This is a genomic window from Calothrix anomala FACHB-343 (assembly GCF_014696435.1).
Taxonomy (GTDB): Bacteria; Cyanobacteriota; Cyanobacteriia; order Cyanobacteriales; family Nostocaceae; genus Aulosira; species Aulosira anomala_A.
The window spans coordinates 1-57,671 of record NZ_JACJQG010000031.1; the positions used below are offsets into that span (position 1 = coordinate 1).

General features: G+C 40.4%; 44 protein-coding genes and 1 tRNA gene (1 of these 45 running past the window's edge). 25 read left to right on the forward strand and 20 right to left on the reverse strand.

What is annotated here, in order from left to right:
- The first annotated feature begins 50 nt into the window (after window positions 1–50).
- Together holA and H6G08_RS18305 are read left to right on the forward strand one after the other, a co-directional pair.
- Window positions 51–1,040: a DNA polymerase III subunit delta gene (gene holA, locus H6G08_RS18300; protein ID WP_190545480.1), complete on the forward strand. Its 990-nt coding sequence runs from the start codon at window positions 51–53 to the stop codon at window positions 1,038–1,040.
- Window positions 1,041–1,083: 43 nt separating this feature from the next.
- On the forward strand, window positions 1,084–1,647 hold the full coding sequence (locus H6G08_RS18305; protein ID WP_313942045.1) for a DUF4168 domain-containing protein: 564 nt from the start codon (window positions 1,084–1,086) through the stop codon (window positions 1,645–1,647).
- A gap of 184 nt (window positions 1,648–1,831) precedes the next feature.
- Here the strand turns inward: H6G08_RS18305 and H6G08_RS18310 are convergent, their stop codons facing one another.
- Window positions 1,832–2,452, reverse strand: coding sequence for a LuxR C-terminal-related transcriptional regulator (locus tag H6G08_RS18310; RefSeq protein WP_190545482.1), 621 nt, complete (start codon window positions 2,450–2,452; stop codon window positions 1,832–1,834).
- Window positions 2,453–2,812: 360 nt separating this feature from the next.
- On the opposite strand from H6G08_RS18310, the gene H6G08_RS18315 reads away from it, so the two are divergent.
- Window positions 2,813–2,962, forward strand: a complete 150-nt coding sequence (locus H6G08_RS18315; protein ID WP_190545483.1) for a hypothetical protein — start codon at window positions 2,813–2,815, stop codon at window positions 2,960–2,962.
- Between the two features lie 33 nt (window positions 2,963–2,995).
- Complete coding sequence (locus H6G08_RS18320; RefSeq protein ID WP_190545486.1) at window positions 2,996–4,294, forward strand: cation:proton antiporter; 1,299 nt, start codon at window positions 2,996–2,998, stop codon at window positions 4,292–4,294.
- 137 nt (window positions 4,295–4,431) lie between these two features.
- Here H6G08_RS18320 and H6G08_RS18325 read toward each other — a convergent pair whose 3' ends face one another.
- From H6G08_RS18325 to H6G08_RS18355, 7 genes are all read right to left on the reverse strand, one after another.
- Complete coding sequence (locus H6G08_RS18325; RefSeq protein ID WP_190545488.1) at window positions 4,432–6,720, reverse strand: hybrid sensor histidine kinase/response regulator; 2,289 nt, start codon at window positions 6,718–6,720, stop codon at window positions 4,432–4,434.
- A 13-nt stretch (window positions 6,721–6,733) separates the two neighbouring features.
- A complete protein-coding gene (locus tag H6G08_RS18330; RefSeq protein ID WP_190545597.1) occupies window positions 6,734–7,159 on the reverse strand; it encodes a response regulator in 426 nt (141 codons plus the stop codon).
- Window positions 7,160–7,167: 8 nt separating this feature from the next.
- Window positions 7,168–8,598, reverse strand: a complete 1,431-nt coding sequence (locus H6G08_RS18335) for a sensor histidine kinase (protein WP_190545490.1) — start codon at window positions 8,596–8,598, stop codon at window positions 7,168–7,170.
- A 169-nt stretch (window positions 8,599–8,767) separates the two neighbouring features.
- Window positions 8,768–9,334, reverse strand: coding sequence for a phycobiliprotein lyase (locus H6G08_RS18340; RefSeq protein WP_190545492.1), 567 nt, complete (start codon window positions 9,332–9,334; stop codon window positions 8,768–8,770).
- Between the two features lie 638 nt (window positions 9,335–9,972).
- Entirely contained in the window at window positions 9,973–10,287 is a 315-nt protein-coding gene (locus H6G08_RS18345) for a hypothetical protein (protein ID WP_190545494.1), read from the reverse strand.
- 134 nt (window positions 10,288–10,421) lie between these two features.
- On the reverse strand, window positions 10,422–11,156 hold the full coding sequence (locus H6G08_RS18350; protein ID WP_190545496.1) for a glutathione peroxidase: 735 nt from the start codon (window positions 11,154–11,156) through the stop codon (window positions 10,422–10,424).
- A gap of 81 nt (window positions 11,157–11,237) precedes the next feature.
- A complete protein-coding gene (locus tag H6G08_RS18355) occupies window positions 11,238–12,146 on the reverse strand; it encodes an alpha/beta fold hydrolase (RefSeq protein WP_190545497.1) in 909 nt (302 codons plus the stop codon).
- Window positions 12,147–12,400: 254 nt separating this feature from the next.
- On the opposite strand from H6G08_RS18355, the gene H6G08_RS18360 reads away from it, so the two are divergent.
- Window positions 12,401–12,691 carry a hypothetical protein gene (locus H6G08_RS18360; RefSeq protein ID WP_190545499.1) on the forward strand — a complete coding sequence of 97 codons (291 nt, stop codon included), beginning with the start codon at window positions 12,401–12,403 and terminating at the stop codon, window positions 12,689–12,691.
- Between the two features lie 172 nt (window positions 12,692–12,863).
- Here H6G08_RS18360 and ppk1 read toward each other — a convergent pair whose 3' ends face one another.
- Both ppk1 and H6G08_RS18370 read right to left on the reverse strand, forming a co-directional pair.
- Window positions 12,864–15,038 carry a polyphosphate kinase 1 gene (ppk1, locus tag H6G08_RS18365; protein WP_190545501.1) on the reverse strand — a complete coding sequence of 725 codons (2,175 nt, stop codon included), beginning with the start codon at window positions 15,036–15,038 and terminating at the stop codon, window positions 12,864–12,866.
- Window positions 15,039–15,639: 601 nt separating this feature from the next.
- On the reverse strand, window positions 15,640–16,620 hold the full coding sequence (locus H6G08_RS18370; protein ID WP_190545503.1) for a magnesium transporter CorA family protein: 981 nt from the start codon (window positions 16,618–16,620) through the stop codon (window positions 15,640–15,642).
- Between the two features lie 590 nt (window positions 16,621–17,210).
- Here H6G08_RS18370 and H6G08_RS18375 point away from each other — a divergent pair.
- The 4 genes from H6G08_RS18375 to H6G08_RS18390 all read left to right on the forward strand — a co-directional run bounded on the left by H6G08_RS18375 (window position 17,211) and on the right by H6G08_RS18390 (window position 22,633).
- Window positions 17,211–18,008 (forward strand): peroxiredoxin-like family protein, encoded by a 798-nt coding sequence (locus H6G08_RS18375; protein ID WP_190545505.1) that lies wholly within the window; start codon window positions 17,211–17,213, stop codon window positions 18,006–18,008.
- A gap of 331 nt (window positions 18,009–18,339) precedes the next feature.
- Entirely contained in the window at window positions 18,340–18,711 is a 372-nt protein-coding gene (locus H6G08_RS18380; RefSeq protein WP_190545507.1) for a hypothetical protein, read from the forward strand.
- 102 nt (window positions 18,712–18,813) lie between these two features.
- Entirely contained in the window at window positions 18,814–20,145 is a 1,332-nt protein-coding gene (locus H6G08_RS18385) for an AAA family ATPase (RefSeq protein WP_190545509.1), read from the forward strand.
- 199 nt (window positions 20,146–20,344) lie between these two features.
- On the forward strand, window positions 20,345–22,633 hold the full coding sequence (locus H6G08_RS18390) for a tetratricopeptide repeat protein (protein WP_190545511.1): 2,289 nt from the start codon (window positions 20,345–20,347) through the stop codon (window positions 22,631–22,633).
- Window positions 22,634–22,812: 179 nt separating this feature from the next.
- Here H6G08_RS18390 and H6G08_RS18395 read toward each other — a convergent pair whose 3' ends face one another.
- The gene (locus H6G08_RS18395) at window positions 22,813–24,867 is read right to left on the reverse strand and encodes an elongation factor G (RefSeq protein WP_190545513.1); all 2,055 of its coding nucleotides are present in this window, start codon (window positions 24,865–24,867) and stop codon (window positions 22,813–22,815) included.
- A gap of 347 nt (window positions 24,868–25,214) precedes the next feature.
- Here H6G08_RS18395 and H6G08_RS18400 point away from each other — a divergent pair, with 347 nt between their 5' ends.
- A complete protein-coding gene (locus H6G08_RS18400; protein ID WP_190545600.1) occupies window positions 25,215–26,147 on the forward strand; it encodes a tetratricopeptide repeat protein in 933 nt (310 codons plus the stop codon).
- 208 nt (window positions 26,148–26,355) lie between these two features.
- Window positions 26,356–26,898 (forward strand): phosphate-starvation-inducible PsiE family protein, encoded by a 543-nt coding sequence (locus tag H6G08_RS18405; protein WP_190545514.1) that lies wholly within the window; start codon window positions 26,356–26,358, stop codon window positions 26,896–26,898.
- A gap of 322 nt (window positions 26,899–27,220) precedes the next feature.
- Here the strand turns inward: H6G08_RS18405 and H6G08_RS18410 are convergent, their stop codons facing one another.
- The 3 genes from H6G08_RS18410 to H6G08_RS18420 all read right to left on the reverse strand — a co-directional run bounded on the left by H6G08_RS18410 (window position 27,221) and on the right by H6G08_RS18420 (window position 29,458).
- The gene (locus H6G08_RS18410; protein WP_190545516.1) at window positions 27,221–27,844 is read right to left on the reverse strand and encodes a J domain-containing protein; all 624 of its coding nucleotides are present in this window, start codon (window positions 27,842–27,844) and stop codon (window positions 27,221–27,223) included.
- A 244-nt stretch (window positions 27,845–28,088) separates the two neighbouring features.
- Window positions 28,089–28,682 (reverse strand): ATP-dependent Clp protease proteolytic subunit, encoded by a 594-nt coding sequence (locus H6G08_RS18415; RefSeq protein ID WP_045868061.1) that lies wholly within the window; start codon window positions 28,680–28,682, stop codon window positions 28,089–28,091.
- Between the two features lie 113 nt (window positions 28,683–28,795).
- A complete protein-coding gene (locus tag H6G08_RS18420; protein ID WP_190545518.1) occupies window positions 28,796–29,458 on the reverse strand; it encodes an ATP-dependent Clp protease proteolytic subunit in 663 nt (220 codons plus the stop codon).
- Between the two features lie 331 nt (window positions 29,459–29,789).
- On the opposite strand from H6G08_RS18420, the gene H6G08_RS18425 reads away from it, so the two are divergent.
- The 3 genes from H6G08_RS18425 to gloA2 all read left to right on the forward strand — a co-directional run bounded on the left by H6G08_RS18425 (window position 29,790) and on the right by gloA2 (window position 32,921).
- Window positions 29,790–31,046 (forward strand): vWA domain-containing protein, encoded by a 1,257-nt coding sequence (locus H6G08_RS18425; protein WP_190545520.1) that lies wholly within the window; start codon window positions 29,790–29,792, stop codon window positions 31,044–31,046.
- Window positions 31,043–32,323 carry a vWA domain-containing protein gene (locus H6G08_RS18430; protein WP_190545522.1) on the forward strand — a complete coding sequence of 427 codons (1,281 nt, stop codon included), beginning with the start codon at window positions 31,043–31,045 and terminating at the stop codon, window positions 32,321–32,323. Before H6G08_RS18425 ends, H6G08_RS18430 begins: the two co-directional genes overlap by 4 nt.
- Before the next feature lie 211 nt (window positions 32,324–32,534).
- The gene (gene gloA2, locus H6G08_RS18435; protein ID WP_190545602.1) at window positions 32,535–32,921 is read left to right on the forward strand and encodes an SMU1112c/YaeR family gloxylase I-like metalloprotein; all 387 of its coding nucleotides are present in this window, start codon (window positions 32,535–32,537) and stop codon (window positions 32,919–32,921) included.
- Window positions 32,922–33,138: 217 nt separating this feature from the next.
- Here gloA2 and H6G08_RS18440 read toward each other — a convergent pair whose 3' ends face one another.
- A complete protein-coding gene (locus tag H6G08_RS18440; protein ID WP_190545524.1) occupies window positions 33,139–34,524 on the reverse strand; it encodes an NF038122 family metalloprotease in 1,386 nt (461 codons plus the stop codon).
- A 1,081-nt stretch (window positions 34,525–35,605) separates the two neighbouring features.
- Between H6G08_RS18440 and H6G08_RS18445 the strand changes: the two genes are divergently transcribed.
- The 6 genes from H6G08_RS18445 (at window position 35,606) to H6G08_RS18470 (ending at window position 44,034) form a co-directional block, all read left to right on the forward strand.
- Window positions 35,606–36,883 (forward strand): glycosyltransferase, encoded by a 1,278-nt coding sequence (locus tag H6G08_RS18445; protein WP_190545526.1) that lies wholly within the window; start codon window positions 35,606–35,608, stop codon window positions 36,881–36,883.
- Between the two features lie 5 nt (window positions 36,884–36,888).
- Window positions 36,889–37,863 carry a glycosyltransferase family 2 protein gene (locus H6G08_RS18450; RefSeq protein WP_190545604.1) on the forward strand — a complete coding sequence of 325 codons (975 nt, stop codon included), beginning with the start codon at window positions 36,889–36,891 and terminating at the stop codon, window positions 37,861–37,863.
- Between the two features lie 47 nt (window positions 37,864–37,910).
- Complete coding sequence (locus H6G08_RS18455) at window positions 37,911–38,783, forward strand: ABC transporter permease (RefSeq protein ID WP_190545528.1); 873 nt, start codon at window positions 37,911–37,913, stop codon at window positions 38,781–38,783.
- 2 nt (window positions 38,784–38,785) lie between these two features.
- Entirely contained in the window at window positions 38,786–40,072 is a 1,287-nt protein-coding gene (locus H6G08_RS18460; RefSeq protein ID WP_190545529.1) for an ABC transporter ATP-binding protein, read from the forward strand.
- A 795-nt stretch (window positions 40,073–40,867) separates the two neighbouring features.
- A complete protein-coding gene (locus tag H6G08_RS18465) occupies window positions 40,868–41,344 on the forward strand; it encodes a hypothetical protein (protein WP_190545531.1) in 477 nt (158 codons plus the stop codon).
- Between the two features lie 695 nt (window positions 41,345–42,039).
- Window positions 42,040–44,034: a hybrid sensor histidine kinase/response regulator gene (locus tag H6G08_RS18470; RefSeq protein WP_190545533.1), complete on the forward strand. Its 1,995-nt coding sequence runs from the start codon at window positions 42,040–42,042 to the stop codon at window positions 44,032–44,034.
- Between the two features lie 202 nt (window positions 44,035–44,236).
- On the opposite strand, the gene H6G08_RS18475 is transcribed toward H6G08_RS18470, so the two are convergent.
- The 4 genes from H6G08_RS18475 to H6G08_RS18490 all read right to left on the reverse strand — a co-directional run bounded on the left by H6G08_RS18475 (window position 44,237) and on the right by H6G08_RS18490 (window position 50,132).
- A complete protein-coding gene (locus tag H6G08_RS18475; protein WP_190545534.1) occupies window positions 44,237–45,244 on the reverse strand; it encodes a YihY/virulence factor BrkB family protein in 1,008 nt (335 codons plus the stop codon).
- A gap of 214 nt (window positions 45,245–45,458) precedes the next feature.
- Window positions 45,459–46,859, reverse strand: coding sequence for a sugar porter family MFS transporter (locus tag H6G08_RS18480; RefSeq protein ID WP_199322647.1), 1,401 nt, complete (start codon window positions 46,857–46,859; stop codon window positions 45,459–45,461).
- A gap of 1,052 nt (window positions 46,860–47,911) precedes the next feature.
- Window positions 47,912–49,057, reverse strand: a complete 1,146-nt coding sequence (locus H6G08_RS18485) for an ABC transporter permease (RefSeq protein ID WP_190545608.1) — start codon at window positions 49,055–49,057, stop codon at window positions 47,912–47,914.
- 205 nt (window positions 49,058–49,262) lie between these two features.
- Entirely contained in the window at window positions 49,263–50,132 is an 870-nt protein-coding gene (locus H6G08_RS18490) for an Npun_R2479 family HD domain-containing metalloprotein (protein WP_190545536.1), read from the reverse strand.
- Window positions 50,133–50,927: 795 nt separating this feature from the next.
- Here H6G08_RS18490 and H6G08_RS18495 point away from each other — a divergent pair.
- The 4 genes from H6G08_RS18495 to H6G08_RS18510 all read left to right on the forward strand — a co-directional run bounded on the left by H6G08_RS18495 (window position 50,928) and on the right by H6G08_RS18510 (window position 56,146).
- Window positions 50,928–51,140, forward strand: coding sequence for a hypothetical protein (locus H6G08_RS18495; RefSeq protein WP_190545538.1), 213 nt, complete (start codon window positions 50,928–50,930; stop codon window positions 51,138–51,140).
- 146 nt (window positions 51,141–51,286) lie between these two features.
- Entirely contained in the window at window positions 51,287–52,765 is a 1,479-nt protein-coding gene (locus H6G08_RS18500) for an efflux RND transporter periplasmic adaptor subunit (protein WP_190545540.1), read from the forward strand.
- Window positions 52,766–52,824: 59 nt separating this feature from the next.
- Window positions 52,825–56,010, forward strand: coding sequence for an efflux RND transporter permease subunit (locus H6G08_RS18505; protein ID WP_190545542.1), 3,186 nt, complete (start codon window positions 52,825–52,827; stop codon window positions 56,008–56,010).
- Between the two features lie 64 nt (window positions 56,011–56,074).
- Window positions 56,075–56,146 (forward strand) — tRNA-Gly (locus H6G08_RS18510).
- A gap of 94 nt (window positions 56,147–56,240) precedes the next feature.
- Here H6G08_RS18510 and H6G08_RS18515 read toward each other — a convergent pair.
- Window positions 56,241–57,590 (reverse strand): RNA-guided endonuclease InsQ/TnpB family protein, encoded by a 1,350-nt coding sequence (locus H6G08_RS18515; protein ID WP_190545544.1) that lies wholly within the window; start codon window positions 57,588–57,590, stop codon window positions 56,241–56,243.
- A gap of 66 nt (window positions 57,591–57,656) precedes the next feature.
- On the opposite strand from H6G08_RS18515, the gene tnpA reads away from it, so the two are divergent.
- A protein-coding gene (gene tnpA, locus H6G08_RS18520) for an IS200/IS605 family transposase (protein ID WP_190545546.1) crosses the window boundary here: on the forward strand, window positions 57,657–57,671 show its 5' end (the start). 408 nt of this gene lie beyond the right edge of the window; 15 of the gene's 423 nt are visible here — the first part of the coding sequence; its start codon is at window positions 57,657–57,659; its stop codon lies off the right edge, out of view.

The window sequence follows — 57,671 nt, forward strand, 5'->3', positions numbered from 1 at the left end:
GCCCCCCTGCCTCATGATAGGGTGAAAAAGAGAAGAACTGAGGTTTTTCCATGCCAATTTACGTTTACTGGGGTGAAGATGATTTTGCCATAGAAAAGGCGGTGTCGGCATTAAGCGATCGCGTTCTCGATCCTTTATGGACAAGTTTTAACTATACTTCCTTTCTCCCAGATCGAGATGATGCAGTGATTCAAGCGTTAAATCAAGCGATGACACCCAGCTTTGGCGCTGGTGGGAGATTAGTCTGGTTAGTTAATACTACTCTATGTCAGCATTGTCCAGATAATGTGTTAGCTGAACTAACGCGCACCTTACCTGTCATCCCCGAAAACTCATTTTTATTGCTCACCAGTCGTAACAAACCCGACGAACGCTTAAAAGCAACAAAAACATTAAAGCAGTTCGCTACCGAGTTTCGCGAATTTCCCTTGATTCCCCCTTGGAAAACAGAGTTACTAGTACAAGCTGTCAATCAAGCTGCCCAAAGTTTGGGTGTAAAATTGACACCTAAAGCTGTGGAATTAATTGCTGAGTCTGTTGGTAATGATACAAGACTCCTCTACAATGAGATGGAAAAATTACGCTTGTATGGGGCTGGAAATAATCAGCCTTTAGATGTAGCAATTATTACAAAATTAATCAGAAATACTACACAAAATAGCTTACAGTTAGCCGCAGCCATTAGAACTGGCGATACGGCTAAGGCTTTAACTACCTTAAACGATTTGATGAATGCTTCCGAGCCAGGTTTGCGGATAGTTGCAACCTTGATTGGTCAATTTCGCACCTGGCTATGGGTAAAAATTATGATGGAAAGTGGCGAGCGAAATCCGGATGCGATCGCTAAAGCAGCAGAAGTTGGGAACCCCAAACGTATTTATTTTTTACAGCAAGAAGTCAAATCTCTCTCTGTACAGCAACTAATCAGTATTTTACCCTTGTTGCTAGAATTAGAAGTCAGCCTCAAACAAGGATATTCCGATATAGCTACAATGCAGACAAAAGTGATAGAACTTTGTCAAGTCTCTCGGAGAAACTGACACAAAATATAAAAATTTCCAGGATTATATAAAAATTTCATGGATGAAAAAATTTCTGGAACTTCTTACTCCTAAAATAATTCAGAGCGAATATCATATCCCTACTGAGTTCTGTGTCACAGGTTATATGCAAAAAACTGCTAATTTATTTTTTCGAGATAGCTTAAAGCAAATGTTTTCCAGAACATTGTCTTATAGTGCGATCGCTACTACAGGTTTAATCGCTAGCGTGCTAATATTTAGCACTAAAGCTAATGCGCAAAGTCCATCACCAGTTAACAGTAATGAAATCAATAGCTATGCTCAAGCAGTATTAGCAATGGAACCTGCTCGTCAACAAGCCTTTGATGACATTAAAAAATTGATGGGTGGAAGAGAAATCCCCCAAATAGTTTGTAACGATCCTAAAAGCATAAGCGCTCTACCAAAAAAAGCTCAAGGTATCGCCGTTAATTACTGTAAACACTCCCAGAAAATAGTCGAAGATAATAATTTAACCATTGAGCGATTTAACCAAATTACTGTAGATATTCAAAAAGATGAAAACTTAAAACGCCAAGTTTCCAATGCATTAATCCGCTTACAAAAAGCTTCAGCAGCTCCTTAAGCAATAAAAGTCACAATCTAGCAGATAATTTGGTAATTGCACCCACTATGTAGCAAAAAGTCAATATGCGTGAAACCCTTACCAATGACGCCACTTGCTACCCTGCGGGAACGCCTCTGAACCCATCCAACGCAGTGGCTCACAAATGACAAATGACAAATGACAAATGACAAATGACAAATGACTAATAACTATCCTGAATAGTCTGACAAGCTTGACGTTTAGCATGAATATTCTTCATATGCTTCTTGACCGTGTTGATCGTGATGTACAATTTAGCAGCGATATCTTTATAGCTATAGTTCCTTCTATATAAAGACCAAATTTCCGCTTCTCTCGGCGTTAAATCGTATTTTCTGATTTCAGAAAACGCGACATTTTTCAAAGACTCACAGCGATTTTCAATCGTGACTAAAAAACAAGAATTATGGACAACATTTAAATTTAGCAATCTCACCCGCACGCGGAAAACTTTTGACTGATTTACGACAATTTCATCCGAAAGAATAACTGGATGATCGGTAGTAAATCTGTAATTTTCTCTTAAAGACTTGCAAAGCTCTTCAATCACCGGGTGAATAAAATTCGCCTGGTGTTTTTCTTGATTTAATTGACTACAGATTGTTAATCCAGATGCATTTGCATGAAATAATTTACCGCGCTCGTCCAAAATTAACAGTCCATCTCCGAGATTTTCAATCACTGCTTGTAATAAATTAGCTTGCAGCGATTCAAAATAATCAATCTTATCTAGTTGAGTTGCTTTAACTGTTGCTGATAGGGAAGTTTTGGTGATAGTAGCCATAGAACGAACGAATCTACAAAGTATTAACTATTGATTTCATAGGTTACCCTGACTAAATTTATGCACTGCTAATTTCTGCTGAATAAAGATAATTTATTATTATGCAGATATCACTAGATAATAGTGTTATTGATATCATTAACACTCTCAGTGCTGATAGTCTGAGTATCTAGAGTCTTGTTGACTACATAATTTATATACAACTCTTCCGTGATCTATTTCGGATACATAGGAGGATAACTGGAAAATAGCGTTGACTGCTGACTGTTGACTGCTGACTGTTGACTGTTGACTCTTAAAAGAGATTTTCTCGCCAATAGTGAGTAAAAAATTACGGGGTGTAGGGACATCAATGTGTTGATGGATAGTATAGAAAACATTGGAGACAAGCAGTCATTCTTTGAGGATATGGGTTGTCTTCAGCTAATAGAGGTAGAAATTATTGTTAATTATTTTGACAAAATCTCTCCCCAGGTGATTAAGTCGCCAGTGCGATCGCTACTACACTGACAAAGCATCAGTTAAATTTTTATACAAATAGCTATGGTAGATGTTTATATTCTTGACTTACTAGTCATTGGTCTACTTTTGCTAATAGTTACATTAGGCTCAGGGTGGATTTCTCGGTTACCGCTTTCCTTTGCCTTAATCTATCTTTTAGTAGGAATTTTTTTAGGCCCTTATGGTGTAGGGTTGATTCAATTACGCCGTAATGATGTATTTAATGCGGAATTTTTGGAAAGAATCACCGAGCTTGTAGTGATTATTTCTGTATTTAGCTGTGGATTAAAAATAGTCAGACCATTTAAATTAGGGATTTGGGATATTACAGCGCGCTTAATTGGCTTTTTAATGCCAATTTCTATTTTTGCTATAGCTTTTGTCGGTAAATTTTTACTAGGGATGGATTGGGGAGCAGCTATTTTATTAGGAGCCATTCTTGCACCTACCGATCCGGTTCTCGCTTCGGAAGTTCAAATAACAGATACAAATGACAAAGATGAGCTACGTTTTGGTTTAACTTCTGAAGGTGGTTTGAATGATGCCTTAGCATTTCCCTTTGTATATTTTGGTATTTATACCCTCAAAGATAGCAATTGGAATAATTGGTTGCGAGATTGGTTATTAGTAGATTTAATTTGGGCGATCGCTTCTGGTATAGTCATGGGAATTATAGTGGCGAAAGCTATAGTTTGGTTAGATAAAAAAATTCAAAGACGGCGGCGTGCTGATAATTTGATGGAAGATTTTATCGCCATCAGCATGATTTTTATCACTTATGCATTAACAGAGGTAGTTAATGGATATGGATTTTTAGCAGTATTTGTTGCTGGCTTAGTTGCACAACACAGTTATCAAGATCCAGAAAAACCATTAGCACAACTAGAATTTATTGAACGATTAGAAAAGCTGCTAGAAGTGGGCACAATTTTACTATTGGGGTCAATATTATTATTCAAGCCAATAGTTAATTATGCAATGCAATCTTTACTAATAATAATCTTATTATTTTTAGTAATTAGACCAGTCGGTGTTTGGATTAGTACCATCGGTAAACGTCCGCTCAATTCTCCGCGCCGCACCCTACATTCGGGAACCCGTTGGTTATTTGGTTGGTTTGGTATTCGTGGTGTAGGTTCTTTATATTATTTAGCCTACGCCTATGGTAATGGTTTAAAAGGTAATGTTGCCGAACAAATTGCTTGGATAACTTACACGACAATTGTAGTTTCGGTAATTGTGCATGGAATTAGCGCGACTCCCTTAATGAATTGGTATGAGCGCAATATTGCACAAGAGACAAAACCGCATATTCCAGCAACAATTGATGAGTTTGAATAAGGGCATGGGGCATGGGGCATGGGGCATGGGGCATGGGGCATGGGGCATTGGGCATTGGGCATTGGGCATTGGGCAAAAGTCAAATAGAATTCTTAATTTTGAATTTTGAATTTTGAATTTTGAATTGTTTGTCTCTTCTAAGCCAGAACCTTTTGTAGGGTATTGAGTAAAATTTGTGCTGTAAAGGGTTTGGCTAAGAATTCGCGAATACCTAAATCTTGCTTTTGCGCAGGAGATTCATAGGACATGAGTCCACTCATGGCAATAATTTGTATTTTTGGATTCATGCGTTGCAACATCATGATTGTGCTAGCACCATCCATTACTGGCATCATCATATCCATTAATACCAGTTTAATTTCATCTATATGCTGGGCATAAAGTGCTAGCGCGCCAATACCATCGCTAGCAGTAATAATTCTGTAATTATGGCTTTCTAAAGTAGTTTTCGCAATCTCACAAATTGAGACTTCATCATCAACAACTAAAATTAATTCACCATTACCATTTGGTAATTCTGTATGTGTGACTGCGTTGGTTTCTGCAATTTCTCGACTGGGTAAATAAACTTTAAAACAGCTTCCTCGATCAACTTCGCTGTATACAGTCACAAAACCATTGTGGTTTTTAATAATACCCATGACGGTGGAAAGTCCTAAACCGGTACCTTTACCAACTTCTTTAGTGGTAAAAAATGGATCAAAAATTCGCTCCATAATTTCTGGGGGAATTCCTGTACCAGTATCCGCAATGGTGATGACAACATAAAAACCTTCTTTGGCATCAACATGCATACTCGCTGCATAATTTTGATCTAACCAAAGGTTTTCGGCATTAATATAGAGCGTGCCCCCATTTGGCATGGCATCACGGGCATTTACACACAAGTTCATTAACACTTGATGCAGTTGAGTAGCATCGGCAAAAACTGTCCACAAGCTAGGAGTAATATCAGTTTTAGTTTCAATAGATTTGGGAAAGGTGCGTTGGGTAACTTGAGCTACATCTAATAGTAAATGTCGCAATTGGACTATAGAACGACTACCTTCAACTCCGCGTGTAAATGAGAGAATTTGCTGGACTAAATCCGCACCTCGTCGGGCGCTGCTTTCAAGTATTTGTAATAATTGCTGCGTACTTTCATCGAGATGGGGAAATTTCAAGGGTAGGAGTTGGGCAGTGGCTAAAATTGGCGTGAGGATGTTGTTAAAATCGTGGGCGATACCACTAGCAAGAGTACCTAAGCTTTCTAAACGTTGAGCGCGGAGAAATTGAGCTTCTAATTGTTTTTTCTGGGTAATATCTGTACTCAATGTCAAAATAGATTTGGGGTTACCAGCTTCATCGCGCATCATTGTCCAACGACTTTCAACGATGATGTTTTTACTATCTTTTGTGACTTGCTGTAACTCGCCTTGCCATTTACCTTCTGTGGCTAATATTGTCTGTATTTCCACAAAGGGTGGTGCAGTGTCTCCAGATTTAAATAACAGTTTCGCGGCATTTTTACCAAAGACTTCGGCGGTTGTCCAGCCATAAAGACGTTCAGCGCCTTTATTCCAAAATAAGATATTATTTTCTAGGTCACAAACTGCGATCGCATCAATAGAAATATCTAGTAGTGCAGCTTGCTCGTAGATTTTCTGTGCTGCTAATTTGCGATCGGTAATATCCTCAACTGTACCTACATGACCTAAAAATCTTTCATCTGCGGAATACATCGGACTAGCAAGGGCGCGTACCCACCTTACCTCACCTTGAGGATTTAGCAGCCTGAATTCCTGCACCCAAGTACTTTGTTTTGATACAGTTTCTTGCCAATCTGCAACCACCGCAGCTTGTTCTTGGGGGTGAATTGCTTGCGTCCAACCTTCGCCTAAACTCTGTTGCGTACTTAAGCCAGAAATTTCATACCATAAAGGATTATTGTAAGTCAGCTGTCCTTGCGCATCGGTTTGGAAGATAGCCAAAGGTGCTGAAGAACAAAGTGTACGGAAACGGTCTTCGCTTTCCTGAAAAGCCTGTTCTGCACTATGGCGTTTATACCGTTCTTCCGCTTCCCGTAATTCTCGTTCTACAGCTGGGACTAAGCGAGTCAGGTTACCCTTGATGAGATAGTCGTGCGCTCCCGCTTTCATCGCCGCTACAGCAATATCTTCGCCAATTGTACCGGAAACAATGATAAATGGTATATCTAGCTTGCGTTTTTGCACAACCTTTAAAGCATCTAAACCGCTAAAGGCAGGTAGACTATAATCTGCAATCACAATATCCCATAATTGTTGATTGAGTGCTGCTTCCATTTCATCTGCGGTATCAACCCGGACATAATGCAAATTGTATCCAGCCCGACGTAGCTCTCTAACCAGTAGGAGCGTATCATCTTCCGAATCTTCAACAATCAAAACACGCAGGTGGGGGTGCATCTTGACTTAGTCTCTAAATGGGCGGCACTTCGTTCATTAATAACCAGTACATTCCTAGTTGTCGGACTGCTTCCGTAAATTGAATAAAATCTACGGGTTTGCGGATATAACTGTTGCACCCCAAGCTATAACTATGAATTAAATCTTTTTCTTCACTGGAAGTAGTTAAAACGACTACAGGTAACAAGTTAGTGCGTTTATCTTCCCGTAAACGACGCAATACTTCTAAACCATCAATCCGGGGTAACTTGAGATCCAACAAAATTACAGTCGGTTTTATGTTGATATCTCGGCCAGAGTGAACTCCAGTACCAAATAAATAATCGAGAGCTTCCACACCATCGCGGGCTACGATTATCTCATTACTGATATGATTGCGCCTGAGTGCGCGAATAGCTAAAGCTTCGTCATCAGGATTGTCTTCTACCAGCAAAATCATTTTATTGGTCACGCTTGTGCTCCAGCCTCATCTGCTACTAATGTAAAGTAAAAAGTAGCTCCCTGTTCAACCAATCCTTCTGCCCATACGCGACCGCCATGTCGATGGACAATGCGTTGTACTATGGCTAACCCGATTCCGGTTCCGGGAAATTCATCTACTCGATGCAGTCGTTGGAAGGGGCTAAATAGTTTGTTTGTGTAGGCCATATTAAAGCCCGCTCCATCATCGCGAACAAAATACACGGGAATGCCAGTTTTTGAAATTATTACGCCAAATTCGATTTTAGCGCGATCGTGTTTGGAAGTAAATTTCCATGCATTATCGAGTAAATTTGTCAATAGCATTTGTAAAAGTCGGCTATCTCCTTGAGCCGTTAACCCTGGTTGCACGATTAACTCAACCTGTTGCTCAGGGTGGCTTTCTTGTAGCTCTGTGCCGATTCTCCTCGCCAATGAACTGAGATCTACAGTTTCTAACTGCATATCGCTACGCATTAATCGGGAGAGATTGAGTAAGTCATCAATCAATTGACCCATGCGTTGTGTAGCTGACCGGATGCGCTGGAGATAGTCTTTTCCTGTATCGTCTATCTGATCTTGGTAATCTTCTAAAAGCGCCTGACTAAAGCCATCAATACTGCGGAGGGGGGCGCGTAAATCGTGGGAAACGGAGTAACTAAAAGCTTCCAATTCTTTATTTACTGCTTGTAGTTCCACAATTGCCCGTTGTAATCCTTGGTTGAGGCTAATAACTGCTTTTTCAGCCTGCTGGCGTTCTTGTACTTCTGCTTGCACATCAGCTAAAAGTTCGGCGTGTTGCAGCGCCACAGCTAGGTGACTGGCAATTTCTGTGGCAAATTCAATCTCTGTAGCTTGCCATTCTCGCGGCGCGCGGCATTGATGAATACATAACAATCCCCAAAGGTTATCACCTTGTAACAAAGGTACTACTAAGTTAGCTTTAATTTGAAATTGCGCTAACACTTGAACGTGACAATCGCTCAGTCCATAATTATCAATATCTGCCACAGCTTGAATTCGTCCCTGCTGATATTGAACGGCAAAGCGATCGCCAAAGCAATGATCGTGGATTCTTTGCGCCATAGCCGAGGGAAATGCTGGATCTACATCCTCAGACACAAATTCGCCATCATCCCAATGAGAATCTGGGTAGAAACGAAACATCCCCACCCTGTCTGCGGCTAAGAGTTGGCGCACTTCTGTGGCTGTGGCTTGAAAAATTGTCTCTAAGTCGATTGGTTGACGCAGGCGAGTAATGACGCGAAATAATGCTTTTTGTCGCTGGATTTGGAAATTTGCTTGATTTATTTCTTGCTGTAAATTTTGAATTTCATCTCCCAGGATTTGCTGTAGCTGTGCAAATGCGGCTTCATCGCGACATAAATCCCGCAGTCGGGCTAATCTCTCTGGGTTCATGCTTTTTGATTCATTACATTAATTGCTGTAATAATACGCAGGAGTAAATATTAAAAACAAAATCTAAATATAGTGGATACTACACTTACTCTGTGTTCTCAGCGTCTCTGCGGTTTAAAAGTTAATATAACCGCAGAGGCACATGGCACGGAGAAAAACTGTCAGAAAGCTAACTGGAGGCGGTATTAGCTGCTGGTGCAGCCTTCGCGGTTGCGGGAGCGCCACCCATGCGAATTTCTGATGTGAAAGAAGTCAAGCTATAGCCGCCCTGGTGTTTGATTACACTTACCCGCATCCGCAAGTTAGGGCTAGCAAACCAGAGACGCTCCTGTGTGGAAATGGTTTCCGATTCTATAGTTAGTGTTAAAGCTTCGTCACTACCGAGTTGATAACGTCCCGCCACAGAAGCTTTTTCTGCATTACCCTTATCCCAAAGAAATTTACCTTGATTGGGGTTATCGGCATCGGGTATTGAGACTAGTATATTAGTGCCACTGTGTTTTTCTTTATCACCCGCGATCGCACTACTGCCAGTAACTTTAATCGCACAACCAACATGACTGGGATTCACTTCATTGATTTGACACAGTTTCATCACTTCTGGAAGATCTGCTGTCAGCATTTCAATGATGATATTTGATTTACCGCTTTCTGATTCCTTAGAAGCCAAAATATGGCTGGTACGATGGGAAAACCATTTACCAGCGCTTAACTCAAAAAACTCTTCTATATTCATGACTGAAACTCACCTGCATCAAAATGCTGAACATCCCACTTATTACAAGGTAGCAGGAGGTGTGCTTTAAAGTTAGGGGATAGGGGGCAGGGAGCAGGGGGCAGGGGGCAGCTGACGGTATATCAATTCATCTTCATCGCTGGAGTTCATTTCCTCCCACGCCTGTTGATGAGTTCTATTCCCGCAACTTTTCCTGATCGTAAAATACCTACACCTGTCAGGGAGCAGTCCCCTACCCTGGAGCCGTGGAGCGGAGCGGAACACGGGTATCAAGCCCCGCCCTTCTAGGGCGCTCTTACTGGGGCGGAGTCCAAGCTTCGTTCCAAGCCTTCCCCCTTGCTCCCTGCTCCCTGCTCCCCTGCCTCTTGTGACAGTACGCGCTTCGAGGCATGGCAGTGCCAGTACCCCTACAATCAACGCTCATCTGTAGGGAGCATCCCAATTTTGACGCAATACCCTTCAAGGGTATTGCTATACCAACAAAGCCTGTCTTCGCAGGCTAAAAGTTTGATAGCCTGCGAAGGCAGGCTTCGTATTTCTAGCCCCACCCTTATAGGGTGAGGGCGTTTTTGCACATTTGGGATGCTCCCCATCTGTACCTCACCAACTGGCAATCTGCTGTAATTACAAATTACAAATTATTCTGCTTTATTTTTACTCTGAGATTGCTCTTGAATAGTAGCTATTCCATGTATACCAAGTCCAGTAATTAGTCCGCCAATTAATCCCCAAGTACCATCAGCAAATACATTAATCCGATGAGCTAAAGTGCGATGATAGGCATAATCTAATTGTCTATCACTCGCTTGCTTATTTCGTGCCAACTGTTCTATATAATTTTCCGCCTTTCCTAATGCTGCATAATCTAAAATAAACCAATAAAGCGATACCCCTACCACTGCTAAACCGGGGATAACCAAAGTAATTAAAAGGATTATTTTACGTATATTCATTTAACTGTAAAACTTATAAAAAAATAGGTTGCTCAAAATTCCCAACTTCTTGAAACTCTCAGTAACCACAATCAAAAGTCAACAGTCAACAGCCAACAATTTTTCACCATTGACTATTGACTATTGACTATAAACTATGATTCACCAAAATAAGCTGCTAAAGCTTCCGAACCACCAATTAATTGTCCATCAATAAATACTTGGGGTACTGTTGTTGCACCTGTAACTGCTTTTAAAGAATGAGTAGTTACATCTTTACCTAAGACAATTTCTTCATAATTTAAGCCGTGTTCTTTGAGTAAAGCTTTAGCGCGCGCACAGTAAGGACAACCTACTTTTGCAAATAAAGACACTAGTTTTGGCTTCACTGCTTGGGGATTAATATATCTGAGCATGGTTTCCGCATCAGATACCTTAAAGGGATCTCCTGGTTCTTCTGGCTCGATAAACATGTTATCAATTACACCATCTTTAACCAGCATGGAGTAACGCCAAGAGCGTTTACCAAAGCCCAGGTCTGATTTATCTACAAGCATTCCCATACCTTCGGTAAATTCACCGTTACCATCAGGTATTAAAATGATATTACTAGCTTCTTGGTCTTTTGCCCATTCATTCATGACAAAGGCGTCGTTGACGGAAATACAAACAATGTCATCAACACCATTTTCTTTAAACACATTCGCCAACTGGTTATAACCTGGTAGGTGGGTAGAGGAACAAGTTGGAGTAAAAGCGCCTGGTAAGGAGAAGACAACGACTGTTTTATCAGCAAACAAATCGTCAGTGGTGATATTTACCCACTGATTGTTTTGACGAGTACGGAATGTCACATTGGGGACTCTTTGTCCTCGGCGATTTGACAGCATAATACCTCCGAAAATTATCAATCAATGGATAGTATGAGGCGATCGCTAGTCTAAATGTCAATAAGTGTATAATTTTACCAGCTAGGAGCGGCTACCAGCAGGTTCAGCGATAAAAGGTGCGATCGCAGCTACAAATTCAGCAGTCGATTCATATGGTAGAACATTACGCCCAGTTAGTTTGATTCCCCGTCCATGAGGTAAACAGGCGAGGTAATCTGCTAGGCGTTCGTCTGGGGTTTCGGCTTTACCTTCGCGGCTGATACTTGAGGCTTGTTCCCCAACGACAACTAATGTCGGTTGATGAATAGACGCAATTTCTTGACTATAATCTTGTCGCCAAAATCCCGCTAAAAATGAAAAGACTGCATGGCGATTAGCAGTATTTTCTGCACCCGCTAATAACGCATTTAACCATTCTGCATCTACAGTATCGCCGGAAGCAAAAAGTTGCCGGGTTGAAAAAGAGCGCAAAAATTTTGGCGTGCGTGCATAAAGATAAAAAGCTTTACCAAAAGGTGAATCAAAGAGATTCCAGGCAAGTTTTTGTTGCCATTTTGGTGCTGTTTTCGTAATAGTCGCCCAAGCTGGAGGGCCAGCAAATATTAAGGAGTGAATTAACTGGGGTGATTTTTGCACTAACTTAATAGCAATCGAGAATAAAGCACCTTGTACTAAGATAATTACGGGTTTTTGAATTACATTTTGCAAAAAGTAATTTAACTGCTCTGCCCAATCATCGGGATTGTATGCTACATGGGGCATATCACTTTCACCACATCCTAATAAATCAGGATTATATATTTGGTTTTGCTGTCCAGATTGATACCATTCTCGACAAAATCTTTGCCAAAATTGCCGCGATAAACCTACGCCAACAGGATGAATTAGTAATAAGGGTATACCTTGAGGTGAAGAATTATTTGGTTGCTGAATTTCGTAAGCACAGCGATAATTTTGCCAAGTGTAAAATTGAGTATTAGATTTGGTCATTTGTCATTGGTCATTTGTAAGTAACAACTCATAGGGACGGGGTGACTCCGCACATACAATTTGGGATAATTCATTCCAGCTACCATGAATAGAGCGGCGATCGCATCTACCCAGGTGCGTAAAACTGCTTATCTAAATCGTGACAAAGGATAAATTAGGAGTTTTTGCAAATCTTTTGATACTAGCAGCTCATAGATCGACTAAGCTTATGTTATGAGCAAAAAATTTCTCAAAGAATTGCCTTTACTTCTGTAATGTCTAACAGTGCTGATGATTGGCACGCGCCAAATCCAGTCATTCTTTCAGAGCCGCTATTGGATGAAAGAATCAGGTGGTGTGTTCGAGAAGTCCATTTAGACAGTGAAGAAGCACAACAAGCCAGGGAAGAAGCGAGAAAGATTACTCAGGTAACTCAGCAGGCTAAGGCAAAAGCTCTACAGGCTAAGGAGGAAGCTAGACAGGCTAGGGAAAGAATCCAGCAAGTTCAGGCGAAAGTTGCAAAGCTGGTGCAGAAAGCAGAGGAAGCAGAGGAAGCAGACAGATAAGGGATTTTTAATTAAAAAAATATATTATTGCTTTCTTGGCAAAGGGGAAGAGGCAAGGAAGCAGGGAGAAGAGGCAGGGTAGCAGGGAGCAGGGATTATCTGTAACTCATACCAATTCTGCAAAATTCAGCAACAGATCCAAACTCAAAAACCCTTGCTAAATATGGCTTTCTTAATTTTGAATTGTCAACAATTTATTAGTGGATAATTGTTGTATCTTTTCCATGAGCATCTTTTGCGAATTCCGTTCTACTCCATCTTCTTGGGGACGACGTTGAATATAAGAACCATCTGATTGTAGTTCCCAAGCTTGTCGATTATCTGTCCACATAATTGCTAAGATATTTTGCAAAGTTTGCACAATCTCAACATCTTCTACAGGTGTAACTGCTTCTACTCTGCGATCTAAATTACGTGGCATCCAATCGGCACTACCAATGTATACTTCACTTTGTGCATCATTGGCAAAGTAAAATATCCGCGAATGTTCTAAAAATCGCCCGATTATACTAATTACGCGAATATTTTCACTTACTTCGGGAATTCCCGGACGCAAACAACAAATACCTCGGATAATCAAGTCAATCTTTACCCCAGCTTGAGAAGCGGCGTATAGAGTAGCAATAATTTGCGTATCCACCAAAGAATTCATTTTGGCGATAATATGACCGGTTTTGCCGTTTTTACAGTATTCAATTTCTCTGTGGATTAAGGCGATAATGCGATCGCGCATATTCACAGGCGATACTAATAATTTACGATAAGACTCTTGGCAAGAATAACCTGTCAAATAATTAAATAAATCAGTTAAATCTGCGCCTAAATCTTCTCGACAACTTAATAACCCTACATCAGTATATAAATTAGCTGTTTTCGGATTATAATTTCCCGTCCCAATATGCACATATCGCCTGATTTCTTCTCCTTCTTGACGCACTACCAACACAATTTTTGTGTGCGTTTTCAGTCCAACTAATCCATAAATAACATGCACCCCAGATTTTTCTAACTGTGTAGCCCAAGTAATATTATTCTCCTCATCAAAACGGGCTTTGAGTTCAACAATCACAGCCACTTGTTTACCACTTTCAGCCGCCATTATCAGAGAATTAATAATATCAGAATCTCCAGAAGTGCGATAAAGTGTCATCTTAATGGCTAAGACATGCGGATCGCGAGCAGCTTGGGCGATAAATGTTTCCACAGAGCTACTAAATGATTCATAGGGATGATGGACTAATAAATCCTTTTGCTGAATTACCTCAAAAATATTGTGATATTGGCTATCTACATTGGAAATTTTCTGCTGCTGATGTAAATGGCGTAACCGCGAAGGAATCACAGGTTTCCAACTAGGATCTTTCAAATTAGGTAAAGGTAATTTCACTAAGGACATTAAATCTTTTAAATTTAATAAGCCGTTGATTTCGTAAATATCACTTTCAGCCAATTCCATTTCTGCTGTTAGCATCTGTCTCACAGACTTAGGCATTGATGGTTGAATTTCTAACCGCACTACCGAACCATCAAAGTGACGCTTGCGTAATTCTTGTTGAATTGCAAATAATAAATCATCAGATTCTTCTTCCGCTAACTCTAAATCAGCATCGCGAGTTAGGCGAAACAGATGATATTCTTTAATAATCATCCCCGGAAATAGAAATTCTAAATTATGAGCAATAATTTGCTCTAGAGGTACAGCTGTCCAGTAGCTCAATTTACCATTTTGTAGTTGCAATTCCTGGGGTAGAGAAATAAACCGAGGAAGAATATTCGGGACTTTTACTCTCGCAAACTTTTCTTCGCCTGTATTGGGAGCTTTCACTACCACCGCTAAATTCAGGCTGAGATTTGCCATTAAGGGAAAGGGATGACTAGGATCTACTGCTAGTGGTGTTAGTACCGGAAACAGCTTTTTTTGAAATATTTGCGTTAAATAATGACGCTGTTCTTGATTAGTATCGATGTAATTTAAAAGATGAATACCATTTGCAGCCATTTCTTTGCGTAACACCTTCTCAAAGTGATGATGCTGTTCAATCACCATTGGATGTAGGCGTTGATAGATTGCTTTTAATTGTTCTTGTGGCGTTAGTCCATCGCTCGTTTGCTGCAATACTTGTGCTTGAACTTGTTCTTTGAGAATGGCGACACGCACCATAAAAAACTCATCTAAATTAGAACTGAATATAGCCGTAAATTTCAGTCTTTCTAATAAGGGATTGCGAATATCTAGCGCTTCATGGAGAACCCGCCGATTAAATTCTAACCAGCTAAGTTCTCGATTAAAGTAATAATCAGCACTATTTAAATTAAGGTCTTTGCTAGCCTTTTTTGCTTTACTCATAATTATTGTGTTTATTAAATTAAAATTTTCACTGTGAAATTATTTTCCTTACATTACCATGTCCTAGTTCTATTTAATCAATTCTATTTAAGCTTTAAATCCTGAAGTTTTAGAATTTTTTTCTTGGCTGGGCTTCGTTTTAATTATAGTTAAGCCAAGGTTTACTCAAGGTTAAATATATATTTATTTAAATTTGTCCTGAATAATATAAAACAGCCTCAATGGAGAGAAAAATTTTAGCTAAAGGAGACTTGAAAAACTATCTCAGGATAGATGAAAGATGCAAACATTACAAGGTAATATTTTTTAAATGCCTTGCAAATGTGGTTAATTAAATTACTTGAAAATTGCTGTTATACCGATTTTTTATGAGGCTGCATAGAATTTGATCCCCCCTAGCCCCCCTTAAAAAAGGGGGGGAAAGAATCAAAGTCCCCCTTTTTAAAGGGCAAAAGAATCAAAGTTCCCCTTTTTAAGGGGGGGAAAGAATCAAAGTCCCCTTTATTAAGGGGGGAAAGAATCAAAGTCCCCCTTTTTAAGGGGGATTTAGGGGGATCTAGATATATGTAACTTCATATTAAATTGCTGTTACGTAATATTGCTAAAGCCAGCGTTGTTTTTTTGCATACATAATACTACTAATCACAATTATAACCATCACAACAATTACCATCGGATAACCCCAATGTTGCTCTAATTCCGGCATATATTTAAAGTTCATACCATAAAAGCCAGAAATAAAAGTGAGTGGTAAAAATACTGTCGAAAGGATAGTTAAGCGATTAATGCGTTCGCTGGTTTTGCTAGCAATATTATCTCGTTGAATTTCCAGTAATTCTGACATCCAAATTCTCAAGGCTTGGTATTCTTGTAAAAGTTTATCGACTTGATGCACTAATTCTTGTTGAAACAGTTCTTTAACTGGATGACTTAACCATTGAAAATCCTCATAATCCATCATGACTAAAAGTGACTTGATGCTTTGAAAATTCCGCCTTCCGCAGCGAGTCGATTGTCGCATCGTCGCAATTTTTTTATAAGTTAATTCATCGCCAGAATTATCTAAAACAGCATCTTCTAAATCATCAAGCTGTCTAGAAATATAGTCAAATACAGTATGGTAATTATTGAGGATATCTTTATAAATTAAATACAATAGATAATCTATACCAAAAGTTTTTATATCTAAAATTCCCTTTTGAATATTGTTATTAAGAATAGTGAGGATTCTAATTTCTGTACTTTCAAAAGTGATAATAAAATTATTTTGTACTATAATACTGCCACGCGCTATCTCAAAATCGCGATTTTTTATTTGATTAGTCATAATTTCATAACTATCAAATAAACAATCTTCTATCTCTTCATCAATACCTATGGGAAAATGGTTAAAAATCATATCAACGCGAGATGGATTAATTCCAAAGTGGTTGATAATTTTGGCAATGGCAGTGCGATCGCGAAAGCGAATACAGCGCAACCAGATATTGTCACAGCTTCTAATTCTTTTGAGGATGACATCAACATCTTTACTAGAGAAGGCTTCCAGATGATTTTGGGAAAAAGTGAGGAGAATTAGCATATAGCAATCCTAATGAAGCCGTGCAAAACCCGGTGACTGACAATCTACCTGGAGACTTGTTTCACCTCTGTTTCTGTCATTGTCAGTAATTAAACTATTACAGGTCTGTTTTTAGATTAAGAAAAGGTTATAAAAACTGCTAGCCTCTCTAGTTTCTCAATCTATCTAGTAGTCTGTCAGGGTTGAAATGAGGGACAGTAGTGGGGAGCATCCCAATTTTGACGCAATACCCTCAAGGGTATTGCTATACCAACAAAGCCTGCCTTCGCAGGCTATCAAACTTTTAGCCTGCGAGGGCAGGCTTCGTATTTCTAGCCCCACCCTTATAGGGTGAGGGCGTTTTTGCACATTTGGGATGCTCCCCAGTAGTGTGAGCGAGACGCTCACGCGGGCAAGATGCCCACACTACCAAAAACCCCTCAAAACAAAATTGACAGACTACCAGATTGTAGGGGCACTGGCACTGCCATGCCCCGAAGCGCGTACCTCATTTACCGGAAATCTGCTGTAAACCCAGAGTAGGGGCGGGTTTATGGGTAATTGTCGATTAGGCTAAAATTTGCATAGCAAAATAGCAGTTAATCTTGGTAATGAATCCCCATAATATCCTTCAGCAGACCGAACTTCAGCGCGTGAGTGATGGCATCACCCTACCCATACTAAAAAATTGCGAGACTGCTTCCCATATCCTTGTTTTAGTCTGGCCGCAACTGGGGGATTTTGATAGTCTGGAATATGCTTGGTGGTTACAGCGCGAAGCCACAAAATTTCCTGCTGAAAAACTCGCGATTCGTGCAGTGGGAATAGGCGATCGCACTTCGGGAACAAAATTCTGTGAATATACAGGATTTTCACCCCAACATTTATTTATGGAACCTGAAGCCAAATTACATCAACAACTCAAACTTTATTCTGGGTTGAATCTGGCTGTTCCTGGACTTTCGGTATCTGTGAAAGCTTGGCTTAATCTCATGTTAATGTGTGCAGGGTTAGGCAGTCCGGGAACTCTCAAAGAAGTTTTTCGCGGATACCGGGGAGATCGTCAAGCCCCGCAACTTATTGGCGATGATGAAATTATTCAAGGTACTCCCCTACCTGCTTTTAAAGGCTCATTGTTCCAATTAGCTGGTGGCGGTGGGTTTCAACGCCCCTTTGAATTAGCTACTCTGCGTCTGCGGAATATGGTAGAAGTGCTGCGCAATTGGCAGACTTATGTACCTAACTCTGCCTACTTAACTCAGCGTGGAGGAACTTTTTTGTTTAATTCCCAAGGCGAATTACTGTATGAACATCGCGATCCAGGGATTCTCGGCTTTGCGGCTAATATGAGTCAGCCATTATCATTTTTATCCTTAATTGATCGAGATACCTTTACCGCTACGCACTAATTTCTGATAGGCGTAGTAGCGCGTCTAGTCTAATTTGTTGGGTTCAAAAAATGGAAATCCCATAATTTCGGAATAATATCATTAATCAACCAAACATTTTAAGGTTGCCGCGCTAGTAGGTTGGGTTGAGGGACGAAACCCAACATTTTCGGCGCTGGTTTTAACTGGCTCCCATGCTCTGCGTGGGAGCGATGATCCTGAGGCTCCGCCTCAATTTATCAGCTTCCGAGGCGGAGCCTCGCAATACGCATTTCCAGCCGGAGGCTGGAAACGAGATAGAGAAAGGTTTTGAGCTTAAGTTGACACCAATGGGTTACCCCGCCCCTACAATTTGGCATTATTTATTTTTTGGAGTTCCCTTAACGAGTCTTGGAACCTGATTAATGAGTCTTGGAGCCTGATTAACGAGTCTTGGAACCTGATTAACGAGTCTTGGAACCTGATTAATGAGTCTTGGAACCTGATTAATGAGTCTTTGAGCCTGATTAATGAGTCTTGGAACCTGATTAATGAGTCTTGGAACCTGATTAATGAGTCTTGGAACCTGATTAACGAGTCTTGGAACCTGATTAACGAGTCTTTGAGCCTGATTAATGAGTCTTTGAACCTGATTAATGAGGATATTTTCTTCGTTAATGAGCCTTTGAGCCTCATTTTTCAAGTAGGGTGTGTTACGCCGCAGGCTAACGCACCGCCAATTTGAGTAATAGTTGACGCTAAAGTTATAACCCACCCGAAAATTTAATTCTCTACCTATCTCCGTAAATTTGCGATAATATGGCGCTAAAATCGGAAACTCAGATTTATGACTGCGGATTTTGCCCTATTAAAGCGGATATACAATGCTTTTGATCCATTTCGCCCCTTACCCGCAGGAGATCCGGCTTATGTGGATTGTACAGAAGTGCGGGGAGATGGAGACATATTAGTAGAAGTAGGTAGAGAGATTTTGTATTCTGACAGAATGACCTCTCAATTATATGCAGGTCATCGCGGTGCGGGGAAATCTACAGAATTACTGCGTTTACAGCAACATTTAGATGAGCAAGGTTGCTTTGTAGTTTATTTTCCCGCAGATGAACAAGATATCGATCCAGAAGATGCCCAATATACAGATATTCTGTTAGCTTGTACCCGCCATTTACTAGAATCATTAAAAGATACCACTTCCCCAGCTAGTTTATTAAACTGGTTAGGCGATCGCTGGCAAGATTTAAAAGATTTAGCATTAACTGAGGTTTCCTTACAAAGCTTAAGTATAGAAGGGCAAATTGCCCAATTCGCCAAATTAACCGCAAATTTGCGCACAGAACCCACCCAACGCCAAAAAATCCGCGATCGCGTCAATCCCCATACAATTACTTTAATTGCAGCTTTAAATGAGTTTATTCAAGATGCTAAAAAGAACTTACCTTCAGGATATTCTCAACTTGTATTAATTGCTGATAACTTAGACCGGATTGTACCCATACCTCAAGAAGATGGACGCAGCAATCACGACCAAATTTTTCTCGATCGTAGCGAACAACTCCAAGCTTTAGATTGTCATTTGCTGTATACAATACCCATTTCTTTACTGTATTCTAACCGCGCTGCTGACCTAGCGAATATTTATGGTAATACTCAGGTGTTGCCGATGATTATGGTGCAAACACCAGATAATCAACCATATCAACGGGGAATTAATAAAGTTACAGAAATATTGCAAAAACGTCTGAGTTTAATCGACTCAAGTTTATCTATTGTCGATATGTTTGAGCAGCGAGAAGCTTTAGAAAGATTATGCCTCATGAGTGGAGGTCATGTGAGAAATTTATTATTATTAATGAAGGAGGCGATTAAATACACTAACAGTTTACCCATTCCTACCAGAGCTTTACAGCGCTCATTTAGCGAGTTGCGAAATACTTATCGCAATACAGTTTTTGCCAATGAATGGGAAGCACTGGCAAATGTGTATTATTCTAAGGAAATAGAAAATAATGCCTTGTATCGAGGTTTATTATTTAATCGCTGTATTTTAGAATATCGTTATTTAAATGGAGATGGAGAAAGTCAAGTTTGGTATGATATTCATCCTTTGATTAAGGGAATTAAGGAATTTCAAGATACCTTTAATCGATTGTATCCGGCATAGAACGCAACACCCTGAAGGGTGTCGCTATACGAACGAAGCCCACCTGCGTGGGCTGTATTATAATTTTATATAAAGATATATACAATTAGAAATTGTGTAGGTTGGGTTGAGGAACGAAACCCAACATTTTCGGCATATTGTTGGGTTTCACTACGTTCAACCCAACCTACAATTATCTTTAACTGAACTGTATTGGATTATGACCCTAGAACTGACGGATTGGGATAAAGATTTACCAACAGAAGGAGATGAAGAATATCAAGCCTTAGTCCGCACGCTGAATTTTACAGAAAGCTTTGGCTTATTATTTGTTCGTTGTTCTCCGGCTGAGGGTGAGCAGTTAATTACCAAAGTTAAAGAAGATATTCCCAATAAAAATATCGCAGTTCTACGACTTGAGCAAGCTGTGAATAATTTATATGAAATAATTGATAATTTAGATAACAAAAAAGAGATAAATATTTTATTTATTACAGGGTTAGAGCATTCATTTTATGCATATGAAGAGTACAAAAACCTTGCAGGTTGGAATAGCATAGATAGATATTCATACAGTTGGAAGGGTGTACCACCTGTTTTAATTAACCTTAACCAACAGCGAGAACGGTTTAGGGATAACTTTAATATCTGTTTTGTATTCTTGCTACCGATATTTGCAATTAAATATTTTATTCAACGTGCGCCTGATTTTTTTGATTGGCGTTCTGGCTTATTTGAATTTCCTATCGATGCGGAAACTTTAGCACAAGAGTCATCACGTATTATTCAGGATGGTGATTATGAAAAATATCTCAACCTCACCCCAGAAGAAAGAACTCAAGAAATATTAGCAATTCAAGAATTAATAGCAGAAGACCATCAAACACCTGACCGTCAATGTGATTTACTGATTACCCTTGGAAATTTGCAATCTGCTGGACAGAATTATAAAGAAGCGATCGCCAGCTATGACAAAGCTTTGTCCATTAAACTTGATTACCACGATGCTTGGTTCTTCCGGGGGATTGCGCTAGATGATTTAGGACCCAATGAAGAAGCGATCGCCAGCTATGACACAGCCTTGTCCATTAAACCTGATTACCACGATGCTTGGTTCTTCCGGGGGATTGCGCTAGATGATTTAGGACGCAATGAAGAAGCGATCGCTAGCTATGACAAAGCCTTGTCCATTAAACCTGATTACCACGAGGCTTGGTTCTTCCGGGGGAATGGGCTACAGAATTTAGGACGCAATGAAGAAGCGATCGCCAACTATGACAAAGCCTTGGAATTTCAACCTGATTACCACTATGCTTGGTTCAACCGGGGGAATGCGCTATTTAATTTAGGACGCAATCAAGAAGCGATCGCCAACTATGATAAAGTTTTAGAAATTAAACCAGATGACCACCAAGCTTGGTTCTTCCGGGGGAATGGGCTACAGAATTTAGGACGCAATGAAGAAGCGATCGCCAGCTATGACAAAGCTTTAGAAATTAAACCAGATGACCACGATGCTTGGTACAACCGGGGGAATGCGCTATTTAATTTAGGACGCAATCAAGAAGCGATCGCCAACTATGATAAAGCCTTGGAATTTAAACCTGATTACCACCAAGCTTGGTACAACCGGGGGATTGCGCTATTTAAATTAGGACGCAATCAAGAAGCGATCACCAGCTATGACAAAGCTTTAGAAATTAAACCAGATTACCACCAACCTTTGAACAACCGGGGGTATGCGCTATTTAAATTAGGACGCAATGAAGAAGCGATCGCCAGCTATGACAAAGCCTTGGAATTTCAACCTGATAAACACGAAGCTTGGTACAACCGGGGGAATGCGCTATTTAAATTAGGACGCAATGAAGAAGCGATCGCCAACTATGACAAAGCCTTGGAATTTCAACCTGATTTACACTATGCTTGGTTCTTTCGGGGGATTGCGCTAGATGATTTAGGACGCAATGAAGAAGCGATCGCCAACTATGACAAAGCCTTGGAATTTCAACCTGATTTACACTATGCTTGGTTCTTCCGGGGGATTGCGCTAGATGATTTAGGACGCAATGAAGAAGCGATCGCCAACTATGACAAAGCCTTGGAATTTCAACCTGATTTACACCAAGCTTGGTACAACCGGGGGAATGCGCTATTTAAATTAGGACGCAATGAAGAAGCGATCACCAGCTATGACAAAGCCTTACAAATTAAGCTTGATTACCACGATGCTTGGTTCTTCCGGGGGAATGCGCTACGGAATTTAGGACGCACTGAAGAAGCGATCGCCAGCTATGACAAAGCCTTGTCCATTAAACCTGATTACCACTATGCTTGGTACAATAAAGCCCGGTATTATGCTGTCAAATGTGATATTGAGCAAGCAGTTGAAAACCTGCAAACAGCAATTAAACTTAATCCAGAAAAATGTCGTGAATGGGCGAAAACTGAATCTGATTTTGATATCATTCGGGATGATGAGCGCTTTCAAGCATTGATTCAAGGATAGCTACTGAGGTAAATCTTCTATTGAATCTTGATACTCTTTAGCAAAAACTCAAATTAAAAGCGATCACTCTTGATTTTATTAAGTAACGAAGTGAAAACACCCTAAAAAAGTATCTATTCTACAAATCACCCTGCACAATTCAGCGCAGGGCGATAATTTGAGATTAAGGCAAAATCAGATTACTTGCTGTTACCGTTACCGTTACTATGGCCATTGCCATTACCAGCAATTACACGTTCAGCGAGTTTTTCCGGTACTTCTTGCAGATGATCGTATTCCCAATGGAAGGAACCAACACCAAGAGTAAGCGATCGCAATTCAACAATAAAGTCTTGCATCTCTGCTTGGGGTAGGTATGCTGAGATATTATCCCAACCTTGCCAATCATTTCTGCCTTCATAGCCTAAAATTTGCCCCCGTTTACCGCTCAGTAGTTGCAAAGCTTTCGAGGTAAATTCACTGGGTGTGGTTACTTCTACTTTGAGAATCGGTTCTAAAAGTGTGGGTTGGGCTTGAGGTACTCCCGTTTGCATCGCCAACCTTGCGGCTTGTTTAAAGGCTTGTTCGGAACTATCAACGTTGTGGTAGGAACCATTAGTTAATGTTACCGCTACATCCACAACCGGGAAGCCTAAAGGCCCGTGTGCCAAAAATTCCCGTACACCCATTTCTACGCCAGGAATATACTGTCTGGGAACGACACCTCCAACAATGGTTTCCCGGAAGTTAAAGCCTTCACCACGGGGTAGGGGTTGAATATCGAGGAATACATCACCAAATTGCCCGTGTCCGCCGCTTTGGTGCTTGTAGCGTCCGTGAACGGCGGCTACAGGTTTGCGGATAGTTTCTTTGTAAGGAACTTGCGGGAGGTGGGTTGTCATCGGGAGGTTATATTTGCGCCGCAGTCTATCTAAGGCGACTTGCAGATGAATTTCCCCTTGTCCCCACAGAATTACTTCGTGGGTGTCGCCATGTTGTTCCCAATTTAAAGATGGATCTTCTTCTAAAAGTTTAGCGATCGCGCTACTGAGTTTGACTTCATCGTTGCGCTTTTCGGGAGTAATTGCCAAGGCATACACTGGTTCCAATTGCCCAGCTTGGGGTAATTTTACTGTTGGCTGACCTTCTAGAGTCAGGATATCGCCTGTTTTAATGCCTTCTAAACGGCTTAAAGCAACAATTTCTCCAGCTAATACTTCATTCACTGACTGCTGTTGCTGTCCCATCAACCGATAAATACCACCAGCACGCACACCGTTAAGAACAATACCATCTGTTAATTTACCTTGCCAGACACGGACTAGGGAGAGTTTGCCGCCTTGGGGAGTGTAGTAAGTTTTTAATACTTGGGCAATTGGTGTATTGCCAACTTTGCTTAAGCGACGTTCTGCTGTAACTTCTGGTTCTGGTGCTTCTCTAACTAACGCTTCTAATAAAGGTCTCACACCATAATCTTGTTCCGCCACTCCAAAGAATACGGGGACTACTAAATCTGCCCCTAATTCCATTTTTAAATCTTTGATAATTTCTTCTTGGGGTGGTTCGATATCTTCTAAAAGTTCTTCCAATAAGTGATCGTCAAAATTTGCTAAAGCTTCGAGCATTTCGGCTCGTGCAGTATGTTCTTCTTCTTTTAAATGTTCGGGGAAGGGAATCAAATCAGCTGGTGCGCCTGGATGATATTGATATGCTTGTTCTGTGACCATATCAATAAAGCCTGTCAGCTGTTCCCCTTGCATGATGGGATATTGATGAGCGACTAGGGGACGGCTGGAAACGGCTTTGAGGGCGTGTAATGTTTCGAGAACATGAATATTTGCCCTGTCCATTTTATTTACAAAGACAATGTGGGGAATTTCCCAATCGTCCAGGAATTTAAATAAAGGAGCCAGGGTGTGGACGCGATCGCGGATGGGTTCGCAAACTACAATCGCCGCATCAACTCCCATTAAGGCACTATAGGTTTCTTGGGCAAATTCTACACTGCCGGGACAGTCAATAAAGTTAAAGCGTAAGTCTTTATACTCGGCACTAGCCGCACTGACTTCTACACTCATATGGCGATCGCGCGATTCATTCGCACTATCTCCAACTGTATTACCATCCTTGACACTACCTTTCCGGGAAATCGCCCCTGTGACGAATAACAGACTTTCTAGTAAAGTTGTTTTCCCACTTAAATAGGGGCCGACAATTGCAACGTTCCGCGAACCCGATTTTACTTTTTCGTTCATAAAACCTCCCTTGCGGTAAGTCATCACTAACCGCATTATCCTGTGTATTCAAGGATAGAAATGGTTCTCTAAAGGAGAATCATCTCCTCTTTAATCAGTTATTATCCTCCCTTTAATCGGTGCAACGAAAAATTGTAGTTTGTTGTAAGATTTAGCTAAAGAAAAGTTAATTAAATCAAACTTTAATACCAAATGTTGAACTTTTGTTAATTCCAGCGATTTTTATTCAAAAAAATATGAAGAAAAGTTAACTAAACGTGCAAGTTGAAAGTATGACTGTTGAAATGAACTTACTCAGGATTTGGAGTCAGCAATCGGGGAGGAAGAAAGGAAACTTAATATATAAAATGGTTGGCTATTTTCCAGCATTGCATACTTTGCGCCCAACGATAGCGCTGAGTTTTATCTTGCTTTGGGGTGGTATTGTTTATCCTGGTGTTAGTTTTGCGATTTCTCCACCTAAAATCATAGCTCAGTCTGGTAATCCGCCGGCGATAGATGTATTAAATCAGGGTTTACAAGCGATTCAAGCAGGGAGAGTACAAGATGCGATCGCTTTATTTAGAAGAGCCGCCCAAATCGATCCCAGATTAGCGCCAGCGTACTATAATTTAGGGTTAGCATTACGCCAAGCTGGGCAATTACAACCTGCGGCGGATGCATTTTATCGAGCTACCCAAGCCGATCCCAAATTTGCACCTGCTTTTGCTAATTTAGGCGGTTCGCTGTTAGAAGGAAATAATTTACAGTTAGCCAATGATTACTTGCAACGAGCTATCGAACTCGATGGTAAACTCGGTTTTGCTCACTACAATATGGGATTGCTAAGAGTACAGCAGAGAGATTGGGAAAAAGCGATCGCCTCTTTTAAAAAAGCACTACAATATAGCCAAAATGCACCAGAGCCAGCTTACCATTTAGGATTAGTTTATTTACAACAAGGTAAAATCGACCAAGCCAGAGAAGCGTTTCGCCAAGCAATTAAAATTAACCCTAGATATGCAGAAGCGCACTATAATCTTGGTTCACTTTGGTTTCAACAAGGTAAATTACCCGAAGCCTTAGAAGCCTTTAGAAAATCTGCGGCTGCTAACTCCAATTATGCCAGCGCTTATTATGGTGCAGGATTAGTTTTTATGCAATTAAAAAAATATGCAGAAGCTGCACAAGTTTTTCAATATGCGCGAGATTTATTCACTCAACAAAATAATCCCCAATGGGCAAGAAATGCTCAACAATTGTTACAACAAGCACAGAATTTAAATTACCAACCTCGCTGAGGCGTGAATCATTTAGATTGCGCAACAATAGGGCTATACCAATTCAAAAGTCAAAAGTCAAAAGTCAAAAGTCAAAAGTCAAAATTAAAAGAATTAGATGGGATCTGAACTTTTAATTTTGGCATTTTTGGTTAATTTGAGTGAATTGGTATTGTAGATTAGACTATCTGGCGTGGTCTAAGCCTAACCCATCGCAATGGTATTGTAAATGCAAAAGCGCGTCAAAAGTCGGTTTTTATTTTGCGATCGCTGGTTTGATCGTCGTGCGATCGTGCAGAACATGGAAGCGTTTCAAGACTTAATAGTCATAGTCTTGTGTTTAGGTTTATTTGCTGTGATGTTGCTGCAATTATGGGGCATATTTATTGCCGTTACCCAGCCATTAGATTACAAATTAGTCACAGCAAAAATACTTTTTGTATTAATTTTGGTAGAATTATTTCGGCTCTTGATGATTTACCTACAAGAGCATAGTATTGCCGTGGGTGTAGCAGTCGAAGTTACCATTGTCTCCGTCTTGCGAGAAGTAGTAGTTCACGGTGCGTTAGAAATTTCCTCAATTCAAACAGCCGCAATTTGTGGTTTATTATTCATTTTGGGCGGCTTACTCATAGTGTGTGCCAAAACACCCCACATGGATTGCATGAGCGCGAATACAAAATTTTGCCCCATTGCTTACACAGGAACTAGGGACAAGCAAAACCTAGAATTTCAATATTCTCGATGTGAGGATAATCAGCAGCTTTCGTAAATGGGCAAGGGGCATGGGGCATGGGGTATTATTGGACAAATCTGCCTTTCCTTGCCTCATTCCTGAGTAATTTAGCGACACATCAATATATTCTAGAGGGCATGGCAATGCCCATAGGTGTCAACTTAAAGTAAAACCTTTCTCTATCTCGTTTCCAGCCTCTGGCTGGAAATGCGTATTGCGAGGCTCCGCCTCGTCTTCTGATAAATTGAGGCGGCAGCCCACAGATCATAGCTCCCACGCAGAGCATGGGAGCTAGATGGACAAATGACAAATGACAAATGACAACCCTCACAGCTATCTTTAATTGCACCGCCTACCATCAAAACATTTGCTCTAAACGCTGTAAATCTCGCTGCACCTCATTTCCCAAAGCTTTATTATTGGGATCTGTCTTCAGCGCTTTTTTAAGGTAAATTCTGGCTTTAAGTACTTGATGTTGATCTATCAGCACTCGCCCCCAGATTTGATAGGTAATAGCTTGCCACTGACGCACTTCAGCATCTTCTGGTAAACGATCTGCCAAAGCTTCTACTAGTGCGATCGCTTGCGGAAACCGTTTTTCTTTTAAAAATCGCTGTAACTGCTCATAAGTATTCCACTTGAGGCGCTGTTCTATAGCAGTTACACCAGGCGGTTTCGGTGTCGTCGCCTGTCGCTTTTTCGCTGCTGCTGCTGGTGCTTTCTCCTGAGGTGCTGTTTTTGTTTCTTCCCGTGCAGAAACAGGCGTTTGACTAGCAACGCCAACAGCATCTTCTGGTATAACTACAGTCAACAGAAATTTATAAGCCTCTGTTAAGGCAATAAACTTGTCTTTAGCTTTGTGGTCATCTGGGTTAATATCGGGGTGATATTGCTGCGCCAATCGTCTGTAAGACGCCTTAATGTCAGCAAAAGAGGCTCCCGACCTTAAACCCAATAAACGGTAGCAATCTCCAAGATCCATCTTGAGCTATCAGCCATCAAATATTCAGCTTCAAGCTTGCCACTTAAAGTCTGAGGTCATTAATAATAAAGACTTATATTCTAAGTTAAAGTTCAGGATTGACAAATTGGGGCATGGGGCATTGGGCATTGGGCATTGGGCATGGGGCATTGGGCATTGCTAAACATATCTTTTGCTCCCTCTGCTTCCTCTGCTTCCTCTGCTCCCTCTGCTCTCCCTGCTCCCTGCCCCCCTGCCTCATCCCCTACGGGCGTTCTTCAATCACGCGATCTATCAAACCGTATTCTTTAGCTTCTGCGGCAGACATGAAAAAGTCACGATCCATGTCCTTTTCAATTTTGGCTAAAGTCTGACCGGTGTTGTTAGCGTAAATCTGATTGAGCTGGTTACGAATCCGCAGAATCTCTCTAGCTTCAATTTCGATATCCGTTGCTTGTCCGCGCGTACCACCAGAAGGTTGGTGAATCATAATCCGTGAGTGCGGCAATGCCATACGTTTGCCTTTGGTGCCAGCAGCCAACAGGAAAGAACCCATTGAAGCGGCTAAACCAACGCAAATTGTCACCACATCGGATTTGATGTGTTGCATGGTGTCATAAATTGCCAAACCTGAGGTAACCATACCACCAGGAGAATTGATATACAAATAAATGTCCTTACCCGGATCTTCCGAGTCCAGGTATAACATAACAGCGATAATTTGGTTAGCAATTTCGTCATCAATGTCCCGTCCCAAGAAAATAATTCTTTCACGGTACAGGCGATCGTAGATGCTAATCCAATCCGTAAATTGACCCCCCGGCATCCGGTAAGGAACTTTAGGAACACCTATAGGCATTTGTGTTACTCCGTTTGTAATTTAGTACTTAGTCCAGAGTCCACAGTCCACAGTCCACAGTCAAATATTATTGACTATTGACCATTGACCATTGACTATTGACCCTTGACAAATTAAAGAATGCTCGCAGGTAAAGGTGGATTAGCAAGTTCTTCTTTTTCAAAAACTCGGTCAATCAAACCGTATTCTTTTGCTTGATAGGGAGTCATGTAAAAGAGGCGATCCATATCTTTAGTAATTTTTTCTGGGGCTTGCCCTGTGGTGCGAGATATGATATCAACCATTGAGGCTTTGTTAGCCAGAACTTCCTTCGCCCGAATTTGAATATCCGTTGCTTGACCTTGGGCGTAGCTCTTGGGTTGATGCAGGATAATATTGGCGTTGGGTAAACTGGCGCGGCAACCTTTGGTACCAGCACCGAGTAACATCGCTGCCATACCCATTGCTGAACCGATACAGATAGTATGAATAGGTGGCTTGATGTATTTCATGGTGTCATAGATAGCGAAGGCTTCGGTTTCAAAGCCAATGGGATCGCCACTATAACCCGATGTGCCGGTAGAGTTGATATAAATTTTAATCGGCTTGTCGGGATCGTCGGACTGTAGATACAGTAGTTGAGCGACGATCAATTCTGTGACAGCAGGTACCAGGGGCATCCCAAGATAGACAATTCGCTCCTTCAATAACAGGGAAGGTAAATCTGGCGGCGGCGTCCGGTAAGAATTATCGCCGTAGTAGGGGGCTTGAACAGCCTTGATGGGGGAAATGTCCATAGCAACTGATCGCCTGAAATTATGCCGTTAACTGTAATACATACTAGCGCGATGCTAGCTATCTTCAAGGTGTGGATTTCTGGCTAATGCCTCAGGGGGCTGAGTATCTGCCAATCTTTAGCTTCTAAGATATTCTTTAATATAGGTCATTGGTCATTGGTCAATGGTCATTTGTAAAGAAATTCGCGACTCTGGACTATTGACTTTTGACTCTTGACTCTGGACATTTGCAAAAATTACAGATGATTAATCTATATTGTTTTCCGTAGGTTTGATGTTGCCTTGTGAAGTTATTTATAAAAATGTGTATCCTCTCTAGGGACTTTGGTTTATGAAAGTTAACTTGCAGCCGATCCTCAATGATAGTAATTTAGATGTCAATCAACTGAATAGTCAGCGTCAATTGTCGCTTTCGATTTCTGCGATTGGCGAAGTTTTGGATCGCAATGTGCCACTGAATTTATGCTTAATTCTCGATCATAGTGGTTCGATGAATGGGCGACCGTTAGAAACTGTCAAGCAAGCAGCAGTTCGTTTGGTCGATCAACTCAGTCCGGAGGATCGTCTCAGTGTTGTGGTTTTCGATCACCGGGCGAAAGTCTTAGTACCCAATCAAGTCATTGAAGATCGCGAACAGATCAAAAGGCAAATTAACCGCCTCAGTGCTGATGGGGGAACGGCGATTGATGAAGGTTTGCGTCTGGGGATTGAGGAGTTAGCAAAGGCGAAAAAAGATACTGTTTCTCAAGTATTTTTGTTAACTGATGGCGAAAATGAGCATGGAGATAACAATCGCTGTTTGAAATTTGCTCAATTAGCGGCTAGTTATAATTTGACTTTGAATACCTTGGGTTTTGGTGATAACTGGAATCAGGATATTTTAGAAAAAATTGCTGATGCTGGTTTGGGTACGCTGTCTTACATTCAAAAATCCGATCAGGTAGTCCAAGAATTTAGCCGTCTGTTTAACCGGATTCAAACAATTGGCTTGACTAATGCTTATTTGCTATTCTCGTTAATGCCCAATGTGCGGTTGGCGGAACTTAAACCCATCGCCCAAGTTTCTCCCGATACTATTGAGTTACCTGTACAACCAGAAGCTGATGGACGCTTTGCTGTGCGCTTGGGTGATTTGATGAAAGATGTAGAGCGGGTAATTTTAGCTAATATTTATTTGGGACAGTTGCCTGAAGGTAAACAAGCGATCGCGAATGTGCAAGTCCGCTACGATGACCCGGCTAACAACCAAACCAATTTATTTACCTCTAATATCCCCATTTATGCCAATGTAGTTAGATCTTACCAGCCAGATGCTAATCCCCAAGTGCAGCAGTCTATCTTAGCCTTAGCTAAATATCGCCAAACTCAATTAGCAGAAGCGAAATTACAACAAGGCGATCGCGCTGGAGCTGCGACAATGTTACAAACAGCAGCAAAAACTGCATTGCAAATGGGCGATAAAGGTGCAGCCACAGTATTGCAAACTTCCGCTACTCGCTTGCAAGCTGGTGAAGAGTTATCCGAAAGCGATCGCAAGAAAACGCGGATTGTCTCCAAAACAGTATTGCAGGATACGCCTCACCCATGAAAGTAAAATTACTGTCTGTACTCAATGATAGTAATGTTGACCTGGCTCAAGCTAACAGCCAGCGTCAACTGGGAATTTCTGTTGCGGCAATTGCTGAGGAGTTTGGTAGCAATTTACCCCTCAACTTATGCTTGATTCTCGATCGCAGTGGTTCGATGCATGGGGAACCAATCAAGAATGTGATTCAAGCAGTTGAGGGATTATTAGATCGACTAAATCCAGGCGATCGCATTTCTGTAGTCGCTTTTGCGGGTTCGGCAGAAGTAATTATCCCTAACCAAGTAGTTGCAGATTTAGGTAACATTAAATCACAAATTAAAAACAAACTTAAAGCAAGTGGTGGTACAGTCATTGCCGAAGGTTTGCAACTGGGAATTACAGAATTAATGAAAGGTACCAGAGGCGCTGTTTCCCAAGCCTTTTTACTCACAGATGGACATGGTGAAAGCAGCTTGCGCATCTGGAAATGGCAATTAGGCCCGGATGACAACAAACGTTGTTTAGAACTTGCTCAAAAAGCCGCTAGATTGAACTTAACTGTAAATACATTGGGTTTTGGCAGTAACTGGAACTCTGATTTACTAGAAAAAATTGCCGATGCTGGTGGTGGCACATTAGCTTATATTGAGCATCCACAACAAGCTGTCCAAGAATTTAGCCGCTTATTTAGACGGATGCAATCGGTGGGTTTAACTAACGCCTACTTGCTATTATCCTTGATACCGCAAGTACGGTTAGCCGAACTTAAACCCATTGCCCAAGTAGCACCAGATACAATAGAGTTACCAGTACAACAGGAAGCAGATGGAAGCTTTGCCGTGCGTTTAGGCGACTTGATGCAAGATGGGGAACGGGTAGTTTTAGTTAATATTTATCTCAGTAATTTACCGGAAGGTAGACAGGAAATTGGACAGGTGCAAATTCGTTATGACGATCCAGCGCTAGATCGCCAAGGCTTACTTTCTGCGATCGCACCTGTATATGCAGATGTAGTTTCTACTTACCAACCAAATCTTAATCCCCAGGTACAGCAGTCAATTTTAGCCTTAGCCAAATATCGCCAAACCCAGTTAGCAGAAACCAAATTGCAACAGGGCGATCTCATTGGTGCTGCAACCATGCTACAAACCGCCGCCAAAACCGCCTTGCAAATTGGAGATAAAGGTGCAGCCACAGTACTACAAACTTCTGCTACCCGCCTGCAAGCTGGTGAAGAACTCTCAGAAGCAGAGCGCAAGAAAACCAGAATTGTTTCCAAAACAATTTTACAAGAATAATTCGTAATTCGTAATTCGTAATTCGTAATACCCTGCGGGAAGGCTTGCGCCTACGTAATTCGTAATTTGGTAAGTCAGTGGTAAGAAACCAAACTATCTTAATAACTGTAAACAGGCTGGAAATTTTTACCAATGACTAATGACAAATGACAAATGACAAATGACTAATGACAGCCTCAGCCAGTTATCTTTAATTTCGCCAAACTATTTTATGAAAATAAAAGATATCCATCACATAGCTATAATTTGTTCTGACTACGAACGTTCTAAAAAATTCTATGTAGAAGTTTTAGGATTTCCAATTATTGCCGAAACTTTTCGCGCTCAGAGAAATTCCTATAAGTTAGATTTAAAAGTTGGTGAAAATAACCAAATAGAATTATTTTCCTTTCCCAATCCCCCCCAAAGACCTAATAGCCCAGAAGCTTGCGGTTTAAGACATTTAGCATTTGCAGTTGATGACATAGAGCAAACTGTAACTGATTTACAATCAAAAGGTATAGAAGTAGAAAATATTAGAATTGATGAAATTACAGGAAAAAAGTTTACTTTCTTTAAAGACCCAGATAACTTACCATTAGAAATTTATGAGTATTAATATTGTCACCTAGTTCGTAGTCAGGACTTTATTCCTCAAAATTAGAGATAGCTCCGCTGATTACAGAGAAAAAACTTTTATTTTTTGTGAAACTTGTGTAAGCCATAAAAATTATGGCAGGTAAATAAAAAAATCAGGACACAACCAACATTATTGTGCCCTGAAGAATTATTAATACATAAATAGCTCAGATTCCTAATCAAGCTTGAAGATTTACTTAATTAATAGTCTCTGAATGTATTTTCTTTTTCCCTAACCGTAAACCAAATAAACCTAAGCTCAACAATCCCAGAATCGCAGAAGGTTCAGGGACTTGTTGAGGTTCTTCATCATAACTATCCCACATAGTTCCATTGTTTACTTGGAATAGTCCTTCTTGAGCTAAAAATTCAGTTAAATCTTGACCTTGATTTAGGGTTGTTGTAGTCGTCGTACCACCCCAACGGCTTTGCTTAAACATTTTATTAATATTACTTACTGGCGTGCTATTACCTTTAGTATTAGCAATTGTTTGGGCTTGGTTTTGCAGCGTAGATAATTGTGCTGATGAAAGAATATTAAAATTACTAGAGGCTCGGTTATAACCAATAACATCCAATGCTTGTAAGTCCAAATTAGTTAAACCTCTTCTGGTATTGCTTGGTAAAGATGGGTCCATAATTCCTAGAGCAGTACCGTTATTACTACGTTTCCAGTGGCTGCCTTGATAACCATCTGGTTGATAGTTGGTAAAGAAAAAACTCGATTTTAAATCCTCATTTTCGCCTGTAGATAAATTAGCTAAAGCTGTGTCTCCTCCGTTAATGGAAAAGAAAGGAGTTGAATTACCAGTTCCGCCATAAGTCATATTTATTTCATGATCGGTTGTGAGCGATGATTTACGAAATAGGTCAAATGAAGTAATATACTTATTCCGCTCTACTTCATTATTGTAATTATTATCATTAACAGCATCTATGCCACTCACAAAACCTAAAACATGTCCAATTTCATGAATTAAGACGCTAGTAAAATCAAATTTATTAATGCCAACACCAGAACTAAGATAATCATTTTGCCAACCAAAGCCAGTATTAATCAAATCATTGAATACAATTACCCCATCTAAATCAGTATTATTTGTGTCTAGCAAATTTAAAGCCTTGGCATTAGCTCTAGTTAGATTAATGTTGCTAAAGGACTTATCTTTGAAACCTTCCATTTCCGCAGTTAAACTGCTAAAAAGAAGGGGTATGGGTAAATTTTCTACAGCCAGTTCATCATTTGTATAAGTAAAAATATTGTTGTCGGTGGTGCGATCGCTTTTTAAGGCGTTGTAAAAGCTGCTGTAATTTACATTGTTCATAAAAGCTGGAATCGCCCCAGCTAGAACTCCTGAAGGTAATTTGCTGGAATTACCCTTCTTCAGGTGAATATTGATCGTTGCATTATCCGTAAGATATTGTTCCCAAATACTCCCGGCTAATTCTGCAGCAACTTTTTCTTCCATTGTGACTTCTGTATCGTATGTGAAGTTCAATTTCAGTGCTTGCGCTGGCATACTCATGCCCGTCACAGCGCATAATGTTGTAATTAAAGATAGAATACCAATGCTTATACGCATATAGTTTTTATAACTGTTAATTTTTTATAGTCGCTTTTAACTTAGCAATTTTCGAGCATGAAATTAATGAACTATTAATGAAATCTTGTGGGGTTTTATCAAATTTTTGATATGAATATTCAAAATAAATCCACCATAAATAGAGGATATTACTATATACATACTGTGAAAAAATTACTAGCTAAATATTTGCCCCAACTGATTGTTATCAGCCTCTTACTCTGTATAAATACTTTGATTGATTAATCAGTTTCAGTAAGTCGGTAATTGCATCTAACTATATTAAGAAACGTAAAGAGGCTGGAAACCCTTACCACTGAAAAATGACAAAGCACAAAGTTATTATCGCCGCCTGCCGACGATAATAACTTTGTCAGAATAACAACCTTCTGTTGTCATTGTTAATTTTTGTTAAAATTATGATGTTATTGTGATGTTCAATATCAACCCAAAGGTGATTGAAAACAGTGAATATTTGTGGTGATAAATTTTCCTCGCTACTTGCTGAACTTAAATTTATCAGATTATGGGTAGATGTACGGAATTTTAGCTTGAGGTATTTTGGATAATTACAGTAGTTCAGCAAACCCTGGATGGCTTTGATGCAGACGATAAGTTAGCTTAATATTTCTATCTCCTGCTGTACTGGTAATAGTTCAATGGGTGAGTGAATCCGAACTTAATTTTAGACAAACACAAGTTAGTACTCTGACAAGGGAACTATGCTAGGTGCATTAAATTTTCTAGTTCTCTTCTTTTCCTCTTTCTTTGAGTACTTCGTGCCTTCGTGGTTCGTTTTTTCACCCAGTAAAGTTGACTTTCCAGAGTATTAGTTAACAACAATCTAAGTTAAATCCAATCATTTTACAATGAATCAAATTATACTTTAATTCCCGAATTTTCTTCCTAGTAAGAGATTTTTGGTTGAAATAAGCATTCGTATCTATTAGAATAAACTTCACATATATAAAGATACCTACTACTCTATTTCATGAAGTTTTGATGAAGGAGTATTCAGCAAGTAACTTGATAGAAATTGTCTAACTAAAGTCTCGAATACATAGTAATCGGCACATGAATAATGAAAATAGCCTTTATAGTTGGGAAGTTTCCGATATTATCGGAGACATTTATTATTAATCAAATCACAGGTGCAATCGAACGGGGACATGAGGTTGATATTTATGCTTATCAACCTAGTCATAGTTCTAAAGTACATCCCAATTTCCATAAATATCAGCTTTTATCGCGCACTTATTATCAACCAAGCATACCCACGAATCGATTTTGGCGATTGCTCAAAGCAATCAAATTAATCATTGAGAATTTCAAGAAAGCTCCTTTAGTCTTACTGCGATCGCTGAATATTTTTAAATATGGCAAACGAGCAGCTTCATTAAAATTACTGTACTCAGTCATTCCCCTATTAAAGTCTCCAGCTTACGATATTATTCATTGTCAGTTTGGCCCCCAGGGACTAGAAACTATGCTGTGGCGAGATTTGGGTGCAATTCGTGGTAAGTTGGTAACTTCATTTCGCGGCTACGATATCAGTTCATATATCCATAAATATGGAGAGGATGTTTATGAGGAACTCTTTATCAAAGGAGATTTTTTCTTAGCAAATTGCCAATTTTTTCAAAAAAAAGCTATTCGTTTAGGTTGCGATCCTCAAAAAATTGTTGTACATGGTTCAGGTATAGATTGTAGTCGATTTCAATTTAAACCCAGATTCGCACCTCAAGCAAATGCAAAAATTTACCTGCTAACAACTGCTCGCTTAGTAGCCAAAAAAGGTTTAGAATACAGTATTCGTGCCGTGGATCAAGTGGCGAAACTTTACCCAAATATTGAGTACAATATCATCGGTGATGGTGTTTTAAGGCAGGAGTTAGAACAGTTAATTACAGCATTGAATATTACGGATAAAATTCAGATTTTAGGTTGGAAGCATCAACTAGAAATTATTGAATTTCTGGATAATTCTCACATTTTTTTGGCTCCGAGTATTACTAGCGAGGATGGAAATCAAGATGCACCCGTAAATACATTAAAAGAAGCAATGGCTATGGGTTTACCAGTTATTAGTACAAGGCATGGAGGTATCCCTGAATTAGTAGAAGACGGAATTTCTGGGTTTCTTGTTCCCGAACGAGATGCGGATGCGATCGCCAAAAAATTAATTTATCTGCTGGAGCATCCAGAAATGTGGGAAAAAATGGGAAAAGCCGGTCGTGCTTTTGTCGAAACACAATACGATATCAATCAGCTTAACGATGAATTAGTACAAATTTATCAGCAAATTAGTAATCAGAATTTACAGATCGCAGACAAATCTTTAGCGGTAACAAGGATGTGAACAACATGAACCAAAGCGCGATCGCACATTCTTTAGTCACGATTGTAGTAGTACCAAGAGAGCGTTTTAGCTACACCCGCCAATCCTTAGAAAGTATCTATGAGCATACAGATTATCCATTTAACTTAATTTATGTAGATGGTAATTCACCGTCGCCGATTCGCGATTATTTAGCAGCGCAAGCCAAAGAAAAGCAATTTCAACTGATTCGCCAAAATACTTACCTATCACCAAACCGCGCGCGGAATATGGGGTTGAAGGAAGTGAAGACTAAGTATGTTGTCTTTATAGATAACGATGTGGTTGTCAGTCCCAATTGGCTGCAACCTTTGGTAGACTGTGCAGAAACCACCCATGCAACCATAGTTAGTCCGTTATTATGTCAAGGTACACCCATCCATCAAGAAGTACATTGTGCTGGTGGAGAAACAGGGGTACGCTTAGATCGCGATCGCCGCAGAATTATTGAAAAAATTTACGATCAAGGACGAAAAGTTGCAGATGTGCTTCCGCAATTAACACAGCAACCCACTGGTTTAGCAGAGTTTCACTGTATGCTAGTCCGCACAGAGATATTTGCGCAAATTGGCTTTTTAGATGAAGCGTTACTTTCTACGAAAGAACATGTAGATTTGTGTATGTCGGTGGCGGCAGTTGGTGGTACAGTTTACCTAGAGCCTGCATCTGTGGTGACTTATGTACCAGGGCCGCCATTAGACTGGACAGATTTACATTACTATATGTTGCGGTGGAGCGATCGCTGGGAATTAGCCAGCTTAAAACACCTGCGTCAAAAATGGAACTTAAGCGAAGATGAATATTTTCAAAATAGATACAAACGCTTAGGATCGCGAAGACAAATGACAATTATTCGTCCAGTAGCGCGGAAATTATCTTTAGGAAAATTTGGCTTTCAGGTTGTCAATAAAATCCTGCGGGGGGTAGATAAACTGCTGAATCGCTGGATTACTAGTTGGTGATTCATCAGACTTTGGTATAGTTACGTCCAAACATCGGAAAATCAGTAATGAAGCAGCCTCAGCAATTAAATTCTCAGCTAAAAGAAGTTATCTATACACCTGAAAGTAGATTGCGAAATCCCAAACAATTAGCGCAACAAATGTGGCGAGACTTATTAGCATCTCGCGAACTTGCTTGGCGATTGTTAGTGCGGGATATTAGCGCTCAATATCGTCAATCTTTTTTAGGAATAGCATGGGCTTTTTTACCACCAATTATTATGGCAGCAGGATTTACATTAGCCCATGATGCCAAAGTAATTAATATTCAAAATACAGATTTACCTTACCCAGCTTATGTATTGTTCAGTACTGCATTATGGCAAACATTTGTTGAAGCTGTAAATGGCCCGGTACAAGCTGTAATCGCCGCCAAACCAGTATTAGCTAGAGTTAACTTTCCGAGAGAAGCGTTAATTTTAGCTAAACTAGGTGAGGTATTTTTTAACTTCGCTATCAAATTAATTTTAATTGTAGCATTTTTTCTTTGGTGGAAAATTCCTGTAAGTTGGACAGTCATTCTCGCACCAGTAGCGCTGATTCATTTAATTTTACTGGGAACATTTTTCGGGATTTTATTAGCTCCCTTGGGAATTTTATATCAGGATATATCGCGAGGATTAACTTTAATTACAAGCTTTTGGTTATTTCTCACTCCTGTAGTTTATCCCGTACCCAAACAGGGAATATTTAGTATATTAGTTCAGCTTAATCCGGTCACGCCTTTATTAGTAACAACGCGAGAATTAGCAACTACTGGTAGTATCTCAAATCCTGATAGTTTTTGGGTTGTGAGTGCAATTACTCTACTCGGTTTAATTATCACCTGGGTAACATTTCGTTTAGCTATGCCTTTTGTAGTTGAGAGAGTTAGTTCTTAATCATGATTAATTATCCAAATGATTCTGAATTACTGATTAGCGTCGATAAAGTTTCTAAAAAATTTTGTCGCAATTTAAAACGCTCTTTACTATATGGTATCCAAGATATTTGTACAGAGTTAACCGGAGGAAATCGCCACGGTGATATTTTACGTCCTCAAGAATTTTGGGCGTTAAAAGATGTCAGCTTTCAACTGCGCCGGGGAGAAGCTTTAGGCTTAGTGGGAGCTAATGGAGCCGGAAAAAGTACCTTGCTGCGAATTATTAGCGGATTGATTAATCCTGATACGGGAACGGTGAAAGTTAGGGGGAAATTGGCACCATTAATTGCTTTAGGTGCTGGTTTTAATCCGGTTTTGACAGGGAGAGAAAATATCTATGCAAATATGTCAATTTTGGGATTATCGACACCAGAAATAGAAAAAAGATTTGATGCTGTAGTCGATTTTGCTGGAATTGCAGATGCAATTGACGCACCAGTACAAACCTATAGTTCGGGGATGGCGGCGAGATTGGGTTTTGCTTGCGCAGTTCACATAGAACCTGATGTTTTATTAATTGATGAAGTGCTGGCGGTTGGGGATATAAATTTTCGCGTCAAATGCTATCAGCGATTAGCCAAACTGCGAGAATCGGGGACAGCTTTTGTGTTAGTTTCTCATAATCCCCATGTAGTTTTAAATGTTTGTGAAAATTCGGTTTATTTAGCGAAAGGAAAATTAATTAAATCTGGCGAAACCGAAGCTGTAATTCGTCAATATGAAGAAGATGTAAGTTTAGCAGGGACAGATACAGCTTTAGGAATGATGTTTTTACCAGAAAAGCCAGAAAGTCAAAGCTTAGGTATAGATATTGTTTCTCTCTGTTTTCAAGATGAGCATGGTAATCTCTTGACATCTCCTTTATGTGGGCAATTAGCTTATTTATCTGTAGAATGCAAAGCCTATAAACAAGTTGATAATGCTAATTTAGGCGTATCGATTACAGCTTTATCGGGACAAAATGAGCGGATTTTATATATAACTTCTGCAAGCGATAATGAACCCTTAAAAATTCTGCCGGGAAGGGTGGAAATTCAAATGCAGATGCCTTATTTTTGCTTATTACCGGGTTTATATAGTGCGAAGATATATATCAAGGAAGGTGTACGTTCTTTTGATATCGTTGAATCTTTTCGTTTTATGGTCAAAGCAGGTAAAATTACTAGTCGTTCGTTATTTTATCAGCCCCGACAGTGGCAAGTTATTAATCATAACAATTCAAAATTCAAAATTCAAACCTTGTACTGAAGCTCACTCGTTCGACGAAGTCGTTCCCGAAGGGTAGTATTCAAAATTCAAGACATTTTCAGATGGGGATTATCTTTTTACTTTTTACTTTTTACACTTCGACAAACTCCCTTCGACAAGCTCAGTGCATCGCAGTGCGGCGCTGTCAATAGTCCTCACGATGGATTGTGCAACTTAAAAGCAGAATAGCTGACAATACTGCTCGGTTAAGCTCAAAAACCTTAACCCGCGTAGGTTGGGTTGAGGAACGAAACCCAACATTTGGGTAGCTCTGTTGGGTTTCGCAGAGCCTCAACCCAACCTACAATTTTCTATGGATTGTGCAACTTAAAAGCAGAATAGCTCATACTTGCTATTCGTTTTCCCTAATTTTGGCAGTGTTTCGGATCACTGCAAAACAAAGTTATTTTTTATACTGTCAATTAAGTAATCCAGCAAGAACGATTAACTTTGCAGCTTGTAGAAACTTGGTAACCGCAAAACCACGTTGAGAAAGCATAGGAGGATTTAAGCCTCTATTGTGAAAACAGCTGCTCAGGTAATGGGCGTCTAAATTGCATAACTACTCATATGGGCTGTTAACTGTCAACGGTCAACTGTCAACAGCCTTCACGATGGATTGTGCAACTTAAAAGCATAATAGCCTATCTTGCTACTTCACCAGTCGGGAAAGATTGACTAGAGGAAACTGAAATCGAGATGTGCAAGATGTTCGCATTTTTTCCATCTTAGTTTTCATCTCCTGAATTCAGACAACATATCTGCATTTGATTATTCATCACCAGGTAACGATCGATGAAATTGCAAACCTTACTTTTGACTACTGCAATCAGCTTAACTGTATTCAATCCGGCGGCTATTGGTAGCACCGAAACTGCTCAAAAAATTAAATCTGTTGCTCAAGTTAAAACAGAACTTTATGATACACTGCAAATTTTGGATGATACTAATGTCTGTATTGGTGCTTGTCAAGTCACCAGACAATTAGGTGTTTGTAGTTTAGTCGAAAACCTAGATACGCAAGTTAAAGGTAAAATTTTTGGCAGAAAAATTCGCAATCGCTCTTCTGCATTACCAATCGATAAAGCTGATGTGGAATTAATGCGCCTGATTTATAGTCAGTGTAAATCTCTGAAACCAGAGAATTTCCCGCCTTATCTCCAGCTTAATGCTAATCGCAAATATAAGATATTTAACCCAACTTGTAAATCGCTGGAAATAATTAATCAAGGATTGGGTTTAATTGACGATACGGTAGTTAATTGCAATTGACAGTCAGTAAATCGGCGTAATTAAAGACAACTGGCGAGGTTTGTCATTTGTCATTGGTCATTTGTCATTTGTCATTGGTCATTTGTCATTTGTCATTTGTCATTCTTACAAAGTTCTGAGCGGAGGAAACCTCCGCTCAGACTTTGCGCTTTGTCATTGGTAAGGGTTTTAAGCATGTTTACATTGCGCAACATAGTTTGGTTTACTCCCGCCGACTTACTTAAATAGTTGGTTTTAGATATCAAAAATCACATCAGATAGATTAATTAAGATGTTTTTGTCGAGTCGGGGGTTAATAGATTACAGACTGTAGTGAATGTGCAATGCAACAGGCGAGCGTGCGATCGCATGACAATGTAACACGATTGCATCGGTTACAATGCGATCGCATGACTAACAATGACGATACTGTTTTGTAGCTGAGAGTCAAAGCGCAATATAATTTTTGTTACACTTTGATAATCAGGCCGTAATATGGTAGTTAGCGGCTGATATTACGGTCGCTATTTTTACTCTTATAAGTTTGTTAAACTACTGTAGCTTTTGTCAGCAACTTGCGTAATAAATTAGCCAATCGATATTTTAACCAAAACCAAGTGGCTCTCTAGTAACATTGCTACTATTTGCCAGGAAGTGTGTTTTGGTTGCATCTTTGGCTATTGATAAAATTGTTGGCTTCTCAATGAGGTTAGTTTGTGAAAAATCAAGTTGGAGAGGTGGCTAACAGGCTATCTGGAGGCTTTGTTACTTACAACCAAGAGTGGCGAGTCACTTCGATTAACCCTCAGGCTGCCCAAATTTTTAATAAAAACTGTGAAGATTTACTAGAACAAAATTTTTGGTTTAATTGTCCCGAAACTGTTGGCTCTAGGTTCTATCATGAATGTCATCGGGCGATCGCACAACAATCTTTAGTTAGATTTGAGCAATTTTTTCCGATGTTGGATGCTTGGTTTGAGGTGAGTATTTACCCTAGTCAAACAGGCTCCACAATATATTTCCAAGATATCACGGAGCGTCAGCAACTAGAAATCTATCTACAGGTAGATCGTTCAGTATCATCCGCAAATGCTTCGCTACCGCCTACCCTGACTCCCCCTTGGCAAGCACAACATTGGCAGACGGTGTTAGATAATTCTCCTGATGTGATTTTTCAATTCGATGGGAATTTGCGGTTGTTGTATGTGAATCTGGCGATAGAAAAAGCCACTGGCAAACCCCCTAACACGTTTCTTGGAAAAACCCTGGCGGAAATGGAATTACCTGCAGATATTTATGCTGGCTGGGAACGTTCGCTGCGGCTAGCGTTGACGACTGCGCAAGAACAGTTAATAGAATTAGCATTACCCACACCTACAGAAGAACGGATTTATCAATCGCGATTTGTGCCAGAGTTAAACTCTCAAGGTGTGGCAGAATATGTGTTAGTTTTTAGTCGTGATGTTACGGAAACTAAACGAGTTGAACAGGAACGAGCGAGATTAATTCGCGAACAAGCAGCCAGAGCAGAAGCAGAAAGAGCGAACCGAATTAAAGATGAATTTTTAGCAGTATTGTCTCATGAATTGCGATCGCCTCTCAATCCGATTTTAGGATGGGCGAGACTGTTACAAACTCGGCAATATGACAGCACAACCTTAAATCGCGCCTTAGAGATAATTGAACGCAACGCCAAAATCCAGGCGCAATTAATCGAAGATTTGCTAGATGTATCGCGAATTTTACGCGGTAAGCTGAATCTGAAAAAATGTCCGGTGAATTTAGCGACAACTGTGGAAGCGGCGATGGAAACTGTACGTTTAGCCGCTCAAGCTAAGGATGTGGCTATTAATGTGACTTTTGCGCCAGATGTAGCTAAGGTATTAGGCGATCCTGATAGATTGCAGCAGGTAATTTGGAATATTCTGTCTAATGCGGTGAAATTCACGCCATCGGGGGGACAGATTGAAGTTGAACTCAAGCAGGTAGATACGCAAATTCAAATTACCGTCAAAGATAACGGTGAGGGGATTACACCGGAATTTTTACCTTATGTATTTGATTATTTCCGTCAAGCCGATAGTTCGATTACACGCACCTCTAATGGCTTAGGGTTAGGATTGGCGATTGTGCATCATTTAGTCGAACTGCATGGTGGTACAGTGACAGCCGAGAGTCAAGGTAAAAAACAGGGTGCGACTTTTACAGTTAAATTACCAATTATGACTGCTACGACGCAACACAAGCAAACAGAACGGGAATTAGCACGGACGATTAATTTGCAGGGGTTGCGAATTTTAGTTGTAGATGATGATGCAGATTCTCGCGAATTTGTCGCGTTTTTGTTAGAACAACAAGGTGCGATCGCAAATACAGCTGCTTCAGCGACACAAGCTTTGCAAATATTTGCCCAAATTAAGCCAGATATAGTGATTAGCGATATTGGGATGCCACAGGTTGATGGGTATAGTTTATTACGCCAGATGCAAGCATTAAATAAAAATCGGCAAATTTTAGCGATCGCTCTCACAGCTCATGCTAGCGAAAGCGATCGCCAAAAAGCCTACAAAGCTGGATTTCAACGACATATTCCCAAACCCATCGAAGCCGAAAAGCTGTTAGTCAACATTGCTAACTTGATTGAGCAAATTATACCAATTCAAAATTCAAAATTCAAAATTCAGAAAGCCAGATGTAACAAGGATTTCTGAGTTTGCATCTGTTGCTAAATTTGGGAGAATTGGTATTAAGTAGGTTGGTGTAATTAAATATCAATAGTCATTTGTCATTTGTCATTTGTCATCTCTGATTGACTTAGTAAATACTCCGCGAAACTTTGCGCTAACCTCCGCGTTCCTTTGCGTTTAAAAAGCCATAGCTGCTAAATAATGCACCCTATTTTCTCCTTTATTCCTAACTTCTATTACGCTTTTTTATAGACTTAGATTTTGTCAGCGATCGCATTATTCTACTAATAATATTAGATGAAGATTTTCTATTATTATTAGTCCTTCTAGGTGGATGATTTTCCTCTGGTACATCTGGACTATTTAAAGGTACAGCATGTTTAGCCGGTCTAATTCCACTGCCATATCTTCTTGCATAAACCTGGGTAAATTCCGCGCCAAAAAAGAGAATTTGTGCAGCGTAATAAATCCAAGCCAAAATAACTACTACCGAACCAGCAGCACCATAGGTTGAACCAAAACTGCCATTACCTAAATATTGTCCTAATAAAAATCTGCCGATGGAAAACAAAATTGAGGTAATAGAAGCGCCGATTATAACATCACCCCAAGTAATTTTTACATCTGGGAGAACTTTAAAAATCAGACCGAACAATATTGTCGTAATTACAAAACTCAGCAAGAAATTCACAAATTGCCAAATAAAATCAACACCCGGTACCAGGTTACTAAAGAAAGTCACCAGTGCGGATAATCCAGCACTAACCACAAGAGAAACCAGCAGTAAAAAACCAATCCCCAAAACCATCGCAAAAGATAAAGCCCGTTGGCGCACCATAGTATTTACACCTGCGCCTGGTTTTGGTTTGACTTCCCAAATCGTATTTAAAGCATCTTGTAATTCGTTAAATAAACCAGTTGCACCTAATAATAAAACTAGGATACTAATAACTGAAGCAATAGTTCCCGTTTCTGGCTGGTTTGCGTTTTGAATTGCAGTTTCAATAAATTCTGCGCCTGTTCTCCCCACTAAACCTTGAATTTGACGAACAATTTCACCCCTAGCAGCTTCTTCACCAAAAACTGCACCGACAATTGCAATTACAATTATGAGCAATGGGGCGATAGAAAAAATTGTGTAATAAGCTAACGCTGCTGCTAACCTTGAAGCTTTATCCTCACTCCATTCTTTAAAAGTTTCTTGGAATAATTTCCAAATCGCTTGCCATCTCATAGCATTAGTCTCCATATCCCCAATGTTGCCTGCATGAGATTATTGGATAATGATTCCCCTCTTAGCGTCATCTGTCCAAAGGTGTTTGAGTAACAACCGTAAGGAATAATATTAATTCAAAATTCAAAATTCAGACTGTATTTGGTTTTTCGGGTATAAAAAATTCGTAATTATTGGAATTACGAATTACGAATTACGAACTACGAATTAAAATTTACATTTCTTCTAATTCCATACCTTTGGTTTCTTTGATAAAGAACAAAACGAAAAACAGCGAGATAGCCGCAGCAGTTGTATACAACCCATAAGCAGCACCTAAGCCGAAATATTGCAAAATTGGTGGAAATGTTGTAGAAACAGCAAAGTTAGCTACCCATTGTATCGCCGCCGCAACAGAAAGCGCAGCTGCACGAATTTGGTTATTAAACATTTCTCCTAATAATACCCAAACCACAGGCCCCCAGGAGAAACCAAAACAGAATACATATAGGTTGGCGGCTACCAGAGCAATGATACCTGCATTTCCTGTTAACGTGGGGTTACCAGCAGCATCGGTTGCAGCGTTACCAAACATGTAAGCCATTGTTCCCAAGGTTACAGTCATGCCGATTGAGCCTAAGATCAGTAAAGGCTTACGACCGAATTTATCAACAAATGCGATCGCAATTAGGGTAGTAATAATATTAACGGCTCCAGTAATCACTGTAATCGTTAGTGAATTTTGCTCAGAAAATCCGACTGCACGCCACAAAACACTACTGTAGTAAAAGATGACGTTAATCCCCACCAATTGCTGAAATACAGATAAGCCGATTCCAATCCACACAATCCGCAACAATCCGCCATTTCTACTTAACAAATCAGAAAACTTCGGTTCCCGTTCTTGGAGTACTGTTTGACGAATTTCTTCAATTTTGGCAAAGACATTACCGCCTAAAATCTTAGTTAAAACATTAGCAGCTTCCGGTTCCCTTCCTTGTGCAACTAAGTAGCGTGGCGATTCGGGAATCATTAACGCAGCCATTCCATAAAGCACAGCTGGCGGAAATTCTGTCCAAAACATCCAACGCCAAGCTGCTATTCCAAACAAAAACGGCGAACTCGCTGAACCTGCTGATACTGCAATAAAGTAGTCGCATAACAAAGCAATAAAAATACCGACGACTATTGCTAGTTGTTGCAGAGATCCCAATCTCCCCCGCAAATTTGAAGGAGAACATTCTGCAATGTAAGCCGGCGCAATCACGCTAGCAGCACCTACAGCTAATCCTCCCAATATCCGCCAAACAATAAAATCCCAAATAGTGAAGGCGATTCCCGAACCAATAGCACTGATGCTAAATAATACCGAAGCAATAATCATTGCCTTAACTCGACCATAGCGGTCGGCAATTTTACCTGCATAAAAAGCACCAATTGCAGAGCCTAATAATGCTAAGGAAACAGCCAAGCCAGTGAGTACGCTATTAGCATTATAAGCTTGAGCTAGAGCCGCAACCGCGCCATTAATCACCGCCGTATCAAAACCAAATAAAAAACCTCCCAGTGCAGCCGCACCAGCAATTAATATGACATAGAAGGTGTTAGATTTACGACGAGTAGTAGTAGTGGTCATAGTGATATTTCAAACATACAAACATTGATTTTGCTATTACATAGACACGAAAAATTTCACTAGTTTTGCACTAGTTAATGTTTGACAACTGCACTTTTTTTGTGTGGTTGATTATGAATGTGAAAAGTTTATGCCAAAGTTAGTCATTACTTTGGACATTGCCCGCTAAAAACTTGAGATGTTAAGCTACTATAGATTTTCAATAATTAAATTGGATTCCTATAATAGAAAATAGGCAGCAACCCTATAGCTTGCTGAAATCTTTTTCAAGGGATATTTTGCGTTATCAATCTAGATTAGCGTTTTATTAATAGTAATAAAATATAAAAAGAGTCAGATTTTATATCTCTCTAAAGTTAGATGTTTATCTGGTCATTTGTCATTTGTCATTTGTCATTTGTCATTGGTAAGGGGTTCAGATCTATTTACGTTTCTTAATATAGTTTGGTTTAGGGACATCCAATTTTTTAAATACCCAATAAATTTGTAGTGCGAGCATCTTGCTCGCTTTTGAACACCAGCGAGCAAGATGTTTGTCCTTCGGACACGCTACGCGAACGCACTACGAAATATGGGTAATTTATTTTTTGTAAGTCCCTTATTTATGGGACTTACTTAGATTTGAATTAAAAAAGTAAATATATGATCTCAATTATCCCCAAATACAGAGTATTTCAGGTAAATTAGGTATGCGCTTCGGGGCATGGCATTGCCCATACAGTCAACTTAAGTTTTCTGGCTTACCCAACGAATCGCCCACAGGCTGTAAGCCTGGGGCTAACGCTACAAAGCCCACCTTTGTGGGCTAAGAAAATTTAGCCCACAAAGGTGGGCTTTGTTCAATTAGCCGCACCCTTCGAGGGTGACGGCGGTTCATTGGGTAAGCGAGGGGCTGGGGGTGAGGGCATAACCTTGTCACCAAGCGGATTTCACATTAAGTTGAAACCAATGGGCATTGCCATACCCCTACAATCAACAATTATCTTTATGTACCAAATTGCAATTTGCTGTATTTTAAGAATTGTTAATTTCTTGTCAATTCAGGCTAAGATTTAACGCCGTAAACTGCGGGGATCGAGTGCATCTCTTAACCCATCTCCGAGTAAGTTGAACGCAAGTACTGTGAGAATAATTAACACGGCTGGCGGCCAGATTAACCAAGGTTGCAATACTAAAATTGAAGCATTACTAGCAACAGAAAGCATATTACCCCAAGATGGATCTGGTTGCTGAATTCCTAAACCAATGAGACTGAGTACAGCTTCAGCGCTGATAAAACTGGGAACGGCTAAGGTAGCGGAAATAATTACATAGGTAGCGGTTTGGGGCAAAACGTGACGGAGAATAATATATATTGGTTTACCTCCCATTGCTCGTGCTGCTTGGACAAATTCTCGTTCTTTAATTGAGAGTACCTGTCCGCGAATGACCCTTGCTAAACCTGCCCAACTAATTACCGAAGTAATGACTACAATTAATAAAAAGCGCTGAGTGCTGCTTAATCCCGGCGGTAAGACTGCGCCTAATGTCACCAATAAATATATGCTGGGGAAAGTCATTAGCACTTCTGCTAGGCGCATAATTAAGGTATCAATTATACCGCCGAAATAACCAGAAATACCGCCGATGATTAAACCTAAAGGATAGGTGATAATTACACCAAAGATGCCAATAAATAAGCTGATGCGACCGCCATGTAATAATCGGCTAAATTGGTCACGTCCTTGGTCATCAGTACCTAAAATATTAAATCTACCTTCGCCAGTTGTACCAAATAAATGCAAATTAAAGGGAATACCGGGGATAATAGTAACTTCATCCCAGGTGGGGGGTAGGGGTAAACTGAGTTGAAACAGGCGATATTCGGAACCAAAGACAAATAAACGCAGGGGTGAAGGTTTTTTAAAGTCTACTATGAGTTGGCGATCGCCTGTTTCTAAATTAGTGTTTCCTTGGGTTGTAGGATATACATGAGGGCCGATAAACTGTCCTGAAGGTGTAGTCCAGTAAATCTTTGTTGGTGGCAATAAGGAACTATTACTTAGCGCATCACACCGCCCGCTAGATAAATCAGCAGTGTCACATGGTCGATAAGGGGCGACAAAATCAGCAGCAATTACGGCTATATAAAACACTAATAGCAAAATCGCCCCAAATCGTGCCAAAGGATTCTTCTTTAGTCTTTGCCACCAATCCATAATTTTAATCAAAAGTCAAGGGTCAATAGTTTATAGTCATGGGTTAAGAGTCAAAAGTCAACAGTCAATAGTCAACAGTCAATAGTCAACAGTCAATAGTCCAGAGTCAATAGTCCAGAATTAATAGTCCGGAATTCTTTGACCATTAACCATTAACCATTAACCATTGACCATTAACCATTGACCATTGACCATTGACCATTGACTAATGACTATTGACTAACAATCTTAATTCTTCTTGCTGTCTTTCATGTTCTACAACAAACACATTAGAATAAAGATTTGCTAATATTTGTTTACCTTGCTGTGTTAATGCTAAGTAACGTAATGCATCTTTCACATAGGGATAAACACCATTCCAGTAAAACTTGGCGTAATTCTTCCGCAAATCGCCAGGATTTTGATAGTTTAAGACTTTATTCATTCCGGTTTCTTCAAATTCATAAAATAAAGAAGTAATTTTCTTTAAATAACGCGGATCGCTTAATTGTCCAATTAAATCGGCTGCTCTGACTAAGCCTGCATAGTTAATGGTATCTTGATGATCGTCGGCTTTGGGAACGGGGAACCTAGTTAATTCAATATTCGACTTAATTACCTCAGCATCAATTAATTTGTGTCCGCCAAACCGTTCATCAATAAATAGTTTACCCCGATCGACATGATAAGGTATGAGACTAGCATCAGAAGCACCAGCCGGCAAAGAAATCATTTCGTGATTTTTACCTGTAGCATATAAACCTTCGGCTTCTTGATCTTGCCGACAAACTCCTTTGACATAGCCAATATCATGACATACTAAGGAGATAATAAAATGTAACCAATCGTCACTGGAAACCCCACCTTCGCGGATATGTCTACCGCGTAAAATTTCCTGTCCTACCAGGGTAACTAAAATAGTGTGTTCGACGTTATGATAAAGGGCATCACTATTGGCAATATTTTCTAAAGCCATATTGCCAGCCCAGGCGATGATATCTTGATAATCATTTTTGTAAGCGCCATAGGTACGACGATAGCCTTCACGAATTTGATTAACAAAAGCATCAATTAAAATTTCCGTAGCATTGAACATCTGTGGTTACTCTCTTTGTTAAGAATTATTTTGATTATTGGCAAAAATTCTAGTACCGCTACGCGGAAGTCAACAGTCAATAGTCAACCGTCAACCGTCAACCGTCAACCGTCAACCGTCAACAGGTTAATACATCAAGGCTTGTGAATGTTGGAAATGGTAGCTTTATTTACGCCTTGTTGTACTAGATTAGTTTCGCCTTTGGGGAATTGAGTATGAATACAGGTTTTCTCCTTTGTTATCCTATGAGATTTTTTTCTATTGGTTTATTTTTCCCATAGGATAGCCTATCCTTTCAAATTCAGACAAAATCAACAATATTTGTCAGTCTGGATCTTAAAGGGGAAGGGGGAAGATAAGCGATCGCTATATCAAAAAATACATTAAGTTGATTTTATAGCTGTTGACGGTTGACGGTTGACTGTTGACAGACTTGAAAGCCTTTTATTGTCAGGGTTTTGTCTTAGCTTGATGTCCTAATCTATGTGGCTACAGCTATAGTAGGCAAAATGCCTTAACTAGTTCTCAAAATGCCTTAACTAGTTCTCGAAACGCCTTAACGAGTTCTCATTTTGGTGTTTTCCGCAAGCGAAATGTCTTAACAAGTTCTCAAAATGCCTTAAAGCTTACTCGTTTTAATGAATCATCAACTCATTTTAGTGTTTTCCGCAAACGAAATGTCTTAACAAGTTCTCAAAATGCCTTAACGCTTACTCATTTCGGTAAATCACGCACTCATTTTAGTGTTTTCCGCAAGTAATCAGCAAACTACATTCTAAATGTACTGATTTACCCTTGAAATTTAGTCAACAGTCAACAGTCAACAGTCAACAGTCAACAGTCAACAGTCAACCGTCAACAGTCAACCATCAACCGTCAACCGTCAACCGTCAACCGTCAACAGTTAATTGCATATTAAATACTAAAAATGTTCAATTAATTCAGTGCAAATACTCATTGACAATATTTTGCATATCTAAATATATTGCAAATATTCTTCAATGGTAATAAAAATACTACCGATGTCATGCTTATAGGCTGAGAGATATGACAGTTAAAGCCTCAACAAATTCAGCTTATTTAATATTTCTTCACAAATATTCAACTTTATTTAAAAAAACTATTAGAGTATTTATATTACAGGAGATAAAAGTATGAATGTGAGTGACGAAAGTTCATCAGAATTGGGAATGGAAGACGCTTTAAAGGCTGATGATGCTGATGTTGGGCAAAAACTCAATTCTCAGTCAAATCGCCTGTGGTTAAAGCCTTTACTGCTAGGTACTGGTTTAGGGTTTGCGATCGCCATTGGTGGTGTGGGTGCATTCAAACATAACACCAATTCTCCACAAAAGGCTGTTGCCAATAACCCAGTATCATCTGCTAAACCTGCGATGACGGTAACCATTGCAGCTGTAGAACCGGCGAGTATAGCGCAGAAACTCAATACTACTGGTACTGTCGCCGCATCGGATTTAATTCCTGTGTTACCTCAAAGTAATGGACTGCAAATTCGCCAAATTCCCGAAAATATTAAGGAAGGGGCTTTTGTCAAAAAGGGTCAAGTCTTGGCAGTGTTAGATGATTCTATCCTGCAAACTCAAATTATCCAAGCTAAGGCTGATGTCCAATCTAAGCAAGCAGATGTGGAATCTAAGCAAGCAGATGTGGCATCTAAATTAGCAACTGTCTCAGCAAATCAGGCGATTGTCAAACAAAGGCAAGCAGACTTAGCTCAAGCAAAAGCCCGGTTGGAAGAAGCCCAGAAGAATTTTCAGCGTTATCAACAACTTGCGGCTTCCGGGGCAATTAGTCAACAAGAACTCGATACTCGTTCCTTCACTGTGAAAACTGCAACTGAAGCAGTGCGGGTTGCAGAGGAAAATGTGCGTAGCGCTCAAGCTAATGTGGGTAGTAGTCAAGCAAATATCAGTATTGCCGAAGCGAACGTGAATAAGGCGCAGGCTGATGTACGTAGTAGTGCGGCGAAAGTCGGACAATTACAGACGCAATTGGGACAAACTTTAGTATTAGCGCCTGTTTCGGGAATTATTGCCGAAAAACTCGCCAGAGTTGGCGATGTCACCGGTATCCCACCCCAAACCCAAGTAGGAAATGTAATTGGCGGTACACAAAAGCTATTTTCAATTATTCGCGATCGCAAATTAGAACTGCAAGCCAAAGTCCCGGAAATTCAACTTTCCTTAGTGAAAGTAGGCGCAACGGTAGAAGTCTCTTCTGATATGAATCGGCTTGTGAAGTTGGAAGGAAGAGTCAGAGAGATAGAACCGATGGTAAACGACCAAAGAAGGGAAGCTATCGTTAAAATCGACTTACCAGCAACAAATTTGCTAAAACCAGGGATGTTTGCTAGGGCGGCGATTACCACCAATAACGCTATGGGCATGACAGTACCACAAAAAGCCGTCCAACCTCAACCTGACGGTAGCGTCGTGGTATTCATGCTATCGGGTGAAGACATTGTGCGCGCTCAGAAAGTAGAACTAGGAGAACCCATAAACGGTAACAGAGTGGAAATTAAAAGCGGGTTAAAAATAGGCGATCGCGTGGTTGTTAGAGGAGCAGGTTATCTCAAAGATGGTGACAAAGTCTTGATATCCCCCGAAGGATAAAGTCTAAAATTCCCTAATTTTGAATTTTGAATTTTGAATTTTGAATTTTGAATTAATTTATGTCCTTCAATATCTCTGCTTGGTCGATTAAAAAGCCTGTTCCGACGATAGTTTTATTTTTAATTCTGACGATAGTTGGGTGGTTTTCTTTCACTTCTTTAGGTATAGATACTAACCCCAACGTAGATATTCCCGCAGTTACAGTTACCGTCACCCAACCAGGTGCAGGCCCCGCAGAACTTGAATCTCAGGTGACAAAGAAGATTGAAGATGCTGTGGCGGGCTTGGGCAACATCGATAACATGATATCGAGGGTTACTGATGGTAATTCCACAACCACGATCAGTTTTTTGTTGGGGACAAATAGCGATCGCGCTACCAATGATGTGAGAAATGCGATCGCCCAAATTCGCCAAACTTTACCCCAAGACATCAACGATCCAGTAGTCCAACGTCTAGACTTTGCCGGTGGGGCGATTATGACCTATGTAGTCAAATCCGATCGCCGTTCTGTGGAAGAATTAAGTAACCTCACAGACCAAACAATCAGCCGCGCCTTGCTAGCAGTTAAAGGTGTCGCCCAAATTAAACGTGTCGGTGGAGTTGATAGAGAAATCAGAATTAACCTCGACCCCAATCGCTTACAATCTTTAGGTATCACCGCTACCCAGGTAAACGACCAAATCCGCGCCTTGAACATTAACCTACCCGGTGGACGCGCAGAATTAGGTGGTAGCGAACAAAGTATTCGCACATTAGGTAGCGCCGCTAGCGTGGATGTGTTGAAAAGCTACGAAATCATCCTTCCCGGAGGCGGTTCCGTACCTCTTTCCAGCTTAGGAACTGTCGAGGATCAATTTGGCGACATCCGCCAAACTGCACGGTTGAATAACAAACCGATTGTAGCATTTCAGGTTCTCCGCAGTACTGGTAGCGTCATGGTAACAGTAGAATCAGGAGTCAAAGCTGCAGTTAAAGAATTAGAAAAAACTCTACCCCCAGATGTCAAGCTAGATTTAGTCTTTACCAGGGCTGATGTAGTTCGCCAATCCTATGAAAGCACCATCGATGAATTAATTCAGGCTTCCATCCTGGCGGTCATCGTCATCATGGTATTTTTACGGGACTGGCGAGCCACATTAATTACTGCCGTCGCCCTCCCCCTCTCCATGATTCCCACCTTTGCCGTACAGCAAGCATTAGGTTACACCCTCAACAACATGACCTTGCTAGCCTTAGCCCTAGCCGTCGGTAACCTAGTCGATGATGCGGTTGTGGAAATTGAAAACATGGAACGGCACATGGCAATGGGGAAATCTGCATTGCAAGCCGCTTATGATTCTTCCGCCGAAGTGGGATTAGCCGTAGTCGCTTCTTCCGCCACGATTATTGCTGTATTTATGCCTGTAGCCTTTATGGGTGGGATACCAGGGCAATTTTTCCAACCTTTTGGCGTCACCGTTGCCGTTTCCACAATTTTCTCAACTTTAGTCGCCCGGATGGTTACACCCATGATGGGGGCGTATTTACTCAAGGATAAAGACCATACACAGAAAAAGGCCAGATTTATCCGATTATTCAACTTTAAATTAAAACTACCCAAGAACAACCAGAAGAATACAAAACTTAGCACGATCAAGCCCCGGACTTTTCAGCCTTACAAGTCCATGTTGCAATGGGCACTCAGACATAGATTAACCACAATTGCGATCGCGATCGCTTTCTTCATAGCAAGTTTAACGCTAGTGCCGATGATTCCCAAGGGTTTTGTCGATGATGGCGACTACGGACTTTCTAGTATTGCTATAGAAATTCCCCCTGGTTCCACCTTAGCAGACATGAATCAGGTAGTAACCCAGACAACTAATATTCTCCTAAAAAATCCGTATGTTGCTCAGGTAGTAGCCACTGAAGATTTAAGTACAGCTACCCTCGCGGTCAACCTCAAACCCAAAGAAGAACGCAAGATATCCCAAAAACAATTTGAAGAAGAAATCCGCCCCTTGTTCCAACAAATACCAGGAGCGAGAATCAGTTTCCAAAGCCAAGTACCAGGTGATAGCCGTAAAGGTTTATCAATAGTTCTCAGAAGCGAAAATCCCGAAGCCTTAAGTCAAGCAGCAGAAGCCTTAGAAAAGGGGATGCGCACCATACCCGGATTAGTAGAAGTCTCTTCTAGCGCCAGTTTGGTGAAACCAGAAATTTTGGTCATACCCGATCCGCAACGCGCTGCTGATTTAGGCGTCACCGTGCAAGCGATCGCTCGTACCGCCTCCCTAGCTACCATTGGTGATAACGATGCCAACTTAGCCAAATATAATTTAAGCGATCGGCAAATCCCCATTCGCGTGCAAATCGATCCCAAAGCACGTGCAGACATCAACAATATCAAAAATCTCCAAGTTCCCACTCAAAATGGTAGCTTAGTTCCCCTCCTTGCCGTTGCAGATATCCGCTTTGGTAGCGGCCCTGCAACAATCAACCGCTACGATCGCGCCCGTCAAGTTGCAGTCGAAGCCAACTTACAAGGTATCGCCCTGGGAGAAGCAGTCCAAGCAGTAAATAAACTGCCGATTATGCAAAACTTACCCCCAGGAGTCATGCAGCAACCCTCAGGCGGTGCAAAAATTATGCAAGACATCTTTAGAGGTTTTGGTAGCGCCTTAGGATTAGCAATTCTCTGCATATATGCAATTCTCGTCTTGCTATATAACAACTTCCTGCATCCACTATCGATTATGGCAGCCTTACCCTTTTGTTTAGGCGGCGCACTAATAGCCTTAATGGTTATGCAAAAACCCTTAGGACTCTATGCCTTAATTGGCATTGTACTACTATTGGGGATTGTCACCAAAAACTCAATTCTGTTGGTGGATTATACAATCATCAACATGCAAGAAGGCAAAAGCCAACGTCAAGCACTCATCGAAGCTGGCGTCTCCCGCTTACGCCCAATTATGATGACTTCACTAGCAACAATCGCCGGTACTCTACCCCTAGCATTAGGAATCGGTGTCGGTTCCGAAGTCCGTCAACCGATGGGAATCGCCATCATGGGTGGCTTCACAACTTCCACATTGCTGACATTGGTTGTTGTACCAGTAATATTTAGCTATATTGACAACTTCCAAAGCTGGATAACCAACACATTGCGCTACGGCTTCGGCAAAAAACCACCCCGCCCAGCATCTAGCGAACATGAAGTCATCAGCCTGCCATCAGAGCGGGAAAAATCCGCTTCTTAAATTCAACCTTGGCAGATTGTGGTATAATAGCAGCTAGTCATAGCTTAATGACTAGCTGCTGTTTGCGGGTGTAATTCAGTGGTAGAATGTCACCTTCCCAAGGTGAACGTCGTGGGTTCGAGTCCCATCGCCCGCTTTTGATTTAAATCCTTATATCGTAAGCTTTTCAAGGCTTTTCATTCTTGCTCATTTTCCTTGATAATCCCCATTATACCCTTTATCGGGTGCTTTTATTGGGTCAATGAACTACCCCACCCTACAACGTTATCGGGTGGGGTTTCTACATCCCCACCAGTAGAGTAAGATTTCTGACGCTTCTTTTGGCCTAGTTGCTTCATGCTTCCCGCTTGCTTACGGGTACGTGAAGTAGAGCTAGAACGATCTGCGTCTGCGAGACTTGTTCCAAATCCCGGTAGTTGATTTGAGTACCAAAGCAGCATCACTTCTCCAGAAGCGATATCACGCTGTTGAGTATAGTTACAGTTAGAGCAAATATGCACTCGTTGGTCTAAAGATTTCTTTTCTTGATGCCCACATTTAGGGCAGGTTTGAGACGGTTTTATCTTCTTGGTCGGTGCTTCAGAAAACAAACCACCAACATCATCCAACTTAGCCTTAAGGGACTGCCTAATCATCCCCATACCGACATCAAGAATTGATTTATTTAGACCAGTTTTTTGCTTGTTGCGCTTACCCCTTTTCGCTTTGGCGCTCATGTTTTTAACTTCTAGTTGTTCAGTTACCACCGTGCTATTACCGCTAACTATTCGTGTGGTAGCTTGATGAACCCAGTTCTGCCTCTGATTAGCCACTTTTCGATATACCTTGCTAATCTGACGCTGAAATTTCTTCCATCTTCTAGAAGCTTTCTGTTTTTTCTGGAAATTAGGTGAACGTTTACGACGCTTACCTTTGCTTAATTGCTTGATTTGTTGTTCTGCCTTCCTAAAAAATCTAGGAGCAGGAATCAAACCATTCTCTTCACCATTAGTCCAAGCGATAGCATCATTACATCCCAAGTCAATGGCTATTAAGCCGTTATCAGTTTTACGACTATTTCTTAGCAAATCATCGTCTATGTCCAAAACTATAGACGCATACCACTTACCATTGCGGTGAACTATGTCTAGGCTTTTGGGATGCCCCCATAATCTAGCTTTACCCCGCATCTGGATAGATCCAATCTTTGCTAATTCTAAATAACCATTATCCCCTGTACTATGACATTTCCATCCTGTGAAAGATGGATAACTCCATCCTGAGTAACGACGAATTGATTTGAACTTGGGATAACCACCTAACCCTTTGAAGAATCTTTGAAATGCAAAATCAACTCGTTTTAGAGTAGCTTGCAACGCCTGGGAGTTTATTTGCTGGTACTCTGTCCAAACTTCCTTGAAATCTGGTAGACAATTCTGTTGTTCAAAGTACGAAACTGATTTACCAAATTTTCTGTAAGACGTAATTCTATTGGAAATTGCGCTGTTGTAGAGGTCTTTGTGCAATTTCCTGTGATAGTGGAGTATATTATTCACTTTTGCTGTAGGATAAAGCCTAAAAGTTGCTCTACGCAACGCCATGCGTCATCACCTCCTGTTCAGTTTCAACTTGTGGTATCCTATCACTGTATAATTTCAGTTGTCAACATGAAAACTCAACTC

Bases quoted from the DNA above. Each gene is read 5' to 3' on its own strand.
- H6G08_RS18385 (WP_190545509.1), top strand. From the start codon at position 18,814: ATGACTGCGGATTTTGCCCTATTAAAGCGGATATACAATGCTTTTGAT.
- H6G08_RS18455 (WP_190545528.1), top strand. From the start codon at position 37,911: ATGAAGCAGCCTCAGCAATTAAATTCTCAGCTAAAAGAAGTTATCTAT.
- H6G08_RS18390 (WP_190545511.1), top strand. From the start codon at position 20,345: ATGACCCTAGAACTGACGGATTGGGATAAAGATTTACCAACAGAAGGA.
- ppk1 (WP_190545501.1), bottom strand. From the start codon at position 15,038: ATGAGTAAAGCAAAAAAGGCTAGCAAAGACCTTAATTTAAATAGTGCT.
- H6G08_RS18345 (WP_190545494.1), bottom strand. From the start codon at position 10,287: ATGAATATACGTAAAATAATCCTTTTAATTACTTTGGTTATCCCCGGT.
- H6G08_RS18485 (WP_190545608.1), bottom strand. From the start codon at position 49,057: ATGGATTGGTGGCAAAGACTAAAGAAGAATCCTTTGGCACGATTTGGG.
- H6G08_RS18415 (WP_045868061.1), bottom strand. From the start codon at position 28,682: ATGCCTATAGGTGTTCCTAAAGTTCCTTACCGGATGCCGGGGGGTCAA.
- H6G08_RS18335 (WP_190545490.1), bottom strand. From the start codon at position 8,598: ATGAACCCAGAGAGATTAGCCCGACTGCGGGATTTATGTCGCGATGAA.
- H6G08_RS18445 (WP_190545526.1), top strand. From the start codon at position 35,606: ATGAAAATAGCCTTTATAGTTGGGAAGTTTCCGATATTATCGGAGACA.
- H6G08_RS18360 (WP_190545499.1), top strand. From the start codon at position 12,401: ATGTCTAACAGTGCTGATGATTGGCACGCGCCAAATCCAGTCATTCTT.
- H6G08_RS18320 (WP_190545486.1), top strand. From the start codon at position 2,996: ATGGTAGATGTTTATATTCTTGACTTACTAGTCATTGGTCTACTTTTG.
- H6G08_RS18315 (WP_190545483.1), top strand. From the start codon at position 2,813: ATGGATAGTATAGAAAACATTGGAGACAAGCAGTCATTCTTTGAGGAT.
- H6G08_RS18370 (WP_190545503.1), bottom strand. From the start codon at position 16,620: ATGCTAATTCTCCTCACTTTTTCCCAAAATCATCTGGAAGCCTTCTCT.
- H6G08_RS18355 (WP_190545497.1), bottom strand. From the start codon at position 12,146: ATGACCAAATCTAATACTCAATTTTACACTTGGCAAAATTATCGCTGT.
- H6G08_RS18515 (WP_190545544.1), bottom strand. From the start codon at position 57,590: ATGGCGTTGCGTAGAGCAACTTTTAGGCTTTATCCTACAGCAAAAGTG.
- H6G08_RS18310 (WP_190545482.1), bottom strand. From the start codon at position 2,452: ATGGCTACTATCACCAAAACTTCCCTATCAGCAACAGTTAAAGCAACT.
- H6G08_RS18465 (WP_190545531.1), top strand. From the start codon at position 40,868: ATGAAATTGCAAACCTTACTTTTGACTACTGCAATCAGCTTAACTGTA.
- H6G08_RS18475 (WP_190545534.1), bottom strand. From the start codon at position 45,244: ATGAGATGGCAAGCGATTTGGAAATTATTCCAAGAAACTTTTAAAGAA.
- H6G08_RS18480 (WP_199322647.1), bottom strand. From the start codon at position 46,859: ATGACCACTACTACTACTCGTCGTAAATCTAACACCTTCTATGTCATA.
- H6G08_RS18460 (WP_190545529.1), top strand. From the start codon at position 38,786: ATGATTAATTATCCAAATGATTCTGAATTACTGATTAGCGTCGATAAA.
- H6G08_RS18490 (WP_190545536.1), bottom strand. From the start codon at position 50,132: ATGTTCAATGCTACGGAAATTTTAATTGATGCTTTTGTTAATCAAATT.
- H6G08_RS18330 (WP_190545597.1), bottom strand. From the start codon at position 7,159: ATGATTTTGCTGGTAGAAGACAATCCTGATGACGAAGCTTTAGCTATT.
- H6G08_RS18440 (WP_190545524.1), bottom strand. From the start codon at position 34,524: ATGCGTATAAGCATTGGTATTCTATCTTTAATTACAACATTATGCGCT.
- H6G08_RS18405 (WP_190545514.1), top strand. From the start codon at position 26,356: ATGCAAAAGCGCGTCAAAAGTCGGTTTTTATTTTGCGATCGCTGGTTT.
- H6G08_RS18500 (WP_190545540.1), top strand. From the start codon at position 51,287: ATGAATGTGAGTGACGAAAGTTCATCAGAATTGGGAATGGAAGACGCT.
- H6G08_RS18420 (WP_190545518.1), bottom strand. From the start codon at position 29,458: ATGGACATTTCCCCCATCAAGGCTGTTCAAGCCCCCTACTACGGCGAT.
- H6G08_RS18395 (WP_190545513.1), bottom strand. From the start codon at position 24,867: ATGAACGAAAAAGTAAAATCGGGTTCGCGGAACGTTGCAATTGTCGGC.
- H6G08_RS18425 (WP_190545520.1), top strand. From the start codon at position 29,790: ATGAAAGTTAACTTGCAGCCGATCCTCAATGATAGTAATTTAGATGTC.
- H6G08_RS18375 (WP_190545505.1), top strand. From the start codon at position 17,211: ATGAATCCCCATAATATCCTTCAGCAGACCGAACTTCAGCGCGTGAGT.
- H6G08_RS18410 (WP_190545516.1), bottom strand. From the start codon at position 27,844: ATGGATCTTGGAGATTGCTACCGTTTATTGGGTTTAAGGTCGGGAGCC.
- H6G08_RS18305 (WP_313942045.1), top strand. From the start codon at position 1,084: ATGAAAAAATTTCTGGAACTTCTTACTCCTAAAATAATTCAGAGCGAA.
- H6G08_RS18450 (WP_190545604.1), top strand. From the start codon at position 36,889: ATGAACCAAAGCGCGATCGCACATTCTTTAGTCACGATTGTAGTAGTA.
- H6G08_RS18400 (WP_190545600.1), top strand. From the start codon at position 25,215: ATGGTTGGCTATTTTCCAGCATTGCATACTTTGCGCCCAACGATAGCG.
- H6G08_RS18505 (WP_190545542.1), top strand. From the start codon at position 52,825: ATGTCCTTCAATATCTCTGCTTGGTCGATTAAAAAGCCTGTTCCGACG.
- H6G08_RS18350 (WP_190545496.1), bottom strand. From the start codon at position 11,156: ATGCTGTCAAATCGCCGAGGACAAAGAGTCCCCAATGTGACATTCCGT.
- H6G08_RS18325 (WP_190545488.1), bottom strand. From the start codon at position 6,720: ATGCACCCCCACCTGCGTGTTTTGATTGTTGAAGATTCGGAAGATGAT.
- gloA2 (WP_190545602.1), top strand. From the start codon at position 32,535: ATGAAAATAAAAGATATCCATCACATAGCTATAATTTGTTCTGACTAC.
- H6G08_RS18430 (WP_190545522.1), top strand. From the start codon at position 31,043: ATGAAAGTAAAATTACTGTCTGTACTCAATGATAGTAATGTTGACCTG.
- H6G08_RS18340 (WP_190545492.1), bottom strand. From the start codon at position 9,334: ATGAATATAGAAGAGTTTTTTGAGTTAAGCGCTGGTAAATGGTTTTCC.
- holA (WP_190545480.1), top strand. From the start codon at position 51: ATGCCAATTTACGTTTACTGGGGTGAAGATGATTTTGCCATAGAAAAG.